This is a genomic window from Dolichospermum sp. FACHB-1091 (assembly GCF_014697585.1).
Lineage (GTDB): Bacteria > Cyanobacteriota > Cyanobacteriia > Cyanobacteriales > Nostocaceae > Dolichospermum.
This window is the reverse complement of record NZ_JACJSB010000012.1, coordinates 1-57,671: the sequence shown is the minus strand read 5'-3', so window position 1 is coordinate 57,671 and position 57,671 is coordinate 1. Positions and strand designations below refer to the sequence as shown.

The window sequence follows — 57,671 nt, the reverse complement described above, 5'->3', positions numbered from 1 at the left end:
CCCAAACACAACCCACCACCACTATCATTCAAGAAAACAATACTCCAAGAGCGAACAATACTATGTCCCCAGCCAATGCTGTTACTAACCCTTCTGGGCTAAAATATGTTGAACTAGAAGAGGGAACTGGTGCAACTCCCCAACCGGGACAAACCGTTGTAGTTCACTACACCGGCACTTTGGAAGATGGGACTAAATTTGATAGCTCACGCGATCGCAATCAACCCTTTAGCTTTAAAATCGGTGTAGGACAGGTAATTAAAGGTTGGGACGAAGGACTAAGCACTATGAAAGTAGGTGGCCGTCGTCAATTAATCATCCCTTCAGAGTTAGGTTATGGTGCGCGAGGTGCTGGTAACGTAATTCCCCCCTACTCTACTTTACTTTTTGATGTGGAATTGTTAGCTATTAAATAAGTAAGTAGGGCTTGCTGAATAAATAAGTTGTCTGTGAGGACAGGGAACAGGGAACAGGGAACAGAGAACAGAGAACAGAGAACAGTTTTAACTGTCTGGATATTCTCAATTTTCCAAATCCGACAAAGAAAAATGCAATTCATTTTGAGTGTGGTAAAAATCCGCAAAACCCTTTGTTAATAAATGGTTTTAGGTTTATATGGCTAACGCCACGCTACGCTATCAGCAAGCCCTAAGTAGAGATAGTTAAATATAACATTGGCGGGCAGAATCTACAATAGATTATCACCTTTGCAAAGTGGGATTCAGTCCCGTCAATGTCCTAAAAAAAAACTCAGATTACTCGATGATGAATACTTCTGATTTTGGCAAATCTTCTGACTTTAGCTTTGATTTTCTCCCACCTCACCCCAGTCAAGATACTGATTTACTCCAACAGTTATATTTTGTCCCTGGGTTGAAGGAAATCCTGCTTTTACGTCAAGTTCACGCTTTAGAACACGCTACTGTTTGGGTATTAGGAGAAACTAAAAACTCCTATTCCCGCTTAGGAAAAACTACTAATGATCAATTAGTAGATGATCAATTATTAGGTGGTTTGTCTACCGAACAAGGATTCTTTCTCTATGGTGATGTGAATATTAGTGATTTACGACGTGCAGTAACATTAGCTCAACATCGTCTTATCAGTGGAGAATGGGGTTTAGCTGTACATCCCCGCTGCGGTACAAATCTATCTGTAACTATGCTTTTAAATTTAGTGTTGGCGGCATCTGTACCTTTTATACTACCGTTTCGACCAATTGAACAGCTTATTGGTTTGGGTTTAGCAGCAACAGCAGCAACGGAACTTGCACCAGATATGGGAATGTTTACTCAGCGTTATATTACCACTTCTATTCCTTTTAATTTAGCTATTGAAAATATTACTGTTGCTCGTGATTTATGGGGGAAGGAAGGTCATTTTGTTAAGGTATATTGGCAAGATTAGGAGTGAGGAATGAAGAAGGAAGAATTAAGAATGAAGAAGGAAGAATGAAGAAGGAAGAATTAAGAATTAAGAATTAAGAATTAAGAATGAACCACGAAGGCACGAAGAACACGAAGAAAGAAGAATGAAGAAACTTTTGGACTTACACTTTTTATAAAATCTAAAATTAGATATTTAGTATGATGAGAAAGCTTTACTTTTTAGTTCCGGGTACAGATGGTAGGTTTGCTTGTGGTGGTCTTTGGGCAGAGTTGAAAACCGTTAATTTGGTTCGAGAATTTTGCTCTGCTGAGGTGGTTACTTATCGTCAAAAAGAATCTGGTAAGTTGTTTTTAGATGATTTATTACGAGAGAAAATTTTAGAAAATTTAGATGATTTCATTTTTGTAATTAGCTGGGGATTTGATGTTGCTAAATTGGCTGCTAAGTTGGGAAGATATAATCTGATTTATCATGCTCACAGTGCCGGTTATAAGATTGATTTACCATCTAATATTCCCATAATTACGGTTAGTAGAAATACTCTGGGTTATTGGGGACAAAAATCACCACATTCTCTGATTTATTATTTACCAAATCAAATTAGTGAGGAATTTACTAATTTACATCAAAGTCGAGATATTGATGTTTTAGTCCAAACTCGAAAATCTTCTCAATATTTAATTAAGTCTTTAATTCCCGCTTTGAAAAAAAAATGTCGTGTCTTGGTTGTTGATAGTTATGTGGAAAATTTACCAGTTTTATTTAATCGTGCTAAAATTTACCTTTATGATTCTGCGGAATATTGGCAATTACAAGGGGTTAGTGAAGGATTTGGTTTACAACCAATGGAAGCCCTAGCTTGTGGTTGTCACGTCTTTTCTAGTGTCAATGGGGGATTATCTGATTATTTAGATCCGGGCTTTAATTGTTATAAAATCGCTGGTTATGCTTTAGAATATGATTTAGCCAAGATTTTACAGGTTCTAGAAGCAACAACATTACCAACTTTATCGGAAACAGTTTTAGCAGAATATAGAAAGGACAATATTATTCAACGTCTAAAAGTAATTTTATCAGAAATTAATGATTTCTTTGATCATAAAAATAATTACTCAACTAAAATTCCAGATTTAACAAAAATCCAGTTAGCAAAGTTATTTGTAGAAAGAATTTCTGCTAAAATTAAAAAAAAATATTCACATGGTAATTAGGAATTTTATGAATAAACGATTGTTGGTTACTGGGGGTGCTGGGTTTATTGGTGCGAATTTCGTCCATCATTGGTGTCAAACTTATCCAAATGATAGATTAGTGGTATTAGATGCTCTTACCTACGCTGGAAATCGCTCTAATTTAACCTCGGTTGCATCAAAAGCAAATTTCCGTTTTGTCCAGGGAGATATATGCGATCGCTCTTTAGTTGAAAAACTACTTCTAGAGGAAAATATAGATACTATAGCCCATTTTGCGGCTGAATCTCACGTTGATCGTTCTATTACTGGACCGGCTGCATTTGTCCAAACTAATGTGGTGGGAACTTTTACCCTTTTAGAAGCTTTTCGTCAACATTGGGAAGCAAAAACACAACCTGATAATTATCTATTTCTTCATGTTTCTACCGATGAAGTTTATGGTAGTCTCACCCCAGATGAACCAGCATTTTCAGAAACTACAGCTTATAGTCCCAATAGTCCCTATTCAGCTTCAAAAGCTGGAAGTGATCATTTAGTTCGTGCTTATTATCATACCTATAAATTACCCACAATTATCACCAATTGCTCCAATAATTATGGTGCTTTTCAATTTCCAGAAAAGTTAATTCCTTTGATGTGTATTAATATTCTAACAGGTAAAAAATTACCTGTTTACGGTGATGGAAAAAATGTCCGCGATTGGTTATATGTTGGTGATCATTGTCAAGCTTTAGATGTGGTAATTCATCAAGGAAAACCAGGAGAAAACTACAATATTGGGGGTAATAATGAAGTTGAAAATATCAGCCTTGTCCAAAATTTATGTCAAATTATGAATGAATTAGCACCAGATTTACCAGTCTATCCAGCGGAAAAATTAATTACTTTTGTTAAGGATAGACCTGGACATGATCGAAGATATGCTATTAATGCCAATAAGCTGAAAACAGAATTGGGTTGGACTCCATCTGTCACCATTGCTGAAGGTTTACGTTTAACTGTAGAATGGTATCTTAGTAATCGTGATTGGTGGAAACCTTTGTTATAGTAGCTGATAGGTCTGGACGACTAGAAGTCGCGGCTATACAGACAAAACCCATCTTCATGGGTTTAAAATCCTAATGATGAATGGGAAATTTAGATTGAAGTAGATTTCTAACAGCTACTTCTAAATCACTTTCTTTCAATAAAGATTCTCCCATAATCACTGTTTGTACCCCAGCGTCAGCAACTAAAGATAAATCATCAGGTGTTTCTATTCCTGATTCACTAATCACTAAAATTCCTAACTTTTGGAGTTGGGATTTCCTCGCTGCTAATAATTCCTGAGTGGTGTTAATATTGATGGTTGAATCACTTAAATTCTGATTATTAATCGAAATTATCCGTATATCTTCCAATTCGAGAACTCTATCCAAATCAGTTAAATTATGAACTTGGATTACAGCATTCATTCCTAAGTAGTGAATTACTCGTAAAAAGTTTTTTAGGTCTTTATCTGCAAGAATAGCAGCGATTAATAATACCGCATCTGCACCAGCGGAACGCGCTAAATAAATTTGGCAAGGATCAATGATAAAATCTTTGCAGAGTAAAGGTAATGCTACCCGATATCTGATAGCACGTAAATGATCAAAACCACCTTGAAAAAACTTTTGATCAGTCACAACAGATATACAAGATGCTCCTCCACGTTTATAAGCTTGAGCAATAGTAATCGGCTCAAAATCTTGTTTAATTACACTTTGATAAAGAGATACTTTTCTCACTTCTGCAATTAAACTAGGTTTATAAATACTCTGCTGCAAAGCCGTGAAAAAGTCCCGCACAGTAGGAGCAGCAGTTAACTGACGTTGCAAGGAAGCCCAAGACATATCTTGCTGCATTTGTGCAACTTCTAGTTTTTTATGCCACACAATTTCTTTGAGAATTGCTTGCATTTGAGGATTATAAATTGTAATTGGATAGATGATAAAATCTGGACAATGGTGACGAATTATTTTTTCTAAAACTTCACCCTTCCTTTTTCTTTGTTCAAAACCGCAGCCACTTTGATTTGACATCAAACCTGTCAACTTTTTCCACAGGTGGCTTATTTTGTTGAGAATTACCGAGCAAGCGGTTAGTTTTAAGTAATCTGATATATGTACGATAGGGTATATAGTCTGTAGGGTTGTAACCAGAAAATTGTAAAACCAAAACACAAGCCCAAGAATATTTTCCGCCTATAATCGCTTTAATTATTTGTTCTATTTGGTCAGTCTTGATCTTTGTACTGATAGATGGATTATACCCAGTAATATTTTGGTTCATAATTGTTCTTCCGTTTGTCAATAAGAATGATGGGATGGTTTTTGGGGATTTTCCCCATATTTAGGACTTAATCAAGAAATCTAAAAGGAATAGCAGATAAAGCTTTTATCCTTTTTTCGTTCCAAAAAGTCTCAGGTTTTTGGGTGGTGAGGACTTAAAAGTAAGAATATTTCCTGTGACTGTGGAAAAATTTGTTTCCACAACAGATAACCCGTGCCTTTTACTTCTTCCCTGTCCTCACTGATAACTTTTATGGCTACGCCACGCAAGCTATCAGCAAATCCTATTTATCAGCCGGCGCTTCTTTGCTAAGACTATCTAAATTCAAGCTTCTAATACATGAACTATTTTTTGATTGATTTGATTATTTTTTCGCTCTTATTTTTTTTACTTTTTGTTGTAAAATTGGGTTTGTAGTTAAATTATACTGAATTTGCCCTAGCCATCTATAGCTGAAAAGCAAATTCGGTCAAAGTAGTTGTGGAGATGGTTGTGGAAAAACAAAACTTAAATACAAATGATATTATGAAAGTGGGCGATCGCGTGCGTGTCAAAGAATCAGTAGTAGTTTATCATCATCCTGAACATCGCTCTAGCGGTTTTGACATCAAAGGTGAAGAAGGAGAAGTAGTAGCTATTGTCACTCAGTGGAACAATAGACCTGTCAGTGCCAACTTCCCAATTTTAGTTCAATTTAGTAAAAAATTCAAAGCTCATTTACGCGATTTTGAACTGGAAACTATCTAGATCTCCAATTTAGACCAGGCTACGTGGTGGTGGTCATAACGTTGAAAATGCTTAGATTTTCTATGAAACCGCTAACTTGAACCTGGGCGGCTGTGTGTTTTAATGAAAGAAATTAGCCTTGGGTTTGAGTTACAAGATAAAATTTTAAGTAAAAGCGTTTATTTTGGAACGAAGGTAACTTATGGCTGTGAAAAAAGGGAATATGGTTCGCGCTATTCGGGAAAAGTTGGAAAATAGTCTGGAAGCTAAAGCTAGTGATTCCCGCTTTCCTAGTTATTTATTTGAAACTCAAGGGGAAGTTGTTGATATCAAGGGTGACTATGCTTTGGTTAAGTTTGGAAGAGTACCAACGCCAAATATTTGGTTAAAATTAGAACAGTTGGAAGAGTTCGTTTAATCACTCTCAAGTCCTCTCCAGATCCCCGACTTCTTCAAGAGGTCGGGGATTTAATTACGTATATTTACGGTTTATTTCTGTTTTTATAATTTTCAGCGATATGTCACGAATATTGAGAAAATTAACGATATTTTAGCTGTGGTTGCATAAAAAACACAATCCTTATTATAATAATTCAGTCATTTAACACACATCATCATGAGTTCAAAGAATCAGGATTTACAGGGGAGTTACGCTAAAACTCGCTTACTGCTTGCATTGTGGGAATTAGGAGCAAATGAACAGAAGGTAGCTAAGGGTAAATTAAGCAAGCGGGTGGTGTCTAAGGGTCAAAAAATAACCGACTATCAAGGCATTTTAGAGGATTTGCAAGGGCAGGGAGCTATTACTATCCTTAAAAAAGGATCGGCAATTAGTTATACTCTCAATTCACCAATAGGTTTAGATGTGTTAGGTGCTGGTTTGCGTAGTGATGAGTTTGAGTTTGAATCAGGTAAGACTATAGGGACGTGGGTAGCTAATGCGTTATTGCGGTGGTTTCGTCAGGTTGATGTGGTTGTAAACAAGACCGTCGTATTAGATAATGGGGTTAAGGTTGAGGTAATTGCTTCTTATGAAGAGTTTAAATTAGAGATTCTTGATTTATTTGACAAGTTAGACAGAAGCTATAGTCATGCTGGGTTAGTTCCTATTTGGCAAATACGCAAAGAGGTAGGAAATCGGTTACAACGTGATCAATTTAATACTTGGATCATGGATATGCAAGCAGAGCAATTATTATATCTCCAAAGTGGAGAAGCACGGGGAGCAACTGAAGAACAGAAACAAGACTCTATCAATAGTGAAATTAGAGGTCTTTTATTCTTCGCTAGTAAACCTTGATAAAAGTAAAGTAGAGAAAAATCATGTCAAACACAGATATATATGCCTTATTTGAACAAGCACGTCAAAAATCTGTAAATCCTTTTAGTTCGATTCCAGTAATTTCTGAGGATGCAGTTTGGGGCGATGTTGTTATTCATGATTTACCTGGACTTAATCAACATATTGATGAAAGAATTTTTGATGCAATTACTGAAGTACGTCAAAAATATTCTCCTAAAATTGGAATTGCAATTAAAGGTGATAGAGGTACTGGTAAAAGTCATATTATCCATAGGTTATGGAAAAAAATAACACAAGAAGGAGGTTCAGTTTTCGCCTATATTGGTCCTTATGCTAATCCTAAACGAATTAATTCTCATGTACGTTTTTACTTGGCTGATAGTTTTACCCATCAAGATAGTCAAGGAATTACCCAATGGCAGAAATTAGCAGCAGCAGCGATTAATACTTTAAAAGGATCAGAGTTTGAGGATAAATATCGCTCATATATTGAAAAATGTAATTCACCTGATGAGTTACGAAAATATATTGTAGCTAGTCAAAGTAAAGCTACTCTATCAGGCTTTTTTGATGAATTGGTGGAAGCAATCTTAGAAAATCAAACTGGAATTGATTTCAATTTTCTCAGAGCAATATTATTTTTGTTGTTGAAAAATGTCAAAGATGCTCAAATTGCTTTAGCCTGGATTAAAGGTGAGGATCATTCAGAAATTAAAAAATTAGGATTACCTGAATTTTCAGTTGATTTACAAGAAGACAAATCTATCTGGATGATGCAACAAATTTGTAAATTAGCTGAAATAGCATCATTGCCAGTTTTAATTTGTTTTGATCAACTAGATAGTGCTGGTACTGATAATGATTCTGGAGATAGTCCTGCTCAAAATGTTGCTAAATGTATCGATCAAATTTATCTTAAATGTACTAATGTAATTCTCATTTGCTGCGTTATTAGTGACACATGGATACAAATTGAACAAATGGGAAGTGGTATCCCAGATCGAGTTGGTCAAAGATCAGTTAGAGCTAAACCACCTACTACTGAACAGACTATAGAATTGGTTAAACTCAGACTAGATTTGTTTTATAAAAAAAATAATCTCAACTCTGAAGATTATCCTCATTTATATCCCTTTGAAGAAAGTAAAATCAAACATATTGCTAGTGAATCCGCTGGTGCGCGTTCTCTGATGACATGGTGTGCTGATGAATTTGAAAAAGTAATAGATAAGAAGAAAACTTTTTTGGAGAAGTACCAGGAGTTACTTAAACGCATTCGTATACCCATGAAAGATGATGATCAATTAGCAGCAATAATTTTCTGTGCTATGACTATGATTCCTAATGGTGGTACAGAAAATGTAGTAATTCAAGAAGTTAAAAAAGTTTCTGATGCAATACATGATTTACATTTTATTATCTATGGTTATGACTGCTTGAATATATGCGAGGTAAAAATTGGGGTAAGAATATGTGAAACAACAAATGGTAAAACATTTAATGCAGTAATGACGAGATTAGTAAACTACGATAAATACGGACTTACTCGTGGTTGTTTAATCCGTTCTAGTGATGTTCCGAGAAGTTGGAAAATTGGATATGCGCTAAAAGAAAAACTGGAAAAAGAACAGGGAGGTGAAGTAGTGGTTTTGAAAAAAAATGATATGAAACCTCTAGTAGCGATTCAGAAAATTTATGAACAATCTGAAGACTATGGATTTACTAAAGAAGAAGTAAAACAATTTGTGAAAGATTTAGGTCTTGCTGCTGATAATCTATTAATTTGTGAAATTTTGAGTGCGCCGGTGTGATATGAGTATTCAAATAATAAATGGAATTCAATTACCAGCTTTTGATGTGGAAATGCTGGCTTTGGGAAAATTGATTGTAGTACCTTTTAAACAGTTTCAACCTGAAGGTAAAGCATCTTGGTTATATCCATCTCAACAACTCCCAAATAACCTCAGTTTAGAGGAATATTATCAACCTGAGTATTTAGCAAAAGCTAGAAATTCCTGGGCTAAATATTCAACATACCCTATTCATCTTAAATTTTGGGCGCGTTGTGAATATCAATGGCGTATTAATCCTGATCAAAAGGATCTTTTACCGAAAGTTGCACAATCAACAATTTGGAATTTGAGTGCTTTAGAAAATATATTTGAACAGCAGAAAGTTCTCAAGTTGTTGATATTGCGAGTTTATCATCTTTCTAAACCTTGCATAGTTAATACACCAACAGATACAGGTTCATTTTATTGGACTAAATCAGAGGATATAATAAGCAATGCAAATGAAAATGATATTTCTGTAGTTTCTGATTCTAGTTTTAGCCAACGGAAAAGCCTAATTTTATCTGGAAATATTTCTCCATACCAAAATATAGAAGCTTTACAGTTTAAATGTGAAAATATTTCAGAAACTAATCGAGATATTGAAAATCTAAATCATGACATTAAGCAATTTTTAGGCTGGTATAGTGTTCCACCTATTCCAAAATTAGATAAAAGTTTAGATTGGATAAAAACAATTACAACATTAGGAGATAGAAGTATAGAAAAAGATGATACTATAAGCAACTATCAAGCAGGTACAAATTTTGAAATTGTTACACGCAAAAGCTTTAATTTTTTAGGATTTAAAGTAGAGGAAGATCACAAAGGTGGTGCTGGAGGTTTAGATTTATATTGTTCACAACCTTATTCTTTAGTTTGCGAATGTAAAGCAGGTAAAAGCATTCCTCATAACACAGTAGGAGAATTAGATAGAATTGGTAAAAGACATCTTCAAGAAAATTATCTTCAAGCTGTGCGGTTAATTATTGGACCTGGTGAACCTACTAAAAATTTGAAAGAATCTGCTCAAATCTCTAAAGTCAGTATTATCAAAGCTATGACATTACAAAAATTAGTTGAACTCAAAGCAAAATATCCCGGTGCGATAAACTTAATTGAATTAAAGCAATACTTAGAACCAGGACAAATTGATGATAAAATTAACGAATATATAGATAAAGTAGAAAAAGAGATTAAATTGCGATCGCATTTAGTGCAGTTAATTAAAAAGGCTGACAAAAAAGTGGGAATTGAGTATATTGAGGGTGTTTATGATGTTTCTAATCCACCACAAACTATATTGAACATTCAAGAAATGCACGACATTTTAATAGAACTATCATCACCATTAACAGGATATTTGGGAAGAATTAAAGAAGATGATTGGAAAAAAGATCGCTTTTATTATCTCCGGGATTTACCAATTAATTAAAAATAACGACGTTGCTGAATTGGGGTATGATATTTATTTATTAGCTATGACTTACGCAAGTGTCACACCAAAAATCATTTTCATACCTCAAATCAGCAACGCCATATTTACTTTAAAAATCAAAGGTCATTATCCATCTATTTACAGGGATAATGACCTTAATCTGTTAAAAGCTAATAGCCTAAAACCCTTATGATACCCTACCAGAAATTCTCATCTTAATCTTTCTTACTTAGTTAAACCATCATATCTGTTTGGGTCTTTTTTCTCCTTTTTGTCTTTGGGATCTTTTTTAGGCTTTTTAGCCTCTTTATTACCTTTTTTTTCCTTAGACATTAGTTTCACCCAGCTAGGTTTACTCGTCAAAGCCACCACATTCTGCTATTAGTAAATCAGGGTGTAGCTTACCTGACATCCTTTGAAAACAGTAAGGGAAGCATTGCACATTTACGCTACTAATTACCATAGTACATTGTTATTTGATTTTGTGATGAATTTGATTAACTATGATACAAAACTTTAGATACCTTGTCACCATATCTCATTGAGATTCTAATTTATAGATTCCGTTTTGTTCTTTTGATTCATTATACCAGTATAATCATATTTTATAACTGATGAGGTAATAATTAAATGACTCCAGTAGATATTCTGATTCTTTCCAATGGACCAGGGGAGGTAACAACCTGGGTACTTCCTGTTGTCAAAGCATTGAGAAAACAACTAGGACATGATATTTCTCAGGTCAGAATTTCTGTAATATTATCACCTTGTCCTCATGCTAGTGGTAAAGAAACTGCTATAGCTTTGGGTTATTCGGAGGTTGATAGAGTTCAAGCACCAGAACATTTTTGGCAATTTTTACTGTGGGGAAAAACCGCCGAAAATTGGCAATGGAGAAATCAAGGTGTGGTTATATTTTTAGGTGGTGATCAAATTTTTCCCGTTATTATTGGTAAAAAGTTAGGATATAAAACTGTAGTTTATGCGGAATGGGAAGCACGTTGGCACAATTTTATAGATAAATTTGCCATTATGAAAGCACAAGTTGCGAAAAATGTTGCTCCAAAATATGCAGATAAATTTACGGTAATTGGTGATTTAATGTTAGAAGCAGCAGAGAATGAAATCACATCTAAAATTGAAAATCCCCAAACTCAAATTAACATTATTGGACTTTTACCAGGTTCAAAAGCAGCGAAATTAACCCAAGGTGTACCTTTAACCTTAGCTATTGCTGAATATATTCACAGCAAATTACCCCAGACAAAGTTTTTTATTCCTGTTGCGCCAACTTTAGATCTACCAACTTTAGCCAGTTTTGCTAATCCTGAAAAGAACCCATTTACAAAAGCATTTAATTTTCAAGGTGCTGATTTAATAGATAATTATTTCCTAACTTCTACAGGTTTAACAGTAGAATTAAAACAAGAAAATCCCGCTTATCATTTATTGTCTCAATGTTCCATTTGTTTAACTACAGTTGGTGCAAATACCGCAGAATTAGGAGCGTTAGCAGTACCCATGATTGTATTATTACCCATGCAACAATTAGATGCAATGCGTTCTTGGGATGGTTTACCAGGAATATTAGCGAATTTACCGATATTAGGCTCTTTTTTTGCTAAAATAATTAATTGGTGGATGTCAAAAAATAAGGGTTTATTAGCTTGGCCAAATATTTGGGCGCAAGCAGAAATTGTACCAGAATTAGTAGGTAAATTGCAACCAGAGGAAGTGGGAGAAATGGTTCTAGATTTGTTAAAAAATCCAGAGAAATTAGAGGCTATTCGTCATAAATTACGCAGTGTGAGGGGTGAAGGTGGGGCTGCGGAAAAGTTGGCAATTTTGGTCAAAAAAGAGTTATTATAGATTTATATAAAAAACATTTTTTCAGATATGAAAGCACCTGATACCATTATTAAACTTGTTGAACATTTTCACTCTTCGATAGAATTGTATCGTGCGGGGGGAATTAATGAAACACAAACTAGAATTGAGTTTATTAATCCTTTTTTTGCTGCTTTAGGGTGGGATATTAATAATGAACGACAAACTTCTGATATTTATAAAGACGTTGTTCATGAAGATTCTTTAAAAATTAGCGACGCAAACAAAGCCAAAGCACCTGATTATAGTTTTTGGGTTGGGGGAACAAGAAAGTTTTTTGTGGAAGCGAAAAAACCCGCTGTTAATGTTGGTAATAATATGAGTGCGGCTTTTCAAGTCAGACGTTATGGCTGGTCTGCAAAATTACCTTTAAGCATTTTAACAGATTTTGAAGAATTTGCAGTTTATGATTGTCGAATTATGCCAAATAAAAATGATTCTCCATTGATAGCGAGAATCAAACATTTTCATTATACAAAATATGTAGAAAAATGGCAAGAGATTTATGATCTTTTTTCTAAGGAAGCTGTCTTAAATGGTTCTTTAGAAAGATTTGCAGAAACTAAAGTTAAATCTGGGATTACTGTTGATCAAAAATTTCTCCAAGAAATTGAAATTTGGCGAGAAAATTTAGCTGCTAATATTGTTTGGAAAAATCCCCAAATTCAACAAAGAGAGTTAAATTTTGCTGTGCAAATGACGATTAATAGAATTGTCTTTTTACGCATTTGTGAAGATAGAGGAATTGAACCTTATCAACAGTTATATAATTTATTAAAGTTGGAGAATTTTTATCAAGAGTTAGGGCGGTTATTTATCAATGCAGATTATCGCTATAATTCGGGTTTATTCCATTTCCAAGGTGAAAAAGGACGAGAAAATCCTGATGATTTTACTTTGAATTTAACTATAGATGATGCTATTTTAACATTAATTATTAGAAAACTCTATCCTCCAGAAAGTCCTTATGAATTTTCTGTGATTCCTGTGGAAATTTTAGGACAAGTTTATGAACAATTTTTAGGTAAAGTCATTCAAATATCTGCAAGTCGTCAAGCAGTTATTGAAGATAAACCGGAAGTAAGAAAAGCTGGAGGTGTTTATTATACTCCTAGTTATATTGTTGATTATATTATTAAACAAACTATTGGTAAGGTTTTAGAAAATAAGAAACCAGAAAAAATCCAAGATATAACAATTCTTGATCCTGCTTGTGGTTCAGGTTCTTTTTTAATTGTGGCCTATCAATTTCTCCTAGATTGGTATTTAGAACAATATCTGCAAAATCCCAAGAAATACAAAAATAAATTCTACCAAATTTCAGATCATCAATGGCGTTTAACCGCAAGTGAGAGAAAGCAAATTTTATTAACTCATATTTATGGTGTTGATATTGATCAACAAGCGGTAGAAACGACTAAGTTATCTTTGTTATTAAAGGTATTAGAAGGAGAATCAGGAGAAACAATTACCAGACAATTACAGTTATTTAAAGAACGGGCTTTACCTGATTTAGATGATAATATTCAGTGTGGTAATACCTTGATAGACGCAGAATTTTATCAACACACTCAATTAAATTTTTTAGACGAAAATACGGCTTATAGAGTTAATATTTTTGACTGGAAATCGGCTTTTTCTGTTATTATGAAACGAGGTGGTTTTGATGTAGTTATTGGTAATCCTCCCTATATTAGAATCCAAGCTTTAAAAGAATGGGCTGCTTTAGAAGTTGAATTTTATAAACAACAGTATGTTTCTGCTAGTAAGGGAAACTATGATATTTATGTTGTCTTTGTGGAAAAGGGATTAGAACTATTAAGAAAAGATGGCTATTTAGGTTTTATTTTACCCCATAAGTTTTTTAATGCTCAATATGGGGAATCTATCAGAAAATTAATTGCTGAAGGTAAATATCTTCATAAAATAGTGCATTTTGGAGATCAACAAGTGTTTCCCAAGGTTTCAACTTATACTTGTTTATTTTTCTTATCTAAAACAAAAAAATCAGAATTAACCTTTATTCAAGTTAAGGATTTATTTCAATGGATTGTTGATGGTAGTACGGAAGAAACATTGATAATTAATGAATCTATTACAGATGGAAAATGGGATTTTGGTAAAATTAAAAATTCTGTATTTTTTGATAAATTTAAAACCTCTAGATTTGTTAAGTTAAGTGAAATAAAAAATAATATTTCTCAAGGTATCAGAACCAGTGCTAATAAAATATATGTTTTAGATTTGATTTCTCAGGAGGATAATTTATTGCAAGTATATTCTAAAGCTTTAGATAGAATATTCACAATTGAATCTAATTTAACTTCTCTGTTTTTACAAGGTAAGGAAATAAAACCATATCAAATTTTATATTCTGGAAAGTTACTAATTGTTCCTTATGAGTTAATTAATGGAAACGTTCAGCTTATTAATGAGGATAAAATGCGTACTCAATTCCCTTTAACTTTTGATTATCTCATGCAAAATAAACCATTTTTGGAAAATAGAGAAAAAGGAAAAATGTTCGGTTCGAGTTGGTATGCTTATATTTATCCTAAAAATATTGAATTTATGAAAGGTCCTAAAATATTAGTTCCTGATATTGCAAATCGAGCTTGTTTTGCTTGGGACGATAAAGGAGATTATGCTTTTACTAGTGGCTATGGAATTACACTTAAGAGTAACGTGGAAGAATCAATTAAATATATTTTAGGATTACTTAATAGTAAATTATTGGATTTTTATCTCAAAAATATTAGTACAACAATGCGAGGAGGCTTTTTTCGTTATTTTACTCAGTTTATTGAACAATTACCAATTCGATTGATTGATTTTTCTAGTTCAAAAGAAAAAAAGATTCATAATCAAATAGTTAAACTGGTTGAACAAATGCTTTATCTTCATCAACAACTCAATCAAGCAAACACACCCCCAGCCAAAAGAATGATTCAGCAACAAATTCAAGCCACTGATAGACAAATCAATCAATTAGTTTATGAACTCTATGAATTAACTGATGCAGAAATAACTATGATTGAAAGTATTCAAAATACATAAACTTAAATTTATTCTTCCCCTTGTCTGCGTCCTAATTCATATACACCAGCGCCCATACAAACAAGTATTCCAGTGCTAACTCCCCAGCTATTACCTAAACTGATATCTAAAATCCAGTTAGATAAACCACCAAATATTAAAAAGGGGAAAATGCTAAATAGTGAAGCATAAAAGGAATTTTGCGCTTCTCTGGCTTGACGAGTCTTGTCAAATTCTGATTGACTAGTGTATAGGAAACGTTCAGCAAAATTAAACCAGCGGTTGAGTTGTGTCGTTACCCATTCTCTAACCTGTGAAAAACTCAAATATAACGCTAAAGCCCATAAACAAGTACCAGCGATCGCAACTTTATCTATTTCAAAGCGAAAAGGCAATATATCAAACATAGCATAGTTTAACTCTCCAATTGCTAATTTTAGCGTTTATCTGTCCCTAAATCCCACCATGGGGAGATTTTTATGGACTGGTTAGGGAATCTCTTGTGTAAAGTACGGTTATTATTTATGCTGATCCTGAGACAGTGCAATTACAGCAGTTTTCATGTATTTGTACCACAAGCTAATTTTTCTATTCCTTTCTTCCTTTGCGTCTTTGCGCCTTTGCGTGAGATATAAAATGTGGTTCATTTACCCGAAAATCGCTGTAAGTTAGGTAAAAGTGAGTTCTTCTTTTGTCTGTAAATTCTGATGAAATGTTTTTTGGAACATTAACTAATCAAGAGTATGATGTTGAATATGAGAAAGTTGATATAGTCAGAAAACATATCAGTAAGTTTAATGAGTTCTTACCCAACCAAAACATGATTGATAGACTACAAACAGCTTTAGATTTGGGACAGAAAATATGTAATTCTGATGCTAGTTTTTACTTTCATGAACTAAAAGAAGCAGAACTCATGGAAAAAGGTTATGATTGGTATGCGGCACATTCTATGGCAATAGCACATTATAGTGTATCACCATACAGTTTATATCATCCTGAAGTAATTAAAGCTTACCCAGAAGATTTTAACAGAAATTGGCGAACAGCTTGGGGGATTGACTCATGATCAAAGTATTAGATTTAGGTATAACCGGAAAAGCTCGGATTTGGAATAACGAATCATTTTATTTTCCTGGAGATTTTCGACCTGTTTTCTATCCTGTTGTAGATGAAAAAATAGAGGTCATCCTTGAAAGTGCAAAGATGGGTTTATTCTCTAAAAAAGAAGTAATGATAGAGATATTAGCACCTCTAGGGGCTAGGTTTTTATATGGCTGCTTGGGGGCTACATTTGAGCCAAATGATTCGGGTAAATTAGTCTTGAAAGTAGCAGTTTCCACGGAAGTGGAAAGAGAAGTTAATTCTTCCCTTGCATTATCATTAGATGTGGTGAGAGTTGGGATACCAGAAGAATATGCAGATAGTGTTTTTAATGGTGCAAAATTGAAACTGCAAGAACCGGGAATTAGTTCAATATTTGGTTCTGGTGAAATTTATTTTAAATGGGGTACATTTGGAGAAATTGGATCTTGTAGATCATTTTTTCACGATCTTGCATATACAGTTATTGAGGTAATAGTGGGAGATAAAATTCCTGCTAATTACAATGTTAAACTACCATTTAAAAAAGTTCTGGAACAATCTTTTTGATGTTTTTCTTAATCAGAAAAAAGTAGAGATGTTCCATGGAACGTCTCTACAAAAATTATCTAAATTAATAAGGTACGGCTACCGGCTCATGAGTTTTTAGTTGAATTGCAGTATTATCGGCGACAATTTTCCGAAAAACATCACCGTCAATAGTTTCTTGTTCTATCAACAAATCAACCACCCGCTCCAAAATTAAACGGTTTTCCTGGATGATTTCCTTAGCTTGAATATAGCACTTGCTGACAATTTCCCGAACTGTAGCATCAATTTTAGCAGCAATTTCCTCCGAATATTCAGATTTATTCATCCAGTCCCGGCCTAAAAATACCTCATAATTTTGATTTTCCAAAGAAACTAGACCTAAATCAGACATTCCAAACTTTGTTACCATTTGTCGAGCCATATTAGTCACCTGTTGTAAATCATTTCCCGCACCGGTAGTCACCTCCGCTTGACCAAAAACGATTTCCTCCGCTGCACGACCGCCCAAAGTTGCCGCAATTCGCGCTAAAATCTGGGAACGGGAAATTAAACCCTGTTCTTCATTGGGAGTAAACCAAGTTAAACCTAATGCTTGTCCTCTGGGAATTAAAGTAACTTTTTGTACAGGATCATGATCCTTAACCAACGTACCTACCAAAGCGTGTCCCACTTCATGATAAGCAATGAGGCGTTTACTTTTGCTATCTACTAAAGCAGTTCCTTCCATACCCGCAACTACTCGATCTATCGCATTATCAACTTCTAAATCGGTGACTGCTTCCTTGCGTCTTCTGGCTGTCAAAATAGCAGCTTCATTGAGTAAATTAGCTAAGTCAGCACCGGTAAACCCAGGAGTCCGCCGAGCGATCGCTTCTAATGATACACTAGGGTCAATCTTCTTATTTTGAGCATGGACTGTCAAAATTTCCTCTCTTCCCTTCAAATCTGGAACGTCTACAATTACCTGTCTATCAAAGCGTCCTGGACGTAACAAAGCCGAATCTAGAACATCAGGGCGGTTAGTAGCAGCAATAATAATAATCCCCGTATTTCCCTCAAAACCGTCCATTTCCGTTAATAACTGGTTAAGAGTTTGTTCTCGTTCATCATTTCCCCCACCAATACCCGCACCCCGTTGTCTACCTACCGCGTCAATTTCATCAATAAAAATGATACAGGGAGCATTATCCTTAGCTTTTTTGAACAAATCACGGACACGGGAAGCACCCACACCAACAAACATCTCCACAAATTCCGAGCCAGACATACTGAAAAAAGGTACACCTGCTTCACCCGCAATAGCCTTTGCTAGTAAAGTTTTCCCAGTTCCCGGCGGTCCAATTAGTAACACACCCTTGGGAATTTTCGCACCTACAGCGGTAAATTTTTCCGGCTGTTTTAAGAAAGTCACAACTTCCTCTAATTCTTCTTTGGCTTCATTCACTCCTGCGACATCAGCAAATTTGACCCCGGTTTTTGCTTCCATTTGAAAGCGGGCGCGAGATTTACCGAAACTCATGGCTTGGTTAGAAGCATTCGCAGAACGACGCAGGAATAATATCATTAAAGCCACCAGGGGTAAAATCCACATGAGATTAATTAACAACCCCACAGCAACCCTGTTTCCAGCGGAGGAAACCTCACCAAAATCAACATTTTTTTCCCTAAGTTTATTCACTAATTCTGGATTTTGCTCTAAAAGGCGCACCTGTAGAGGAGGTGTATTCGGCTTTTGTCCAGTTAAATAAACCCTAGCTATCTGCTCAGTTTGATCCAATTCAACCCTTTTTACTTCGCCTTTATCCGCTTTCTGAATTAACTCCCCATAAGTTAAAGAATTACGCTCTGTTTTTTGCTGCGCTAAAACTGGATTAATATTCACAATACCAGGTAACATAATCAACCCAGCAGTTATCATACCAGTTAAAGCGTGAGTTGGCGAAGAAGCTGATAAATGCTGTTTCTTCCAAAAATTTTTGTGCGAATTTTTCATATATAGTTATCCTTTATGCCTGTTTTTCTGAGAACTTGTCATATCTAGAAATTACAGTTTCCTAATCTAGTGTAACTGCCAGACTTGATTATTAACAGGTGATAGGACAGAAGGTGACAGGTAACAGCTTATATTGTACTAGGAAGAATAGAAGACCTATTGCTTAAACCCAAGAAAAGAGCCGCAATAGTTCCAGTTACAGAGATTTCACCTTCAGCAATGCACTTAAATACTGAATCTATAGAAATTAAAATTACTTCTATTTCCTCAGTAATATCCAGATTTTGTTGTTCTCCTACTTTCACCACATTTTCCGCTAAAAATAAATGTATTTGATTAGTGTCTTTACTCGGTTTATCATAAAGCGTTGCGATTTTTCGCACATTTTCTGCCCAATAGCCCGTTTCTTCGCGTAATTCCCTGACTGCTGCGCTTTCTGGATTTTCTGTATTTACGTCAAATCTACCCGCAGGAAGTTCCATGACAAATTCCCCTATAGCGTGTCTATATTGACGCACAAAAATAATCTCTTGATTTTTAGTAATGGGTAGAATTATAGCAACATCTGGTTTTATACTGATAAAATAATCGTCTATGATTTTACCATTTGGCAATTCTATCTGATCTTGTCGAATTTGACACATTGGCTCATCTATGACCATTTTTGAGCTTAGTATTTGCCATTTCTGTAAATTATTCATAATTTCATGACCGAAAATATGGGATACAAGCCCCGTCCTTCCAGGACGGCTTTTCTTGATTCTTAATATACTCCTTTTCCCCATTTTAAGATATTTTAATATACTTATGCAAATTAATTTTCAACCCTTTACCGTTAATAAACGATTTCCCTTAACAATTAGTCGCGGAACAACAGCACAAACAACAAATGTATGGTTAAAAATCGCACAAGAAGGGATTGAGGGTTGGGGAGAAGCATCTCCCTTTGGTGTGGGTAACTACAGACAAACTACTGAGCAAATTATAAATAATATAGAGCAAATTATACCTATATTTCAGAAATTTAGCCCTTGGCAAAGACAGGAAATTGAGTCACTATTAGAACAAATGCAAATTCCTTCTGCTGTGAAAGCAGCCTTAGATATGGCATTACAGGACTGGCTAGGTAAGCGCTTAGGTTTACCTTTGTGGCAACTTTGGGGACTAAATAAAAGTGCTATAGTATCAACATCGGTAACAATTGGAATTAATTCCCCAGCAGGTGCTAAAGCCAGAACCCAAGACTGGTTACAATTTATGGATGTGCAGTTATTCAAAGTCAAATTAGGTTCAACACAAGGAATAGAAGCAGATCAAAAAATGCTTTTAGCAGTACGGGAAGCAACAGGGGAAAAAGATGTATTTGTTGATGCTAACGGAGGTTGGAATTTAGCAGATGCTATTAATATGTGTAGTTGGTTAGCTGATTTAGGGATAAAATACATAGAACAGCCCTTAGCAAGAGGTGAAGAAGCAAATTTAGCCAAGTTGAAAAAACATTCCCCCTTACCTATTTTCGCTGATGAAAGTTGCTTTACTAGTGCGGATATTCCCCAATTAGCTGATAATGTAGATGGAATTAATATTAAGTTAATGAAATCTGGGGGAATTACCGAGGCCATGCGAATGGTACATACAGCCAAAGCTCATAATTTACAAGTGATGTTTGGCTGCTATTCTGATAGTTCTCTGGCTAATACCGCCGCTTTACAACTTGCACCATTAGCTGATTATTTAGATTTAGATAGTCATTTGAATTTAATTGATGATCCTTTTAGCGGTGCGCTGGTAGAAAATGGGAGAGTTTTGCCAAATAATTTACCTGGTTTAGGAGTAAAATACAGTGCGTCTGTCGCTTAATCAAAAAATAGCAATTCTTCTCCATGAGGGAATTACTGGAGTTCAAGGAAAAACAGGGTTATCAATTTTACGCTATAGTGAATCCCCTATTGTGGCTGTAATTGACAGAGAATCTGTAGGTAAATCTTTAGTAGAGTTAACAGGTATTCAACGAGATGTGCCAATTGTGGCATCTATACCAGCAGCATTACAGTATAAGCCAGAAGTTTTAGTAATTGGGATTGCTCCCAAAGGTGGTGCTGTTCCTGATGATTATTGGACTGATATCAAAGATGCTCTCAAAGCTGGAATGTCCTTGGTAAATGGATTACATACACCCCTAGCAAATATACCTGAATTAAATGCCCTCCTCAAACCAGGACAATTAATTTGGGATGTACGGAGAGAACCGGTCAATTTAGATGTAGCATCTGGACTGGCGCGAACTTTACCCTGTCGCCGAGTTTTGACAGTGGGAACGGATATGGCCATTGGAAAAATGTCCACTAGTCTAGAATTACATCGGACGGCTAAATTATGGGGTTTACGTTCCAAGTTTTTAGCCACTGGTCAAACTGGGTTAATGTTGGAAGGAGAAGGGGTGGCTTTAGATGCTGTGCGGGTAGACTTTGCGGCTGGTGCGGTGGAACAGTTAGTCATGCGTTTTGGTCAACATTACGACATTCTGCAAATTGAGGGGCAAGGTTCTCTTTTACACCCCGGTTCAACAGCAACTTTACCGTTAATTCGCGGTTCTCAACCTACACATTTAATATTAGTACATCAAGCGGGACAAACTCACAACCGTAATAATCCCGGTATACCGATTCCCCCATTACCGGAAGTGATCCAAATGTATGAAATCGTTGCCCGTGGTGCTGGTGCTTTTGGTAATGCTAAGGTTGTGGGTATAGCTTTAAATACCAGGAATTTAGAGGAATTAGAGGCAAAAAATGCGATCGCTCAAATCATAACAGAAACCGGACTACCTTGTACAGATCCCATTCGTTTCGGGGCTGAATTGTTGTTGAATGCAGTTATGCAAAATTAGAAGAAGGGGAGAAAAAATCTTGAATATTCTGCACAAATGCTAAGGTATTTTCCAGGTGAATATTATGTCCAACATCATGAATTATTTGTAATTTAGCAAACTTACATTTTTCAGTTATTGCTATATTAATATCAATAAATTTTTCATCTTTTTCTCCCACCAATAATAGGAGAGGAATAGTATTTTCTGTGAGTAATTCCCATAAACAAGGTTGAGAACCTGTTCCCATAAACTGCAATGATTTGACTAAATTTGGGGGATGATTTGTTAATCTACTTGCGATCATACATTGGTATTGGGGATGATCTTTAATTTTCCCAAAAATCCGTTGTTCATACCAATTATTGAGAAAGTGATAAAAATCATCTTTATTGATTATTCTCGTTAATTTCCTAGCTATTTGAGCATCACTTTTAATTCTAGCTAACCTGGCCATTTCTGTTGCTAAACCAGGGGAAGCAGATTCTAAAATAACCTTAATAAACCTACTGGGAAAATGAAGAGTGAGATATAAAGCTAATCTTCCTCCCAGAGAATAACCAATTAAATAGCATTGGTCAATTTTTAATTGATCTAATAATTGTATAATGGCCGTGGCTGTAGATGGCATGGTATAGTATTCATCATCTAAAACCTGAGTTTTTCCATGTCCAGGTAAATCAATAATCAGATAGGAAAAATCATCAAATAGTAATTTGATGACTTGATCAAATTCATAAATATTACCCATAAAACCATGTAAAAATAGAATTATTGGTTTATGTGCATTTTGATTTAAAAAATAGTGAAATTGATATTGATTCCCAGTCATAAATACCGCAGTCAAAAGTTAAGAATTAGGGTAAAAATCTATCTAAAGCGGCTTTTAATTGTTCAATTTCCGATTCCATATTACCTTCTTGGGCAGCTCTAGCGATACACTCAGTTAAATGTTCATCTAGCACAATGCGTGCTACCTTATCTAATGCACCACGGACAGCCGCAATTTGTAATAATACATCAGGACATGAAGTATTTTGTTGTACCATATTTTTAATACCACGTACATGGCCTTCTATGCGCGAAAGTCGGTTAATAATTCGCCGTAAAGACTCTTCACTGTGGACATGAGAATGTGTATGATTTGTATGATTGTGATGGTGTGAATGCTCTCCTGGCTCTAATGTAGCTAGGGATTCGTTAGTTAGTGGGGTTGATCCATTATTCATGCTATTATACTGATATTTGTTTTGTTTTGGCATTTTGGCATTAACTAGTATCTTAGCTTGAAAAAAATAGATTCCACAACATCAAAGAAACTTAAAATTGAGTCAAAATGTCAATAAACAGAAATTCTGAATCTGATCTGTAAAAATAAGTGTAGATAGATTTATCAAGAAACAGCAAAAACTAGGCTTGTAGATTAGGTTGTGATTATGCGATTTCCCAAAATATCCCCGTCTATCCGACAACTCAGTACCCATATTTTAGCGATTTTTATGGGAGTGCTGTTAACTGTTACCTCCCTGCGGGTGTTACCTTCCGTAGCAGAACCGGGTCCTAACCCTGTCACGGAGTCATTAACAAAAGTGGCTCAAAAGCCATCTTCCGCTGCTGCTGCGATTGGTGGTCATAGTTTTGTGACAACAGCAGTGAATCGTGTTGGACAGGCAGTAGTCAGAATTGATACAGAAAGAACGATTACGCGCCGCAATGATCCTTTTATGGAAGATCCCTTTTTTCGGCGGTTTTTTGGTGATAGTTTTCCCCAACAATCACCGACTGAACAGTTACGGGGTTTAGGTTCTGGTTTTATTATTGACAAAAGCGGCGTAATTCTTACCAATGCTCACGTAGTTGACAAAGCTGATAAAGTCACAGTCCGTCTGAAAGATGGTCGCACTTTTGAAGGTAAAGTCCGTGGTATTGATGAAGTTACAGACTTGGCAGTAGTTAAGATTAATGCTGGTAATGATTTACCCGTAGCACCTTTAGGTTCTTCTCGTAATGTTCAGGTGGGAGATTGGGCGATCGCCGTTGGTAATCCGTTAGGATTTGATAATACCGTTACTCTGGGAATTGTCAGCACCTTAAAACGTTCTAGCGCTCAGGTTGGTATCAGCGATAAACGGTTAGACTTCATTCAAACCGACGCAGCGATTAACCCTGGTAACTCTGGTGGACCATTATTAAATGGTTTAGGAGAAGTAATTGGAATTAATACAGCAATTCGCGCTGATGCCATGGGTATCGGTTTTGCAATTCCTATTGACAAAGCTAAAGCGATCGCTACTCAATTACAACGCAATGGTAAAGTAGCTCACCCTTACTTAGGTGTACAAATGGTGACATTAACACCAGAATTAGCAAAACAAAATAACAGTGATCCTAACTCCATGTTTACGATTCCTGAAGTCAAAGGAGTTTTAGTCTTGCGGGTTGTTCGTGATTCTCCCGCTGCAATTTCAGGTATCCGTCGTGGAGATGTGATTGTGCAAATTGACAATAAAGCTATCACCAGTGCGGAACAATTACAATCCATAGTAGAAGACACTACCCTGGGTCAAGCCTTGCAGGTAAAAATCCAAAGAGGTAATCAAACACAAATACTTTCAGTTCGTACCGCTGAGTTAAAAGATCTTTCCTAGTTACTGTATGGGTATGCTTCGGTGTACCCCGAAAGGCAGAATAGTGGTGTTGGTTGGGCAATACCTTTGCCAATTTACGAGGGTTCAAAGGTATTGCAACTGATGATTGGTCATACTTTATTTTAATTTTATGATTCCAATCACCAACTACCAAATAAATTAAGTAAGTGCTTCTGCACCACCGACAACTTCCAGTAGTTCCTGGGTAATTGCGGCTTGACGAGCTTTGTTGTAGGACAAAGACAGAGTTTTAATCAACTCACCCGCATTATCACTAGCGTTACTCATCGCTGTCATCCGTGCTGCTAGTTCACTAGCCGCTGATTCTTGTAAAGCCCGTAATAACTGATTGCTCAGATATAATGGCAACAAAGAATCCAGGATTTGGACTGGATCTTGTTCAAAAATCATATCGCGGGGTAAGGGTGCAACCGTACTAGTTACCTTTTCCCGTTCTACTTGGAATTGACCACCACGGGTAGTTAAACGGAAAATTTCATCATCCGCTGCTTCTAAACCTTGGGTATCCAAAGGGAGAAGGGTTTGGACTACGGGACGAGAACTAACCAAGGAGACAAATTTTGTATAAACTAGCTCAATCCGGTCTACTTTTTCGGAAAGGAATAGAGAAAGCAGTTCATCAGCGATATTTGTTGCTTCGGCTGCGGTAGGAATTTGTTCTAAACCGCTGTAAGTAGCATCTATAGGCTGATTCCGTCGCTGAAAGTATTGGGTAGCTTTGCGGCCAACCAAGACATAAGTATAGCCTACACCTTCAGCTTGAAGTTCTTTAGCACGATTTTCAGCGCGACGAATGACGTTACTATTGTAACCACCACATAAACCCCGATCGCCGGAAATTACTAACAAGCCGACTGATTTAACTTCGCGTTTTTTCAGTAGGGGTAAGTCCACATCTTCAAAACGCAGTCTGGTTTGTAAGCCAAACAATACTTGTGCTAAACGGTCAGCAAAGGGACGGGTAGCAATTACTTGTTCTTGAGCGCGACGGACTCTGGCCGCTGCTACCAGTCGCATGGCTTCCGTGATTTTCTTGGTGTTTTTGACCGACTGAATGCGATCGCGTATTGATTTGAGATTAGCCATAATCCGATTTTAGATTTTAGATTTTAGATTTTAGATTCGGAATTTCGGATTTTAGATTAGACTCATCTGCAAATAAACATCAAATCCCCCTATTTTAGAGGCCGATATCTAATTTCGGGATAAGTCTATGTAATCCAAAATCCAAAATCCAAAATCCAAAATTTTTACGCTGCTGCTTGGAAGGTCTTTTTGAACTCGGTTAGTGCTGCTTTCAAAGCAGTTTCCTCTGCATCACCGAGAACTTTTGTGCCTTGTACGCCTTGGTAATAAGCAGTACTAACATTCTTCAGGTAATCACGTAAACCTCTAACAAAGGTAGTTACTTGATTAACTGCAATGTCATCTAAATAACCATTAATACCAGCGTAAAGAACTGCTACTTGTTCAGCGACGGAGAGAGGGTCGTTTTGAGGCTGTTTTAACAATTCCCGTAAACGCGCACCACGAGCCAACTGATCTTGAGTGGCTTTGTCTAAATCAGAAGCGAACTGAGCGAAAGCTTGTAAATCGTCAAACTGAGCCAATTCCAGCTTGATTTTACCAGCAACTTTTTTCATGGCTTTGGTTTGAGCCGCAGAACCTACACGGGATACAGAGATACCGGGGTTAACAGCGGGACGGATACCAGAGTTAAACAAGTCAGAAGACAAGAAAATCTGACCGTCAGTAATAGAAATTACGTTGGTAGGAATATATGCGGATACGTCACCAGCTTGGGTTTCGATAATTGGTAAAGCAGTCATACTACCTTTACCCAATTCGTCGCTCAATTTAGCCGCGCGTTCCAACAAGCGGGAGTGGATGTAGAATACATCTCCAGGATAAGCTTCCCGACCGGGTGGACGACGTAACAGCAAGGACATTTGACGGTAAGCCTGTGCTTGCTTAGAAAGGTCATCATAAATAATTAAGGTCGCTTTGCCTTTGTACATGAAATACTCAGCAATACTAGCGCCTGTGTAGGGAGCTAAGTATTGTAAAGTAGCTGGGTCACTGGCGTTAGCTGCTACGACTACGGTGTAGTCCATAGCGCCTTTTTCTTGTAAAGTTTGGACTACGTTAGCAACGGTGGAAGCTTTTTGACCGACAGCTACGTAAACGCAAACAACATCTTCACCCTTTTGGTTAATGATGGTATCAATAGCGATCGCTGTTTTCCCTGTTTGTCGGTCACCAATGATTAATTCCCGTTGACCACGGCCGACGGGAATCATGGAATCAATAGCGGTGATCCCTGTTTGCATCGGTTCATGGACGGAGCGACGAGCGATAATACCAGGGGCGGGGGATTCAATTAACCGACTTTCGGTAGTTTTGAGATCACCTTTACCATCAATGGGACGACCCAAAGCATCTACAACCCGACCAATTAAAGCTTCACCCACAGCTACTTGGGCGATTTTACCGGTAGCGGTTACGGAGCTACCTTCTTGAATGTCCCGACCTTGACCCATCAATACCGCACCAACGTTATCTTCTTCTAAGTTTTGGGCGATACCAATGGTGCCATCTTCAAATTCTAGGAGTTCCCCAGCCATAGCTTTTTCTAAGCCATAAATCCGGGCAATCCCGTCACCAACTTGTAACACTGTACCAACGTTAGCAACTTTAACCTCTTGGTCGTATTGCTCGATTTGTTGTTGGATAATGCTGCTGATTTCGTCTGGTCTAATGGAAATGCTCATTTGTCGTGCTAATTAGTTTCACAAAGAAGTTAATGATAATTGGTGATTGGTGATTGGTGATGGAGGAAAATTTTACCCATTACCTATTACCTATTACCTATTACCCATTTAGTTACTGCTTAAACGCAAAGAGAGACGACGTAGTTGACCACGCAAACTAGCGTCAATCACTTGAGAACCAACTTTGATAATTACACCACCAATTAAATCACTGTCTATTTTGGTAGCTAATTCTACTTTTGCAGCTTTGGTAAGCGTAATTACCTTTTCTGTAATTGCTTGCTGTTGGCCTTCTGTGAGAGGAACAGCAGAAGTAATTTCTGCCAATACGGTTTGATTTAACTGCCGTAATAGCGCTAGATACTGCTGTAAAATTGGTTCACTGAAGGCGATGCGTCTTCTGTCAACTAATAGCAGTAAAAAATTACGTAGGTATGGGTTTGCACCTTCCCCAAGTAATTGTTTGAGCAGATTTTTTTTGTTCTCTGGTTTCACAAAGGGATTGGCCAAAAAGTTATTCAGTTCTTGGCTACCTGTTAATAAACCCAGAAAAGTTTTTGCATCTGTCCCAATTTCTTCTGTTGAATTTTGAGACTGAGCAATAGACAATAGTGCCTGTGCATAAGGCTGGGATATTTCAGCTGCTGCAGCATTACTTTTCATATCTCGCCTCCCAATTGTGCGATACTACGGGCAATTAAAGCCTGTTGAGCATCGTCGCTAATACCAGCTTTGAGTTGTCCTTCAACTTTTTGTAGTGCTTGTAAGACTACTTTTTGTCTTAGTTGAGTTATCACTCTTTCTAGTTCAGAATTCAAATCAGCCGCCCCTGCTTCCTGCATCCGTTGAATATCTACAGCGGATTGGGCTAAAATGGCATCTTTAGCCTTCTGGGCGTTTAATTCGGCTGTTTGTTTGATCCTTTGAGCTTCTTCTTGAGCAAGTTCCAGCTTTTGCTGTGCCTCTTTCAATTTGGCTGCGGTTTCTGCTACCTTCTGCTCTGCACTCTTAATTGCTGATTCAATATTTTCTCGGCGAGATTTTAAGGTACTACCTAAAACCTTGCTGCCAAATACAACCAACACAGTAATAATAATAGCCAGGTTAATCAGGTTAGTATCTAAAATATTCGTATTTAGACTAAACCCACTTTCTCCCTTGCTTAGTGCCAATTCACCTCCGACGGCGCTGGCTTCCGTCATCAACAGTAAAAAAGTCCCCATGATTCTTTATCCACTAACTGCGCTGCCAATTTTCCAAATTTTTTGTCAGTTGTCCGTTGTCAGTCGTCATTTGTTAGTTGTTTTCAATACCAATAACTAATGACTACTAATCACCCATGACCCATGACTGTTTTCACAAGTTAGCGTTGACTTACTAAATCAGCACCTAACAGCTTCTCCAGGATTTGACGACTGAGAGCATCTACTTGTGTTTCCAAGGCAGCTAGAGCCTGTTGTTTTTGCTGCTCAATTTCACTGGCTGCTTTTTCTCGCTGTACCTGGGCTTCTTGTTGCGCTGCGGCGATGTTTTGAGCAGCGATTTTTTGGGCTTCGGCTTGGGCTTGAGCAACAATTGCTTGAGCTTGTTTTCTGCTGTGAGCAAGCTCTTGTTCGTATTGCTGGGCTAATGCTTGGGCTTTTGATAAGCGTTCTTGGGCTTCTAAATTATTGGTACGGATATATTCATTCCGGCCATCAATTGCATTACCCAAGGGCTTGTAAAGAGTTGCGTTCAATATCAGGGCTAATACTAGAAACTGGATTGCCATTAAGGGCAGAGTAGCATCTAGATCAAACAGTCCCCCTTCTTTGGCAACTTCTTCCACGGCCAATAAGGTGATCCAGTGTGTCATGATTGCTTATTCCTATCTACATTAATGTTAATGCTGAGTTCTGATAGCTTGCGTGTCCCAGTCATTTCATCAGTTATGAGTATAAGTTCATAACTTTCTGTTTAGACGTGATTGCTCACGCCCGCAGTCAGAACTCAGTTGTGATTATGCGAAGGGGTTAGCAAACAGCAACACTAGAGCGACTACTAGACCGTAGATGGTTAGAGCTTCCATGAACGCCAAACTTAACAGTAATGTACCGCGAATTTTGCCTTCAGCTTCTGGTTGACGAGCAATACCTTCTACAGCTTGTCCTGCTGCATTACCTTGACCAATACCGGGGCCGATTGCAGCTAAACCTACAGCTAGAGCAGCGGCGATAACGGAAGCAGCAGCAACTAATGGATTCATGATATTCTTTCCTTGCTTTTAGAGATACGGTTGGGTGTTGTATTTGTCAGTTGTCAGTTGTCAGTTGTTAGTTGTCAGTTGTTAGTGGTCGGTTTTGAGATGATTAATTTCTGTCACCTGTCACCTATTCTCTGTCACCTGTCACCTGTGTCCTGTTTCCCCTAATGGCTGACTGTTTTCATCTGAGGGGGTTTAGTGTTCTCCCTCATGCTCTTCGCCATGATGATCTTCCATCGCTTCGCCAATATAGGCTGCTGCGAGGGTGGCAAAAATTAGTGCTTGAATGGCGCTGGTAAATAGTCCCAAAGCCATTACTGGCAGAGGCACGAACAAGGGTACTAATAGTACCAGCACTCCCACGACTAGTTCATCAGCTAAGATGTTACCGAATAAACGGAAGCTTAGGGACAGAGGTTTTGTGAAATCTTCAATAATCTTGAATGGCAACATGAAGGAAACTGGTTGCACATAGTTACCGAAATAACCCAAACCCTTTTTGCTGAATCCTGCATAAAAATACGCTAATGATGTCAACAACGCTAAGGCAACAGTTGTGTTAATGTCGCTTGTGGGTGCTGTCAGTTCGCCCTCTGGCAGATGAATTAACTTAAAAGGAACTAATGCCCCTGACCAATTTGACACAAAAATGAACAAAAACAAAGTGCCTACGAACGGCACCCAGGGGCGATATTCTTTCTCGCCAATCTGGTTTTTGGCCAAATCTCGAATAAATTCTAGGGCGTACTCCATCAAGTTTTGTAAGCCACTAGGAATCCTTTTGACGTTACTACTGGCCAAGACGGAAGCTAGGACGAGTACGCCAATAACAAACCAAGATGTGAGAAACACCTGACCATGTAGCTTCAAGTTGCCTATTTGCCAGTACAGGTGTTTACCCACTTCCAATTCAGCAAGCGGAAGGGAGTAGACATTCAGAAAATTCAGCATTTTCTTTCCAATTCAATCGTTTCTCCAATTTTACCTGGAGAAGAGGAGCGTTTTAAGGTTGCCGGAGCGTGGATGAGTCAGAGATTAACGCTAACCTAACTACATAGATGATGAGTGTGGCTTTGTAGGTCAGAAATCCCAAGAATATGGGTAGTATATGCAGTTGATTCAACTTTGCAGCCAGGAGAATCAGCACTACTAACAAGGCTAACCGAGTTTTGCTCAGTTCTTGTTTTTCCCTTCCTAACCTTTCAACATCTTTCGCCAACATTCTCAAGTAAAGCACACCTGCACACGCCCCTAATAAATAATTTAGAGCAATGTTTGGTGAATAAGCAATCCAGACGGAGATAAAGATTATCCCTGTTAAAACAAGTGTGATCAATATCAACTCTCGATAGAGTTGATAAAACTCCCCCATGGAGGAATTTATTGGTTTTGTGTCCTCAAAACCAGATTTATCATCTTGTTGTCCTGTCTGAGTGGGCGTAATTGGTTCGTCTGACAAGCTCACGGCATTTGAAACTAGTACAGTTTAAATATGATGACCGCACATCCAGTCAGCCAAATCATATCACGTCGCGGTAACAATACTTTAGAAAAAAACAATTAACTTATTTTTGGTTAGTGGTCAGTTGTCAGTTGTCAGTTGTCAGACCATTGTCTGGGTACTGATTTTTTTGATGAAGCGGGGGTTAGTAAGATTAGTTGTTGTTTGAGGAGATGTCTTACTCTGTTTAAGAGTAGCTCTAATTGGGCTACAATGTTAGTCAATGTGGCAGAACCATCACATTTGTTTATGAACTCAAGTTCAATATTTCAGAATTGCTATGGAAAAAATATCACATCCAGATATTATTGTCACTAGCCCAGATGGAGAATATTTGATGATTGTTGAAGTAAAACTCAATGATGTCAGCAAGCAACGTCAATATGCTATGAATCAGCTTCAACGCTCAATGATTGATTTTGGTTGCTCAGTTGGGTTACTGGTAGCAGGAGAGCGTGTTACTGTTTTGCGTGATTCTTTTGATGACTCTCATGGTTCATCAATTTATGTAGTTGGTGAAGCTACACTGCCACATTCTTTTTTACCACCAGCAGATGAGCAATGGAGGGGAAATCCTCATCTTGAGTTTGAATCACAAGTTCAGCGATGGTTAGAAAAACTGAAACTGCAAACCAATGTAGACAGTTTACCAGATGATTTGAAAAATTTGTTTGGCGGACGGATAATCAATTTGCTGCGAATTGGTGAAGTTAGGGCAGCAGGACCTAGGTGGAGTAAGGTGACAACATGAAGCCTCAAGCGGTTTTTGTGGAAACAAACTGGGTGGTAGATATTGTTGCACCTGCACATTTACAGAGTCCACAAGTATCTCAATTGCTTTCACTAGCGGAAGCTGGAGAGTTAATGTTTTTCCTCTTCTTAAATGATCTCTACAAAGCTTCTCGAATCTGGGTTTATCGAGATTTTTTGGTGGAAGATGTAGATGAACTTCCCCAAATTTGGTTTTCTTCTACTTAACCGGGTGTCAGTAAAATGAGATGTTGTTTCCAAAGATTTCTCACTCCATCTAACCCAAACTGGACTTTGGTTAAAATCTCTGCTACGGTAGATATACTATCACAGTTTTGCATAAATTCAAATTCTGCTGGTGATAAGTTAACAATTTGATAATCATAGTTAAATATACATTGACTGGGAAACCCATCTATGCAGGGGTTAAGTTCGGGAATAGCTGCTAATAATTTGTTATCTGCTGACCAATCGGTTTTGGGTAAGGGAGGACGACTGAGAAAAAATTCGTAATGTGCTACTTCTGGATTCAATAATTCTACTAATCTGTACCGTTGACGTTCTGTGAGTTCTGCTGCTCGCTCAATTAACTCCGGTGCTTTTTCTAACAAATTTTCCAATTGCCAAAAACCAGGATTTGAGAACCCCACAAAGTCTAAACCAGCAGCGTCTATTAATTCAAATAATGTATCAATATTGTAATCTGTCTCCTGGGGATGTACATACATATCAGCAAAACATTCATCCCGCTGATTTTCTAATGACCATCTTTCTTTTTCGCGCTTGACAATACGGTTATTTTCTGGTAAAGAAGCAAAGATTTTTCTACCAATGTGAACACCATCTTGATAGTCACCGCGTTTGTTACCTTGGAGAAGTGCGATCGCTTGTTGCATCAGTTGTATTTCCCATCTTCCTATTTCTCCATAGACAAAGATGTGCATTAATCCACCAGGAGCGAGTTTTTTCGCTAATGCTTGAATACCAGGAATAGGATCGGGTAAATGATGAAGCACACCAACGCAATTAATTAGATCAAATTGTCCTGGTATCTGTTCAACATCATAGATACTCAGATGATGAAATTCTACACGGTCAGCACCGGAGCTTTGACAGCGTTTTTTTGCTACTTCTAAAGTTCCCGCACTTAAATCTATTCCCACTACCTGTGCGTGGGGGTTAAGATGTACTAAATATTCTGTTCCTACCCCTGAACCACAACCAGCATCTAAAATACGGATATGTTGATTTTCGGGTTTTCTCCCGGTACAAAAGTTGTAAGCAGCTAACCAATTCCAGCGCCAATTATAACCTGGTGGTGGTTGATCTAGAATGGGTTCTGGGGGGAAAGGGTAGGTATCATAGAGTTTCGCAACAGCAGCACTGATTTGGGAGTCGAACATAATTAGGAATAACGCAGCATTTTCGATTTTAGCGGATAGGGGGATTTTGAGCAAAGGCGATTAATTTGGGTGACATCTACTTCGCAATTTGCATTGAAAATTAATGTACCTTGGCACAATTTCAGCAATTTCTGCCTCGATATCTATCAACTCGATATCATTTATTGAATTTACTAAAGTTTTGTAATGCGGACAACATGCCCGCTACCAGTTCAGATAAAATTCGCTTTATTCATTAGTGTTGCCAGAAATCTTAAACCAAATTCCTCCTCAAAAACTCCTTTTTTGTAATCTAAACTCCACATTTCCAAAGCACATTCATCATCAATTAATGATGGAAATATGAACATCTTAAATTCTTTAAAATTGGGCAAATATTCACATTTAACATGAGAAATAGCACCTATTCGTCTTCTATCTAAAGCAACAGCTAACCTTAAAATAGCACTAAGTTGATTAACCATTGTCCGATGTTCCTTGTGGAGTAAATTGCGATAGTTCTCATGTTTTTTCTTCGGTGCAGATTTGCGATGATAACGCGCTATGTTGGCAATAATCTCGATTTCTGTTTCATTATAACCGAGCAATTCCCCATTTCTAATCAAGTAGTATGAATGTTTATGGTGTGATGAATGGCTAATATAGTGACCACAATTATGTAAAATTGCCGCAGCCCATAATAACTTACGTTGATCTGTATTCCAATAGTGTAATTTTCCCTGGGTTTGGTCAAATATATTTAGCGCGAAAGCGGTAATACGCTCACTGTGTTCTAAGTTACTGTAGTATTTTTTTGCAATTTTTAATACACTACGTTCTCTAACGGAAGTTTGAAACCGCAATCTGTTATCAATGAATCCATGAGCCAGCATCCAGTCTACGATTATTCCTTCTCGAAGTGATCGCTCACAAACTGTTAAGGATTCCACGCCTAACAAGGTCATGGCTTCCTGTAAAATTACTGCTCCTGCAAGTATCACCTCTGACCTTTTCTCCGGCATTCCCGGAATAGTAGCCCGTTCCACATTGGTCATCTTCCGTAAGCGAGTTACCCAGATACGTAAATCCTGGAGACTGAATTGATACCCATTGAAAGTAGAAGGAACAAGACCTAATTTTTCCCGAGCGTGAATAGTAGCAATAGTTTCTATTGTGCCAGATGTGCCGATTAACTGGGGAAATTCGCCGATTTTGAGTTTTTCTTGCACTTCTTCTACAGAACGCTCTAACATTCCCTTAGCGTAAGCCTGTAGGTACTTAAATTCAGTTTCGGTTATAGGATCAGAGTTGACCAATTCTCCCGTTAAGCGGACTGCGCCAATTTTGGTACTGGTAAGACTCCGGGGTTCTGCACTGTCTCCTAAAATCAATTCTGTTGAACCACCACCAATGTCAATAATGATGTGCGGTTGGTGATTAAATTCCATCCCCGATAATACACCTAAATAGATGCGACGGGCTTCTTCGGGTCCAGAAATCAAGTCAACGCTTAAACCAAGTTCGGTTTCGATTTGGTGGAGAAATTCTTTACCGTTGGGAGATTCACGGACAGCACTAGTAGCAACAGCGACAATATTATTTACTTCTAAGCTATGGGCAAGAGTTTTAAATCTGCCTAAACAAGCGATCGCCTTATTCATCACTTCCGGTTTTAGTTCACCAGTGATTAAATTGCGATCGCCTAATCTTACGGTTTCTTTTTCCCGCGCAATTATGGTAAAAGATGGTAAAGCGGCTTCAATTTTGACTATTACCATGTGTAAAGAATTTGTACCAATATCAATGGCTGCAATCATCTGGTTTTCCCGCACTGGTTGATTGAGTTGGTTTCTGTTGTCAACAGGGATTAAATTCAGCATCTGGATTATCGCTCGAAAAATAGACAAAAATAAGGTCTTGAGGTCTCCCCATTTTCAAAATATATTAATTACATTGATGGAGACCATAAATTAGCTAACTGTTACAAATTTCACAAAAATTCTGTCCAATCCGTATTTTTAATTGTTAACTACAGAAAAAACTCAATACCAGTTAGTTATTCAGATATTTCGGGAATATTAACCTAACCATGATCATATTCTGATTTGTTTTCAATATACCCGATTGTTTCTAGCTGATGAAATTATGGTGTAATCAAGGTATTATTTACAATCATCGGATATGTTTAAAACGAAAAAAACCAACCAACAACCATTATGGCTGACAATTACCCTACTACTACGATGGAATAAACCTGAAGGCAGATTAATTCTCATGATTCCCGCATTGTGGGCGGTATTTTTGGCTGCTGCGGGTAAACCCCCCTTACCCCTGGTGGCAGTGATTATTGTCGGTAGTATCGCTACCAGTGCGGCTGGCTGCGTGGTTAATGATTTATGGGATAGAGATATTGACCCCCAAGTAGAGAGAACACGCAACCGCCCCCTTGCATCTCGCGCCCTTTCCGTTCAAATTGGTATAGTGGTGGGGATAGTCGCCCTGGTCTGTGCTGCTGTAATGGCCTTTTATCTTAACCGGTTAAGCTTCTGGTTGTCTGTGGCCGCAGTTCCCGTTATCGTCCTGTATCCTGGTGCAAAACGGGTATTTCCTGTGCCTCAATTGGTGCTTTCCATAGCTTGGGGTTTTGCGGTGTTAATCAGTTGGAGTGCAGTTACCGCTAATATTACCACACCGACTTGGTTACTTTGGGGGGCGACGGTACTATGGACATTAGGATTTGATACTATTTATGCTATGAGCGATCGCCAAGATGATCAACGCATTGGTATTAATTCTAGTGCGTTGTTTTTTGGTAAATATGCTCCTACAGCGATCGGTATTTTCTTCATTGGTACTATTATACTTCTAGCTGGAGTAGGGTTATTAGTTAATTTAAATACCGCTTTTTGGATAACTTTAATAATGGCTAGTATGGGCTGGATTTGGCAAATTATCCGCTTACAAAAGCCAGAAATACCTAATTCTGCTTACGGGGAAATGTTTCGTGAAAACGTCTGGATTGGTTTTGTAATTTTAGCAGGAATGATTATTGGTTCTTTGTGAATTTGTAGTTAATCTCACAAAATCACAATTTTCTTGTCAATCTAACCAATGCTAGATTCAAAACTATCAGGACTACTGTTTTAAAGGTTGGGATATTAATCTACAAGCTAGATGCAACCAGCCTCATGAAGCGATCTATTTTTGTTAAACTCGCTACAATAATTTTACTGTCTTTTGGTAGTTTTGGTCTAGTTATTGGTGGTTTCTGGATTAGTAAAACTGCTAGTAATAACAAACAATTACAGTTAATTACTGATACATCACAATATCAAGAAATTCGTAATCACAAATGGGCTGATATTCAACAAATCCAACATTTTCCGCCACAAATTCCTACTGATACTCAAGTTTTACAAATGGCTTATGCTTCAGGATTAACTCCGGGAAGTAGTTCTTTACAACTTCGGATCAAAGAACCACCGGCAAAGATTAAAAACCTCCTCAAACAATACAAAAAAATTTCCCAACATCAATACCAGGGAGGAAATACAAATAATCATATTAATCAACCCAACGGCGTACCAACAACGTTTTTTTATACTAGCAATTCAGAAATAGAAACCTTTCCTAGGAGTTATGAAATATTAGTATTAAAAGCCGAAGATAAAAGCCAACCTGGTTCTAAATGGAATCATGGTAATAGTTATGGTGTAGCCATTGATATTGCATCTTCAGAAATTGTTTATTGGGCGGAAAAATGGTAAGGGAAGAATGTGATTAAATTAGGACTTACGCACAAGTCACGGAATAATGAACCATGAAGGAGCGAAGATAAGGAAGAAAAGAGGGTTTGAGAGGTATTTTGCGTAAGTCCTGTAAATAAGCCACGAAGTTTTTGCAGGTTCTTGAGATTGAATGCAGATGAAAATGGGTTGTATTTTTTATCATCCGTTATTGGGAGTGTTTGTTATTACAGGCATTCCTTTCTTTTTTTGTACAGATACTACCTAATGATGTCTATAATGGCGAAAAGTATCGCTTTCCTGTGCTAAAAAGTCCTGTAGCAACAAAATTTAGGAAAAATAAACAGGTAACACCTTTACAACTACGCTTGGATGCAATTATTATGTTAGATGACATATTATTTATTATATCAAGCAGTTAAATGGATGCTAAATTTGATGGATAACCACACTCCCAAACCAATCATCAAGCCTCAGAAAGATTCTGTATTAGCTCGTCCTCGTCTACAGAAAAAAGAAAATCAAACCAATTTTCTCTCTTTAAAGGAAGCATTTGATCTAGAAACTTTAGAAAAAAATCCCTGGGGACAATTTTTATTATTTATAGAAGACTCCTATAAATATTTTACCCCGCGTCCCCAGCAAGAACTGGAAAACCGAGCAAAAATCATCCAAAATGCTATTCGCATCCTTAACGAACATCATCAAGAATCTTGGGTGGAAATATTAAGCATAATTCCCCAATCAGAAAAAGCGGAAGCAGATGAATTTTATCAGGAGATTTCCAGATATAAAAGACTCACACCGCAGGAAGTTTATCAAGCATCCCAGACAGCTATTAAAGTCATAATTAATCACGATAAATATGGATTTGTAGATGGCAAGATAGATGCTGAGAGAATTAATAGAAAAACTCAACTGAATGAAACCATAGATTACTTTCATAACAATCAATATAAAACTTATTTCATTATTGCCCAACTACCAGAATTAGTTCCTGAAGATGCTAAACCAATGTTTGCAGCATCAAAAGCTTTTCAGGAAATAATTGCCGCAGGTTTAAACTTTAAACTTGGAGAGTTTAGCATGGCTTTGATGAGGCGTTTTCGATTAACCCGTGCTGACATCATTGCTGACTATGCTCAATCTAAGGATCAAGAGAAGGATCAAATTGAGAGAGACTTGAGAACTCAAATTAATATTTTAGAACGAGAAAAATTAGCACTAGAACAGCAGTTAGAAAAAGCTCGTAACCAAGCACGTCAAGAATCTGTAATTGAAATTGCTCATTCTCTGCAAAATGGTAGACAACCTGCTTTAAATCAAATACAGCAGATGATTAGTTTATTAGAATCTCAAGCAGAAGAAACTGGAGAACCAGAACTTTCTTCTGAACAAGCTTTGAGCCTATTTATTATCCTGCGTAACCTGATGAAAACATTTCATGAGTTGGGGATAGAACCTTACCCCAAATCATTAAAAGGTAAATTAGAACTATCTCAAGATCAACTTTCAGAATATGCCTATATGGAAGGAAAAGCGTTTGTAAATGAACAGGAAATTAAACAAGTAGAGTGTATTCAACAAGGATGGAAGGTAGGAGAAATAGTGATTACACCTGCGAAAGTGAAAGAGTTAAATAGCGATAAATAAATTAAATGTAAGAGTTCATAAATCAGGAGGGGTAAAAAAAACCAACTGGGAATTAATTCCCAGTCTCATAGCAAAAGTCATCTGAAGATGACTAATAATCAAAAATCTCTAGTTTACTTTAGTAAACTTTGGCTATTAGCCATGAAATTAATTTCATGGCGGGTATAGAAACTAACAGATAAGCCATTTGTAGCTGAATGTGTCACCAATTAGCATTGCTAAACCCGTACAGATTTTAAATCACCAAATTACACACAAAACCAGGGGAGAATGAAAGATGACTGACAATGTAGCAATTTTACTTGATCTTGATAATATCAGACCCGAACTTCAAGAAATAGAAGATATTTGTAGACAGTATGGTAATGTCAAGGAACGTCGGGCATTTTCCAACACTCCAGCCATTCGTGCAATCTATGGTAGTAAATTACGTGCTTTAGAATACCGATTTGAATTAACTCCTGGAGTTGATATTGTTCGCCAGGAAGTTGATAATTTAATTTTTCGCACTGCAAAAGAATTAATTGATAATTCTCAGCTAGGTATTAAAATCATTGCTGTAGTTAGTAATGATAATGACTATGCAAATTTATTTGCACAGCTTAAAAAGAAAGGAATTAAAACTGTAGCTATTGGTAATACCCACATAGGAAATAGACTAAGAGAAACAGCAGATCATATTGAATTTCTCACAAATGTTCTGCGTCCTACCTATTTGGGTATTGATTTAGGAACTACCAATACTGTGATAGCACAAGCAAGACAAACACCACAACAAAGATTGGCTGCAAATGCTATTAGTATTCCTGTAAAAAGTGAGATGGGAGGGTTACAAAAGACAGAATTAATTCCTTCTTCTGTGCGCTTCTCTCAATTAGATAAGTCAGAAATTGGGAAGCACGTCCGTAGTCAATACTATGCTTTTAGAGATCAAACGATTCTAGCTTGGAAACATGATATTGGTACTCTCAAAGATGGTGAAACTTTTGAATATGAATTGAATATTGGTAAAATTAAACCGGAAAAAGCAGCCGGTGAAGTTTTAAAATTCTGTCGTCAGCAGTTAATTAACCAACAAGTTGATGTGGGAGGAGGTATAGTGATTACTCATCCTGCATCTTACGAACCTGATGCCATAAAAGCAACAAGAGAAGCAGCTAAATTAGCTGGTTGGAAAGAAGATGATATTGTCCTATTAGCAGAACCAAAAGCAGCTTTATATGATTTTCTGCACAGATTTACTAATGGGGAAATTTTTCCTAATTTAGATACCAGTCGCTCTTTAAATATCCTAGTTTATGACTTAGGTGGTGGAACATTAGATACTTCACTACATCAAGTTGAATGGAATAGCGATATTTCCCAATTTATTATTGATGATATTTCCATTGGTTCTCGTACCAGAGTAGGTGGTGATCAAGTTGATGAAAAAATTGTTGATTACCTATTTGATAAATATAGCAGAATCCAAAGATTATCTGCACCTGATCAGAAAAAACTCCGCCATGAATTGAGAATTTATGCCGAAAAATTTAAGCAAGTGTGGGGAGCAGAATATATTTTTAGTCAAGATAAAGAAGAGTTCAAATTGCCATTTGAATATGTTGCTTTAGATGGTAATTTTTCTATATTCTATAGTATCAACTATCGTCAGATGCAGGAAGCACTAAAAGACCTGTTATGTCTAGACATTCAACCTGAATTAATTGATAAATTAGACCCAAAAACGGCTTTTGATGAATCTCCATTTACAGATCGTCGTGATACCTTTGTTGTCCCGGTTTTGGATGTGCTATTAAAAGCCAAAGATACATTAGGCAAACTACCGAAAATAGATGCAATTCTTCTCAACGGTGGAATGACCTATTTTCCAATGGTTACGGAGCGTTTAGAAAGACTTTTACCAGGAACATTAATTCTCTCACAAGGAAATCCAGATTTAGCTGTTGCTCGTGGTGCTGCACTTTATGCTTCTGGTACATTAGAACCTCGTGTAAGTGGGATTAACCCCACAAGTATTTCGCTAGAAGTTAAAGATTCCAATACTGAAGAATCTCAACTAGAATTATTAATTTCTCAGGGGCAAAAATATCCTTATCGAATAACTTTGAATGGATTTCGTTTTCCAATAATGGAAAAAGGTCGGATTGGATTTAATACTTGGGTGGGTCAGGGTTCAAAACCAAACCAAAATACAACTTTACAACTTACTCGTTATGTTAATGTAAAGAAAATTAGGGCTGCTAATATTCAACCAGGGGACTATTTAAACTTGGAAGTTGAATATACATTTGATGAGCGATTATGGTTGACACTTGTACATCGAGATCGTCCAGATTGTCGTTTCCCGTTATTAGTTTCTGAGGAAATAGAAACCATAGACACAGAAGAAGGTACTACAGATGAGCCAACACCGATAACTGTTAATCCCATTCCCATTCCTATTCCTATTCCCAATATTCCCCGCGCACGGATAGGCAGCGAACCAGATCCTAGTGTTCTGGTACAATTTACTCAGTGGGGTAGGGTGACATTAAGCCTTTCTCAATCAGGATTCCCAAATGGAAGGGTTCAGCAGGAAAGAAGACAACTAGAAAGTCAAACTCGTGAAGCCGGAAATCGTCTATCAATTGTGCAAAGTTTGCTGCAATGGTTGGAACAAGGAAGTAATACCAACGCTGACTTGCAAAAAACAAGACAAATAGTAGCAGTGATGGCTTTATCTAATATAATCCAAGTTCTACCTTCCGATGCTGCTGACTTTCAAACTAGAGAATTAGAACAAAGATATCATAGTTGGATTCTGCGACAATTTGAGTCTGGTTTATCTCGATTTCAATCTAATAATGAACTATATTCAGCGATCGCCCATACTCCTGGTAAACTTTTGTGGTCAGATTTTGGCGAGTTAATTTACCAACAATTCACAGAAATATCAAACCAACCCCGTGCTGTTTCTTTACTTAACTCCTTTGGAATTTGTGCAGAACCTTCTACTAAAAATATCACTAGATTGCAATCTATTATTCAAGCTAATCCACATTTAGCTTTACGTCAAAAAGCTTTTTGGGCTTTAGCGAGAATTATCAGTCTTGGTCAACCTGGGGAATGGCGAGCTAAACTTATAGATGTGGAAAAGGTAGCATCTTTTGTTTTAGATCAGCTAAAAAATCGCATCACTGAACCGCAAATTGCGCTTGATGCTTTAGTTTGTCTTTATCAATGTATTCTGTGGCATATTAATGGACATTTATTACATGGTAGAATTGTTAATGAGATTTTATCGCTAGGACAGATTTATCTACCTTGTCAGAGTAGGATGGGAAATTTTCCAGAAATTGCGAAGAACTTTAAGCGCAACTTGGAACTTATAGAAGTTGCTTTCAATCTCGATATAGCGACACCTGGAGTTATTCGTGAGATAATAAGTATACTAGAAAAGGTTAATCAAACACAAGATCATTGACATCCTCAAGATATCAGATCACCCTCTTTCAGGAAACACTAGCCGAAGCCCTGATTATAGCGATATACACTTAAACAAGGTAAATCATAGCCCCCTCCTCGCTTGCGGGAAGGGGGTTGGGGGTGGGTTTCTTATATCATTTCTAAACCCCTAAATTTAATGTTAAAATAAACCTAAATGTAACCATAATGAAAACTATGAAAAATGCCTAAAAAAATCAGAGAATTAAAAAGTTTACTCAAAAAAGCTGGCTTTATTTACCGTTCAGCAAAAGGAAGTCATACCCGGTGGTATCATCCTTTATTACCTAGTGATCCGATTACCATATCTGGTAAAGATGGAGATGATGCTAAACTATATATAGAAAAAGAAGTTACCGAAAAATTAGTAAAATTAAAATCAATTCAAGAAGAGGAGTCAGAAGAATGAATTTACATTACACAATTATTATTCAATGGAGTAGTGAAGATAAATGTTATTTAGTTCATTTACCAGAATTTCCTACTCAAAAATATCATACTCATGGTAATACTTATGAAGAGGCTATTAAAAATGCTCAGGAAGTTATAGAAATGCTAATTGCCGAATATCAAGAAGATGGTAAACCTTTACCTGTAGTTAAATCTTTGGAACAATTAATGAAGGTGGCTTAATATTCAATAACATTAAAATATATTAGCAGGGTTTAGCAATGATAAACCCTTACCATCTGTTATAAATTTTCCATAATCGCTGTAACTTGTCTTTTTAAATCAGATAAATTCTGTTCAATCTTCCTTACCACCTTTTGTATATTCCTCTATCCGTTCAATACATTCTTGAATATTACTTAAATATAAACGCTCATCTTTCACAACGGTACAGCTTCACCTAATACTTTATCTCTAATTAATTCATGTAAATTATCAGGTTCAGCAATATCCACTTTTCGTCCTAGCAATGCTGCTAAATCCTGCATTAAACCAATATAATCAAATAAACTACTTTGTGGTTTAAGTTCTACTAAAAAATCTACATCACTATCTGCTGTTGCTTCACCTCTAGCGACAGAACCAAAAACCCGCAAATTATCAGCACCATATTTAGTGGCAATCTTTAATATTTCTTCTCGAAATGGTAGTAATAATTCTTCAATTCCCATAATTTATTTTTGATAAACTTTAACCCTCTCTATTTTATAATATTACATCAGTAGTTGTCAATATAAAGATGAAATTTAGCAATGGATAAATTTAGAACAATACCGGAATATGATCAAGAAAATATTGAATCTGTTTGATATTATGTCAGGGTAAAGCAAAAGCTAAACCCCTAGCCAATGCTTCTATTTACATCCTTTCTAATACCTTAATTCCCAACAAAGATAATCCCAACTTCAGCGTTTTTGCAGTTAAATCACATAACATTAACCGCGAAGTTCTAGCAGGTTCTTCTGATTTGAGAACAGGACAATTTTCATAGAATTTGTTAAACTTATCGCTGAGTTGATACAAATAATCACACAACCGATTTGGTAATAAATCCTGTTCTACTTCCTTAATCACTTCATCAAGTTGTAAGAGATGTTTAGCTAAAGTTAATTCTGCATCTTCTTTTAGTAAGATTTGACGATTTATTCCCAAGTTGGTAAAGTCAATATTCCCTTGACGACTAATACCTTGAATCCTCACATAAGCATAAAGAAGATAAGGGGCTGTATTGCCTTTGAGAGATAACATTTTGTCATAACTAAAGACATAACTGCTGGTGCGATTTTGGCTTAAATCAGCATATTTAACCGCACTAATTCCCACTACTTCGGCGACATTTTGGATAAATTCCTCTGTTTCTGTGCGTCCGTCTTCTTGTAATCTCTTTTCTATGTCTGCACGAGCGCGGTTAATAGCTTCATCTAATAAATCTCGTAACCGCACAGTATCCCCAGAACGAGTTTTAAATTTTTTCCCATCTTCTCCTAATACTAACCCAAAAGGAACATGAACTAATTCCACATCATCAGGTATCCAATTGGCTTTTTTTGCTACTTGGAAAAATTGGGCAAAGTGGTTAGATTGTCCTTCGTCTGTCACATAAACAATTCGCTTGGCTTTATCTTCTTGAATCCGATAACCTAAAGCTGCTAAATCTGTGGTTGCGTAGTTATAACCACCGTCTGATTTTTGGACAATTAAGGGTAAAGGATTACCTTCTCTATTTGTAAAACCATCCAAGAAAACACATTTTGCCCCTTGACTTGATTCTAACAATCCTGTTGCTGCTAAATTTTCTACAACTTTTGATAATAAAGGATTATAAAAAGATTCACCTCTTTCTATTAATTGGATATTCAGTAAATCATAAATGATTTTAAATTCCTGTCGAGATTGTTCACATAACAATTTCCAGGCATGAAGCGTATCTTCTGCACCAGCTTGTAATCTCACAACTTCTTGACGGGAACTTTCTTGAAAAACCGGATCTTCATCAAATCGTTGTTTAGCTTGGCGGTAAAAATTAACTAAATCGCCAATATTTAAAGCATTTGCGGTAGTGAGTGCTTCTGGATAAACTTCCCGCAAATAGGTAATTAACATCCCAAATTGTGTACCCCAATCACCAACATGATTTAATCTTAAAACATCATGACCACAAAATTCTAAAATCCGGGCAATGGAATCACCAATAATAGTAGAACGTAAATGTCCAACGTGCATTTCTTTAGCAATATTCGGACTGGAAAAATCCACAATTTGCTTTTGGGGAATTGTCGCTTTAGGTATTCCCAATCTAGAATCTAATTGAATGGCGTTAAGTTGTGCTTCTAAATAAGATGTTTGTAATTTGAGGTTAATAAAACCGGGTCCAGCAATTTCTGGAGGTTCACAAATATCAGATACATCTAGTTTATTGACAATTTCCCCAGCGATAATTCTGGGTGGCTTTCCTAACTTTTTACTCAAGGATAAAGCCACATTAGCTTGATAGTCACCAAATTTAGGATTACTTGCAGAAACCAAAATTGGATCTGTATTGGTGTAATCTGTACCAAAAGCAGCCACTAAAGCCTGTGTTAATTTGAGTTTTAGTTGTTCTTGTGTAGAGTTCATTATGTGAATTGTATCTGCTTCTGCTGTTGAATATTGTGATATTTAATCATTTGAGATGTCATTTGGAAACCAGTTGTCATCTAGGACTTGCAATAGGCTAATCTGAGCATCTGGGGGAAGTGAACATAACTTGGAAACGGATTTAATAGCGACGGGATGAGCTTTTTCGTAGAACGTTTGTAATTGAGAATTAAGACTAGGACTATCTTCCAAATGCCCTTGAATTTGGGCGCGAAAGTTGACAATTTCCGCAGCCCAGTGATTACCGGATCTTGGTTTTTCAGATTCCCAGTAAGACAATTTGAGGAGATGTTCTAGAACACGGGTTAACAGACTAATTAGGGCGCGTTTGTCGTTTTTCCCCATAATTTCTAGTTCTTCGATTAAGTTATCCCAATCTATGTTTTCAAAATCACGGTTTTGGATTTGTTGGATAGTATCTTGTGTCCATTGGTTGTAATCTGTTTCATAAAGAGATGATGTCATGGTTTTCTTCTCTAGTATTTTTTGGGAGATTTACTTATTAATCATCTAACTTAGTTGATTATAACATTGAAGAGATAATTTATATAGAAATAATATTTGATTTTTGTAATATTATGTACGGTGGGCATTGTCTACCAAAAAACTTTCAACTTTGTTAACTATTCTTTACTCGTTGCTATATAACTTTTAAATCTTTATATAGCAATCCCCATACAAGTAAGGTGCAATAAGTCAGAACTAAACGCAGATAAAGGCAGATAAACACAGATGATTTTGTACCTCATTAGACTAGGAAACGCTATATTCGTTCTCGTTTTTCTTGTAGTTTTAGCATTATTTCTGCGTGCATTTCGCGGGTAATGGGATAAAAGTACATTAACACTAAACCTGCTATTAAACAAACAGTTGGTATTGGTCCAACAGCGATACGAATAGCTAAAAGTGCTGATTCTGGTTGTACAGGTAAGGAACTTTGTCCAATAACAGCCTCTTTAAAACCATAAGCTTGTAAAGTATTACCGACTAAAAATAGCCCCAAAGCTAAACCAAATTTTTGCAGTAAAACCATGAAACCATAGAAAATTCCTTCTCGTCTTTGTCCGGTTTGTAATTCATCTAATTCAATAATATCAGGTATCATTGACCAGGGAATTAGATAAGCTGTAGAAACTCCCACACCTGCCATTATAGCCATAACATACATTAAACCAATTTGATCAGGTTGTAAGAAAAATAATCCACCGGCAGCAATAATCCAAGAACTCATTCCTAGAAAATAAACCAGTTTTTTACCAATTTTTTGACTTAAATAACTCCAAATAAATAACATAAATAAAGCCGTTCCTTGAACTGCAATCATCACCGTGGGGACATCTCCCTCTTTAAGTTTCATACAGTTAACGACAAAATAGGGAATAATACTGGCTGTGATTTGCACACCTAACCAAGAAAAAAGATAGATAGCAATTACAAAGAGAAAGGGTTTATTAGTAAAGACGATTTTTAGCTGTTCAAAAAAGGGAATTTCTGCCTCTTTTGGTAATTGTATACGTTTAGCTTCAAAAGCCAAAATGCGATCGCGCACACCATAAACGCACCAATACAAAGATAAAATAGAAATTACAGTACAAATTGCGGCTAAAACTAAATACTGTTGTTGGCGATCGCTAATTTGTGAGAAAATAATTTTTGATAAAATTAATGATAAAATACTGCCACCAATCGAAAACGTAAACCGAAAACTATTTAAACTAGTCCGTTCATCATAATCTTGAGTTAATTCAGGAGTCATGGCTGTATAAGGCAAATTTACAACGGTAAAAAAAGCCTGAGATACAATCCCAATAGCTACATAATACCAAAATAAACACCAAACATTAATGTTTTTATCCGCAGTAAATTGGGGGACAATCCATTGTAAGAAAAAGAAAACACCAAAAGGAATCGCACCATATAAAAGCCAAGGTAGACGACGACCCCAACGACGGGATTGGGTTTTATCAGTTAGCATTCCCACCATAGGATCATTAATACCATCCCAAATTTTACCAATCATCAAAATACTACCTGCCAAACCTGCTGAAATTCCGGCTACATTAGTAAAGAAAACCATCATGTAAAAGACAGCAATATTTGCAGTAATAGCAGGACCCAAATCTCCAGCACCATAAGCTAGTTTGGTTTTTAAATCTAATTTTTTACTGGTTAGCGATTGGTGAAAATGCTTATTATCGGAATTATCCTTAACCATAAATTACACCCATCTTAGTTGACAATTGATAATTATTAGCACACTTTTTTAATCCTATGTCAGACCTTTACATTTCTTGGCCAGATTATCACCACAAAATTGAACAATTAGCCGTTAAAATTTATCAATCAGGCTGGGAATTTAACCAAATTGTCTGTTTAGCTAGGGGGGGACTGCGTGTAGGAGATATTCTTTCCCGTATCTACAATCAACCTTTGGCAATTTTATCTACTTCATCTTACAGCGACATGGGTAAACAAGAGAGAAATAATTTACTTATTTCCCGTCAATTAACCATGACTAGTGAAAATTTAGGTTCGCGGATTTTGCTTGTAGATGATTTAGTAGATTCTGGTGTCACTATTCAGAAAATAGTTCCGTGGTTATACTCCTATGGACAATCCTCCATTGCAGAAATTCGCACCGCTGTAATTTGGTATAAAGCTTGTTCTGTTGTTGTTCCAGATTACTATACTGATTATCTGCCCGATAATCCTTGGATTCATCAACCTTTTGAACATTACGAATATATTAGTCCTTCCGAACTGGCAAAAAAGCATAATTTAGGGGTTGCAGAATAGCAGTGAAAGATACTCGTTTAGGACTTACGCAAGATTCATGGAATAACGAACCACAGAGGCACAGAGGTCACGGAGAAATGAGGATTTGAGAGATATTTTGCGTAAGTCCTGTCGTTTTGTTGTGACTTCATTGCCTACAAAAAAAGTGCTTTGTGAAAAACTTCATGCTCAAATATAGCAATTCCCATACAAGTGATAACAAGTCGCCTCTTACTAAGCAAGGACGGCGAAGTCGGGGGGTAAATTATATGCAACTTTACAAATAAATGGTATGAGGTGCAATAAGTCAGAATTAAACGCAGATAAACGCAGATGAACACAGATAATTTTGTACCTCATTAGACCAGGAAATGATATATTAGCTTTGAGTCTTAATTATTAGTTCTATAGGAGAGAAATTGGTGAGCATGGATAAACTTTTGGAGCAGGTAGTTAGTCAGGTATTAGCATTAGTAACCTTTTTCGCTTTCCCCGTAATCCAATATTTTCTACTCAAGTGGACAGTACGACAAGAAGGACTACCGAGGCTTGGATACCTGCCAGAATATGGTTTTAGAATGGTCATTCGGAACATACCTCGAAAAAGACTTTTAAAGAATATTAAATATAAAGTTTTTCTCAGAAGCCTTATTCCACCATCTAAAGGTTCTACAGCTTATACTTTCTATGATACTGATATTCTCTATAGAGAAGAATTATTTGTTTTTCCCAATTCAGACCAAACTATGTTAAGCTTTCAATTACAGGGAGATAAAGAAGATAATATTGACTTTGTTATTACAGATAAACTGGGCAACAAGATTCAAAATGGAATCTCAATAAAGAATTTTGAAAAGCTGATTTGTGATTATTCAGCAACAGTTGAGAATTTCTTTAACTTTGACGTTCAAATTGAAAAACGAGTTGTTATTCAATCTTCTTCTTTGATCAAAATGTGGCAGGAAACTCATTTGGGATGTGACAAATTCAAAGAATTTAATGTTGACTACATACTAACTCCTGGTTATTAGTGCAATACATAGAGGTATATACCAATGAATTTTTGCAGTAGCCCAATTCGGTAATTCTGTTGATGCAGATAAGCACTGTATGATTGTAGTTGAAGCAGATTTCCAGTTAAAACAGCCATAACCAAAGAGGGAGAGTAAATAACAAGACTATAATCCCCATTGCTAAAGCGGTGACAGCCAAATCACGATCTAAATCAAAGGTTTCTGCTATTACCAGTGTAGCTAAGGCTGGAGGCATGGCCATTTGCAAAACTATCACCTGCGCTGCCTTACCAGTGACACCAAAAAGGGAGAGGGTACTACCTAAAATCAGGGGAACTAGTACCATTTTAATGAAGATACTACTCCCCGCTTGTGGTAATTTAGTCCAAGAATTTAGTTGTGAAAGTCTCATACCAATTAACATTAAGGATAAAGCTACTGTACTCCAAGCCAATTTTTCTAACAAAAATACTACTGACTCAGGAAGCGCGACTTGACGCAACAGTAAACCAAATCCAAAACTCCACAGCGCGGGGTTAATAAAAATTACCTTTGCTACTTGGATGCGATTTTGGATATTATTGCCGAATTTAGCGGCTAAAACCACACCTAAACCATAAGCACCAAAGAGTGAACCTAACATATCATAAAATAAAGCCCAGGCAAAATATTCTTTACCTACCATTGCTAAAGTTATGGGAAAACCCAGATAACCTGTATTACCTACCATTGCTGCTAAAATCAGACTACCTTGAGTTGCTCTTTGGGGGACTGAGTTGGTGAAATGACCTTTTACTTTGATTCTTAACCAAGCTAATAATGCCCCCAAAAAGATTGCCAAATGAGCTATTATCGGTGCAATCCAAATTTGTCCTGATAAGTCTGTTTGCAGTAAAAAACCAATAATACCAATAGGTACTCCCACCCAATAGAGAAACTGACCTATGTAAATGGAAGCACTACCGGGTAATTTACGTCCCAGTATAAATCCTATCAGGATTAATCCCACTAATCGAAGATATAGTTCTAAAATATCTATCAAAATTACACCTAAAATAATTAAGAATTAAAAATGCAAAAAACTTTTGTCTTTTACCTTTTTTAACTATTAAACACAAATAGGAGCAAAAACTTGAATAAAGCTGGGTTTCCCAAAAAACCACACAATTCCTATCCTCATTCTGATGATGATATTCCCATAGCTATTCGTGATAATTCTGATGCTGTAAGTAGTATAAAATTAAAGCCACAAGTTGTAATCATCAGTGGATTTGCTGGATTTTTGCTGCTGGCTGTCTCTAGTGGTTTTTTATTTTCTCTGACAACACCTCAGCAAACTCCCAATTCAGAGCCGGAAGCGATTAGCTCTACATCGGTAGCTAATAATACTTCTGGTAAAGATGATACAGTTCTGGGACATTTCCCATATTCAGAAGCACCAGAGTCAGAATTAGCCCCAATTACGGCTGACAATAGGATTAGAATGCGAAAATCTGCTGCTGTCAAATTTCAAGCCATGGTACAAGCGGCTAGGAGTGCGGGTGTAATTTTAGTGCCAATTTCTGGCTTTCGTTCCGTACAAGAGCAAAAGCAGTTATTTTTTGATATTGGCGCACAACGTAACCAAACTCCAGCAGAAAGAGCGTCTCTGAGCGCACCTCCTAATCATAGTGAACATCATACAGGCTATGCTGTAGATATTGGCGATGGTGCAGTACCAGCCACTAATTTACAAGCCAATTTTGAAAATACTAAAGCTTATCAGTGGTTACAAGCCAATGCAGCCAGATTTAGTTTTGAAATTTCCTTTCCTAAAGATAACATTCAAGGTGTCAGTTATGAACCTTGGCATTGGCGTTTTGTGGGTGATAGTGATAGTTTAGAAACATTTTATAAAGCCAAAAATATTAAACCTATAAAAACACCATAATGATAGTCAGAGAATATCAGATATCTGACACTGAAGCCATTATGAAACTGTTTTATGACACAGTTCATCAAATCAATATTTTTGATTACACTCAAGAACAAGTAAATGCTTGGACTGGCGAAACTATGGATTATGAATTTTGGCATGAAAGGTTAAAATCCAAGCTGCCTTTTATTGCAGAAAAGCATGGTGAAATAGTTGGTTTTGCAGAATTAGAAGCAAATGGGCATATTGATTGTTTTTATTGTCATAGCCAATACCAAAGGCAAGGTATAGGTTCAAAACTCTTGACTCATATAGAAAATATGGCAAAATCTAGAAAAATTAATCGGCTATATGCAGAAGTAAGTATTACCGCAAAACCATTTTTTCAATACTGGGGATTTACTGTAGTCAAAGAACAAGAAGTAGAACGTCGAGGAATAAAATTTAAAAATTATGTAATGGAAAAATATTTATAATTTCTAGTTTTACATTAGTTCAGATTTCATGTATTTATTTCTTCCTTTGCCTCTTTGCGCGAAATAAAATTAAATGTAGTTTATCGGTGCAGTTTTCCCACACCGATTTGCATAGCTTAACTCTAATTTTCCGTGGTTTATCTGTTACGCTAAGGCAGAAGCTTGGGGTTTGGCAAAAATCATCCTCCCGGCGGAAGTTTGTAAGGCACTGGTGACTACTACCCGTAATTCACCACCCACATAAGGACTACCTTCTTCCACTACTACCATTGTGCCATCATCTAAATAGCCAATTCCTTGACTTGGTTCTTTACCTTCTTTGAGAATTTTCAAATCAAGATTATCACCAGGTAAATAAGTTGGTCTGACGGCATTTACTAAATCATTAACATTCAAAACCGGGACTTTTTGCACACTAGCAACTTTTGATAAGTTATAATCATTAGTCAGTAATGTCCCATTAATTTCCTGGGCAAAACGGACTAATTTAGCATCAACGTTGGGTGTGTCCTCATAATCCACAGGGTTAATTAAAATACGTTCTGGGTAAGTTTCTCGAATGCGGTTGAGGATTTCTAGTCCTCTTCTGCCCCTGACCCGTTTTTGGTCTTTGGTAGCATCAGCTACTTGCTGTAATTCCTGTAAAACAAATTGGGGAACAAGAATTAGCCCTTCTAAAAATCCGGTTTCTAGTAGTGTTTCAATGCGGCCATCTATAATGCAGCTAGTATCTAAAACTTTGGTATTAGCAGGTTTAAGAGTTCCTTCTACTACCATACTTTCCACAGTATTGGGGTTAATTAACCTTAATAATCCCCGTCCATGGGTATCGGCCAAGTTCATGCCTGTAACAGAGAGGATAATACTGCCAACAACAGCTACAAGGGGTTTAATAAAGCTAAAATCTGGAGGAATGGGTAGTAAAAATAGAGGTGCTAACATCAAGTTAGCTAATAGTAGCCCAATTATTAAGCCAATAGACCGGGTTAAAATCGCTTCCAGAGGCATTTCCCGGACTTGTGATTCTAAACGACGGTATGTAGTTTGAAAACTTAGCCCTACAGCACCGCCAATAATGGCAGCAAAGACGGCTATAACTAAGCGTAAGGCCTCTACATTCGTGACTCCATTAAGAGTACCTGGGGAGAGTAGATCAGTGCTGAAATAACCTATCCCCGACGCTGCTAAGATAAATGAGAGAATAATAAAGACATCCAGCATGGTGGTGTTGTGTTCCTACAACGGTATTTATTTGATAAAGTAAAGTATGCTTGCTTCTATCCTGTTGGGTAAATTCAGAAATATGAGATCATATTATCTGATCAGACCGAGGAAATATGCCAACATTATAACTAAAGAGTTTTAACTGCATATTATTTTTATTTTTAGGCAAAAAGGCGAAAATTTTAGCAACAAACTCCTCATTTTCATGATTTTTAATATTCAAATCACATTCACCTCACAATTTTTAAAAGAATGACTCAACAAAATACTGGTTGGGAGATTCCTCGTTCTGCTTATGTACATATTCCCTTTTGTCGACGACGATGTTATTATTGTGATTTTCCCGTATTCGTGGTAGGCGATCACTCGCGGGGTGAAAATTCTGGGACAATTAACGAATATGTGGAATTTTTATGTCAAGAAATCAGAATTGCGCCGGTTTATGGTCAACCTTTAGAAACAATTTTTTTTGGCGGTGGTACTCCTTCGCTGTTATCAACAGAACAATTACAACGTATATTAACAACCTTAGAAAAGCGGTTTGGGATCACATCTAGGGTAGAGATATCTATGGAAATCGATCCAGGAACGTTTGATTTAGCACATATCGCTGGTTATTGCAGCTTAGGAGTAAATCGCGTAAGTTTGGGTGTACAAGCTTTCCAAGCAGAATTGTTAAAAACCGCAGGGCGATCGCATACACTGATAGATATTATTACAGCTATAGAGTTAATCCATAAAGTCGAGATTCCCGAATTTAGCTTAGACTTAATTTCCGGCTTACCGCACCAGAGTTTAGAAACATGGCAAGATTCCTTAACTCAAGCTATAGCAGCCGCACCAACCCACATTTCCGTCTATGATCTTACCATTGAACCGGGAACAGTCTTCAACCGTTATTATCGGCCGGGAGATCATCCCCTACCCACAGATGAAACCACAGTTAAAATGTATCATCTAGGGCATAAAATGTTAACACAGGCCGGTTACGAACATTACGAAATTTCCAATTATGCCCAACTAGGACACCAATGTAGACATAATCGAGTCTACTGGGAAAATCTTCCCTATTATGGTTTTGGCATGGGTGCAGCCAGCTATACTCAAGGTAAACGCTTTACTCGTCCCCGCAAAACCCAGGAATATTACCAATGGTTAAAAGCCGGTGCTGTCATGGATTGTCCAGTCACTTCTGCAAATGATATTTTATTAGAAACTTTAATGCTAGGACTACGGTTAGCGGAAGGAGTTAGTTTAAATTCCCTAGTCGCAAAATTTGGTAATCATCAAGTTGAGAAAATTCAAAGCTGTTTGCAACCATACTTTGATCGAGGTTGGGTGAGAATTGTTGAAGATCGGTTACGCTTTAGCGATACCGATGGTTTTATATTTTCTAATGTGATGTTAGCGAAGTTGTTTGAAAAGTTGGGGGAATAAGGTGAATATATCTATCTCACGCAAAGGCGCAAAGACGCAAAGTTTGAGATTGTGATAGTCTGGTTTGATAGTTGAAAAAATGTAGGGTGTGTTAGCGATAGCGTAACGCACCAAAATAACTAGAAATTGAACATAAGTTTAATGGTCTTTCTGGCTATATTAGTATTATTTTAATTCTAGCTAAATCCGGTTTTTTATTGTCATATAAACAAAGGCCAGACTAACTCACTCAGCTTCTCCATAAGTTTCGTTGTATATCTTCCTCAACAGGATACCGTTATAAGTCCAGTAAGGACCAGGGGACATAGACAATTTTTAGGTCTTCCATCTTAATTTCATTTTAAACAAAAAAGCATTATCAAATTTTACTTATTCTGTGAAGTGTAACTATATCTTACAGAAGGCAATCGCACAAAACAAAAATCTAAAAAGTTACTACACTCCGAATAGATTCCCCTCTGTGCATTAAATCAAAAGCATCATTAATTTTTTCCATCGGCATAACATGAGTAATTAAATCATCAATATTAATCTTACCATCCATATACCAATCTACAATTTTTGGCACATCAGTTCTTCCTCTAGCACCACCAAAAGCCGAACCTTTCCAAACTCTTCCAGTTACTAATTGAAATGGACGAGTGCTGATTTCTTGTCCCGCACCAGCAACACCAATGATCACACTCACACCCCAACCTTTATGACAACATTCTAAGGCTTGACGCATGGTATTAACATTACCAATACATTCAAAAGAATAGTCAGCACCACCATTTGTTAAATCTACTAAATAAGGAACTAAATCACCTGCAACTTCATGAGGATTCACAAAATGCGTCATCCCAAATTTTTCGGCTAAAGCCCGTTTTTTGGGATTAATATCTACACCAATAATCTTATTCGCGCCCACCATTCGCGCTCCTTGGATGACGTTTAAACCAATCCCCCCTAAACCAAAAACTACTACATTTGCACCTGGTTCTACTTTAGCTGTATAAATTACCGCGCCAATACCTGTTGTTACGCCACAACCAATATAACAAACTTTATCAAAAGGGGCATCCTCTCGAATTTTGGCGACAGCAATTTCTGGCAATACCGTATAATTAGCGAAGGTGGATGTACCCATATAATGGTGAATAATATCGCCATCAATACTAAAACGACTAGTACCATCTGGCATTAAACCCCGTCCTTGTGTGCCGCGAATTGCTTGACAAAGATTAGTTTTGAAGCTGAGGCAATAATCACATTGACGACATTCAGGGGTGTATAAAGGAATCACATGATCTCCAGGTTTAAGACTTTTGACATCAGCCCCCACTTCGACAACTATACCAGCACCTTCATGGCCTAAAATTGCCGGAAATAAACCTTCAGGATCATCACCAGAAAGGGTAAAAGCATCCGTATGACATACTCCACTAGCTTTAATCTCAATTAATACTTCCCCTGCTTGTGGTCCTTGTAATTGGACGGTTTCAATTGTTAAGGGTTTTCCCGGACTGTATGCTACTGCTGCTTTGACTTCCATTTGATTCTCTTGATTGGCGAGGATTTACGTAATTTTATCTCACCCAGAGGCACTCCAGGCGCGAAGAGGAATATTTTTCATGATTACTTGTCAAATTGTTCTATGTATGCTAGAGTGATGGGCATTGTCAGAAAAATATCCTATCTAATTAACTACGGTTTAGACTGGTTGAAGTCAGCAGATATTTTAGCAATTATGACCATAAAATTAATCTTGGCTGCAACTACCCACTTTGACGATTAATAAACTCTGTAATAAACATGATCAAACCTGCCCTTACTAAAATTGGCGCTCAAATGTCTAACTTAACTGGCGTAAGAGCGATTATGAAAGATATTAACGAAACCCTCAGAGCCAGTAAGGGAAAGGAATTATATAATTTGAGTGCCGGGAATCCCCTGATTTTACCAGAGGTGGAACAGTTATGGCGGGATTGTACGGCAGATTTATTAGCTAGTTCTGAATATGGTGAGGTCGTTTGTCGTTACGGTTCAAGTCAAGGTTATTCACCATTAATTGAGGCAATTGTCAAGGACTTTAACCAGCGTTATGGGTTAAGTTTAACTGACCGGAATATTTTAATTACTGCGGGTAGTCAAACTATATATTTTTATGCCGCTAATGCTTTCGGTGGTTATACTGAAGATGGTAATTTAAAGGAAATTGTTCTGCCTTTAAGTCCAGATTATACTGGTTATGGTGGTGTTTGTTTGTTCCCAGAAGCTTTAGTCGCTTATAAGCCTACTTTGGATATTGATAGGGACGCACACCGTTTTAAATATCGTCCTGATTTTAACCAACTTTCCATTACGGAAAATACTGGTTGTGTGATATTTTCTCGTCCTTGTAATCCTACTGGTAATGTTTTAACTAATGATGAAGTGAATAAAATCACTGATTTAGCAGCGCCCCATCATGTTCCTGTATTAATTGATTCTGCTTACGCGCCTCCGTTCCCAGCTTTGAATTTTACAGACATGACTCCCGTATTTGGGGAGAATATCCTCCACTGTATGAGTTTATCAAAGGCGGGATTACCTGGAGAACGGATTGGGGTGGCTATTGGTGATGAAAAGCTAATTCAGGTCTTAGAATGTTTTCAAACTAATGTGGGAATTCATTCTTCTCGATATGGTCAAGCGATCGCCGCCCGCGCCATAGAATCAGGTATATTAGCAAATATCGCTGAAAATGTGATTCGTCCTTTCTACCAGCAAAAGTTTGATGTGTTAGAAAGTACATTAGCATCGGCAATGCCAAAAAATTTACCCTGGTTCTTACATCGTGGTGAAGGAGCGATTTTTGGCTGGTTGTGGTTGCAGGATTTACCCATGACTGATTGGGAATTTTACCAGGAATTAAAGAAAGTTGGTGTGATTGTTGTTCCTGGTAGTAGTTTCTTCCCCGGTTTACAAGAGGAATGGGAACACAAACACCAATGTCTCAGAATTAGTTTGACTGGTAGTGATGAGGAGATTATTATCGGTATGCAGCGTTTAGCTAAGGTTGCTGAACAGGTTTATCAAGTTGCGGCTGTAAGTGTGTAAGAGAAATGAACCACGAAGACGCAAAGAACACGAAGAAAATATTGCAAGGAAGCAGGAAGCAGCCAGCAGGGGTAAAAGATCAAAAATCTCCTCTTCCTGGTGCTGTGAGGGCTGAGAAACCCCTTTCTCAACTAATTCCTGATCTTGATGATTGGTTAGAAATTGGTAAAATTGTCGCACCTCAAGGTTTAAATGGGGAGTTGCGGGTTTATCCTGATACTGATTTTCCCGAACGCTTTGAAGAACCGGGAAAACGCTGGTTATTACGTCCAGGGGAAACGGAACTTCAACCTGTAGAATTATTAAGTGGACGCTATGTTGAGAGTAAAAATCTCTATGTGATTAGATTAAAAGGAGTAAGCGATCGCTCTCAAGCTGAAAATATGCGTGATTGTCGGTTCTTTGTGCCTATAAGCGATCGCCCTAAGTTGGCGGCTGGTGAGTTTCATGTGATAGACTTGTTAGGATTGCAGGTTTTTATGCAATCTTCTGGGGAGTTGGTGGGAACACTGGTGGATATATTACCTTCAGGTCATGATTTATTAGAAGTAAAATTAGATTCTACTTTTGCTGAGGATAAAGCCGTAAAAACAGTTTTAATTCCCTTTGTGATGGAAATTGTCCCTGTTGTGGATTTGGAAAATCGTCGCGTCGAAATTACTCCCCCCCCTGGTTTGTTCTCTATTAATAATTAGAGTGCCGACCCAAAAAAGCTAACTAATGCTAACAAAAGTCTGCTTTTTCTTCCTGCTTCATCCTAGAAGTGTCGGCACTATCTAGTCCACAGGCTAACACGGTTAATCTAACCGCTTCTTGTTTTAAATTAATTGCAGCGTTTACATCTCTATC

The 57,671-nt window shown here is 37.1% G+C and carries 56 protein-coding genes (1 of these 56 running past the window's edge); 32 read left to right on the top strand and 24 right to left on the bottom strand.

The genetic code is table 11. The annotated features are described in order from the left end of the window. The 4 genes from H6G25_RS09745 to rfbB form a co-directional block, all read left to right on the top strand. Positions 1–416 carry the 3' portion of an FKBP-type peptidyl-prolyl cis-trans isomerase gene (locus H6G25_RS09745; RefSeq protein WP_242034924.1) on the top strand. It extends 106 nt beyond the left edge of the window, so only the last 416 of its 522 coding nucleotides appear in the window; its start codon lies off the left edge, out of view; it ends in the stop codon at positions 414–416. Between the two features lie 349 nt (positions 417–765). Beyond that, positions 766–1,407 carry a DUF6391 domain-containing protein gene (locus tag H6G25_RS09740; RefSeq protein ID WP_190392354.1) on the top strand — a complete coding sequence of 214 codons (642 nt, stop codon included), beginning with the start codon at positions 766–768 and terminating at the stop codon, positions 1,405–1,407. Between the two features lie 182 nt (positions 1,408–1,589). Next, entirely contained in the window at positions 1,590–2,600 is a 1,011-nt protein-coding gene (locus tag H6G25_RS09735; RefSeq protein WP_190392353.1) for a glycosyltransferase, read from the top strand. Positions 2,601–2,607: 7 nt separating this feature from the next. Then, complete coding sequence (gene rfbB / locus H6G25_RS09730; protein WP_190392295.1) at positions 2,608–3,630, top strand: dTDP-glucose 4,6-dehydratase; 1,023 nt, start codon at positions 2,608–2,610, stop codon at positions 3,628–3,630. A 70-nt stretch (positions 3,631–3,700) separates the two neighbouring features. On the opposite strand, the gene H6G25_RS09725 is transcribed toward rfbB, so the two are convergent. Together H6G25_RS09725 and H6G25_RS09720 are read right to left on the bottom strand one after the other, a co-directional pair. Continuing rightward, complete coding sequence (locus H6G25_RS09725) at positions 3,701–4,555, bottom strand: indole-3-glycerol phosphate synthase TrpC (RefSeq protein WP_190392352.1); 855 nt, start codon at positions 4,553–4,555, stop codon at positions 3,701–3,703. Positions 4,556–4,616: 61 nt separating this feature from the next. Continuing rightward, positions 4,617–4,895 (bottom strand): HetP family heterocyst commitment protein, encoded by a 279-nt coding sequence (locus tag H6G25_RS09720; RefSeq protein WP_190392294.1) that lies wholly within the window; start codon positions 4,893–4,895, stop codon positions 4,617–4,619. A gap of 486 nt (positions 4,896–5,381) precedes the next feature. Between H6G25_RS09720 and H6G25_RS09715 the strand changes: the two genes are divergently transcribed. The 7 genes from H6G25_RS09715 (at position 5,382) to H6G25_RS09685 (ending at position 15,138) form a co-directional block, all read left to right on the top strand. Beyond that, the gene (locus H6G25_RS09715; RefSeq protein ID WP_242034923.1) at positions 5,382–5,642 is read left to right on the top strand and encodes a ferredoxin-thioredoxin reductase variable chain; all 261 of its coding nucleotides are present in this window, start codon (positions 5,382–5,384) and stop codon (positions 5,640–5,642) included. Positions 5,643–5,823: 181 nt separating this feature from the next. Further along, positions 5,824–6,039, top strand: a complete 216-nt coding sequence (locus tag H6G25_RS09710; RefSeq protein WP_028082649.1) for an NAD(P)H-quinone oxidoreductase subunit O — start codon at positions 5,824–5,826, stop codon at positions 6,037–6,039. Positions 6,040–6,237: 198 nt separating this feature from the next. Beyond that, positions 6,238–6,921 carry a hypothetical protein gene (locus H6G25_RS09705; protein ID WP_190392293.1) on the top strand — a complete coding sequence of 228 codons (684 nt, stop codon included), beginning with the start codon at positions 6,238–6,240 and terminating at the stop codon, positions 6,919–6,921. Between the two features lie 23 nt (positions 6,922–6,944). Then, positions 6,945–8,735, top strand: a complete 1,791-nt coding sequence (locus H6G25_RS09700) for a hypothetical protein (protein WP_190392292.1) — start codon at positions 6,945–6,947, stop codon at positions 8,733–8,735. 1 nt (position 8,736) lies between these two features. Continuing rightward, a complete protein-coding gene (locus H6G25_RS09695; RefSeq protein ID WP_190392291.1) occupies positions 8,737–10,191 on the top strand; it encodes a DUF1802 family protein in 1,455 nt (484 codons plus the stop codon). Positions 10,192–10,824: 633 nt separating this feature from the next. After that, on the top strand, positions 10,825–12,063 hold the full coding sequence (locus H6G25_RS09690) for a lipid-A-disaccharide synthase (protein WP_190392290.1): 1,239 nt from the start codon (positions 10,825–10,827) through the stop codon (positions 12,061–12,063). A gap of 27 nt (positions 12,064–12,090) precedes the next feature. After that, positions 12,091–15,138: an N-6 DNA methylase gene (locus H6G25_RS09685; protein WP_190392289.1), complete on the top strand. Its 3,048-nt coding sequence runs from the start codon at positions 12,091–12,093 to the stop codon at positions 15,136–15,138. An 8-nt stretch (positions 15,139–15,146) separates the two neighbouring features. On the opposite strand, the gene H6G25_RS09680 is transcribed toward H6G25_RS09685, so the two are convergent. Then, on the bottom strand, positions 15,147–15,524 hold the full coding sequence (locus tag H6G25_RS09680) for a hypothetical protein (RefSeq protein ID WP_028088620.1): 378 nt from the start codon (positions 15,522–15,524) through the stop codon (positions 15,147–15,149). Between the two features lie 284 nt (positions 15,525–15,808). Here H6G25_RS09680 and H6G25_RS09675 point away from each other — a divergent pair, with 284 nt between their 5' ends. Both H6G25_RS09675 and H6G25_RS09670 read left to right on the top strand, forming a co-directional pair. Next, the gene (locus H6G25_RS09675; RefSeq protein ID WP_242034922.1) at positions 15,809–16,186 is read left to right on the top strand and encodes a hypothetical protein; all 378 of its coding nucleotides are present in this window, start codon (positions 15,809–15,811) and stop codon (positions 16,184–16,186) included. After that, positions 16,183–16,770, top strand: coding sequence for a hypothetical protein (locus H6G25_RS09670; RefSeq protein WP_190392288.1), 588 nt, complete (start codon positions 16,183–16,185; stop codon positions 16,768–16,770). The genes H6G25_RS09675 and H6G25_RS09670 overlap by 4 nt, the downstream gene beginning before the upstream one ends. Positions 16,771–16,834: 64 nt before the next feature. Here the strand turns inward: H6G25_RS09670 and ftsH are convergent, their stop codons facing one another. Together ftsH and H6G25_RS09660 are read right to left on the bottom strand one after the other, a co-directional pair. Beyond that, positions 16,835–18,670 carry an ATP-dependent zinc metalloprotease FtsH gene (gene ftsH / locus H6G25_RS09665; protein ID WP_190392349.1) on the bottom strand — a complete coding sequence of 612 codons (1,836 nt, stop codon included), beginning with the start codon at positions 18,668–18,670 and terminating at the stop codon, positions 16,835–16,837. Between the two features lie 203 nt (positions 18,671–18,873). Further along, positions 18,874–19,446 (bottom strand): NUDIX hydrolase, encoded by a 573-nt coding sequence (locus tag H6G25_RS09660; RefSeq protein ID WP_190392287.1) that lies wholly within the window; start codon positions 19,444–19,446, stop codon positions 18,874–18,876. Positions 19,447–19,552: 106 nt separating this feature from the next. Between H6G25_RS09660 and H6G25_RS09655 the strand changes: the two genes are divergently transcribed. Beyond that, positions 19,553–20,605 (top strand): dipeptide epimerase, encoded by a 1,053-nt coding sequence (locus H6G25_RS09655; protein ID WP_190392286.1) that lies wholly within the window; start codon positions 19,553–19,555, stop codon positions 20,603–20,605. Beyond that, complete coding sequence (locus tag H6G25_RS09650; RefSeq protein ID WP_190392285.1) at positions 20,589–21,635, top strand: DUF1611 domain-containing protein; 1,047 nt, start codon at positions 20,589–20,591, stop codon at positions 21,633–21,635. Before H6G25_RS09655 ends, H6G25_RS09650 begins: the two co-directional genes overlap by 17 nt. Here H6G25_RS09650 and menH read toward each other — a convergent pair. Beyond that, positions 21,622–22,446: a 2-succinyl-6-hydroxy-2,4-cyclohexadiene-1-carboxylate synthase gene (gene menH, locus H6G25_RS09645; protein WP_190392284.1), complete on the bottom strand. Its 825-nt coding sequence runs from the start codon at positions 22,444–22,446 to the stop codon at positions 21,622–21,624. The two genes, H6G25_RS09650 and menH, sit on opposite strands and share 14 nt — an antisense overlap. Before the next feature lie 25 nt (positions 22,447–22,471). Next, positions 22,472–22,843 carry a metal-sensing transcriptional repressor gene (locus tag H6G25_RS09640; RefSeq protein ID WP_190392348.1) on the bottom strand — a complete coding sequence of 124 codons (372 nt, stop codon included), beginning with the start codon at positions 22,841–22,843 and terminating at the stop codon, positions 22,472–22,474. 207 nt (positions 22,844–23,050) lie between these two features. Between H6G25_RS09640 and H6G25_RS09635 the strand changes: the two genes are divergently transcribed. Continuing rightward, positions 23,051–24,262, top strand: coding sequence for an HhoA/HhoB/HtrA family serine endopeptidase (locus tag H6G25_RS09635; RefSeq protein ID WP_190392283.1), 1,212 nt, complete (start codon positions 23,051–23,053; stop codon positions 24,260–24,262). Between the two features lie 159 nt (positions 24,263–24,421). Here H6G25_RS09635 and H6G25_RS09630 read toward each other — a convergent pair whose 3' ends face one another. From H6G25_RS09630 to H6G25_RS09595, 8 genes are all read right to left on the bottom strand, one after another. Continuing rightward, positions 24,422–25,369, bottom strand: coding sequence for a F0F1 ATP synthase subunit gamma (locus H6G25_RS09630; RefSeq protein WP_190392282.1), 948 nt, complete (start codon positions 25,367–25,369; stop codon positions 24,422–24,424). A gap of 164 nt (positions 25,370–25,533) precedes the next feature. Then, on the bottom strand, positions 25,534–27,054 hold the full coding sequence (gene atpA / locus H6G25_RS09625) for a F0F1 ATP synthase subunit alpha (protein WP_028091269.1): 1,521 nt from the start codon (positions 27,052–27,054) through the stop codon (positions 25,534–25,536). 108 nt (positions 27,055–27,162) lie between these two features. Then, positions 27,163–27,717 (bottom strand): ATP synthase F1 subunit delta, encoded by a 555-nt coding sequence (atpH, locus tag H6G25_RS09620; protein WP_190392281.1) that lies wholly within the window; start codon positions 27,715–27,717, stop codon positions 27,163–27,165. After that, entirely contained in the window at positions 27,714–28,277 is a 564-nt protein-coding gene (locus tag H6G25_RS09615; protein ID WP_028084040.1) for a F0F1 ATP synthase subunit B, read from the bottom strand. The genes atpH and H6G25_RS09615 overlap by 4 nt, the downstream gene beginning before the upstream one ends. Positions 28,278–28,417: 140 nt before the next feature. After that, positions 28,418–28,909 (bottom strand): F0F1 ATP synthase subunit B', encoded by a 492-nt coding sequence (locus H6G25_RS09610; RefSeq protein ID WP_028084041.1) that lies wholly within the window; start codon positions 28,907–28,909, stop codon positions 28,418–28,420. 144 nt (positions 28,910–29,053) lie between these two features. Further along, positions 29,054–29,299, bottom strand: a complete 246-nt coding sequence (gene atpE, locus H6G25_RS09605) for an ATP synthase F0 subunit C (protein WP_028084042.1) — start codon at positions 29,297–29,299, stop codon at positions 29,054–29,056. 192 nt (positions 29,300–29,491) lie between these two features. Further along, positions 29,492–30,247, bottom strand: a complete 756-nt coding sequence (atpB, locus tag H6G25_RS09600; protein WP_028091266.1) for a F0F1 ATP synthase subunit A — start codon at positions 30,245–30,247, stop codon at positions 29,492–29,494. A 52-nt stretch (positions 30,248–30,299) separates the two neighbouring features. Then, on the bottom strand, positions 30,300–30,761 hold the full coding sequence (locus tag H6G25_RS09595; protein ID WP_190392280.1) for an ATP synthase subunit I: 462 nt from the start codon (positions 30,759–30,761) through the stop codon (positions 30,300–30,302). 316 nt (positions 30,762–31,077) lie between these two features. Here H6G25_RS09595 and H6G25_RS09590 point away from each other — a divergent pair, with 316 nt between their 5' ends. Continuing rightward, positions 31,078–31,548 (top strand): hypothetical protein, encoded by a 471-nt coding sequence (locus H6G25_RS09590; protein ID WP_190392279.1) that lies wholly within the window; start codon positions 31,078–31,080, stop codon positions 31,546–31,548. Further along, a complete protein-coding gene (locus H6G25_RS09585) occupies positions 31,545–31,775 on the top strand; it encodes a hypothetical protein (RefSeq protein ID WP_190392360.1) in 231 nt (76 codons plus the stop codon). The genes H6G25_RS09590 and H6G25_RS09585 overlap by 4 nt, the downstream gene beginning before the upstream one ends. Here H6G25_RS09585 and H6G25_RS09580 read toward each other — a convergent pair. After that, complete coding sequence (locus H6G25_RS09580; protein WP_190392278.1) at positions 31,772–32,950, bottom strand: class I SAM-dependent methyltransferase; 1,179 nt, start codon at positions 32,948–32,950, stop codon at positions 31,772–31,774. The genes H6G25_RS09585 and H6G25_RS09580 overlap by 4 nt on opposite strands. 212 nt (positions 32,951–33,162) lie before the next feature. Beyond that, positions 33,163–34,809 carry a Ppx/GppA phosphatase family protein gene (locus tag H6G25_RS09575; protein ID WP_190392277.1) on the bottom strand — a complete coding sequence of 549 codons (1,647 nt, stop codon included), beginning with the start codon at positions 34,807–34,809 and terminating at the stop codon, positions 33,163–33,165. A gap of 301 nt (positions 34,810–35,110) precedes the next feature. Here H6G25_RS09575 and H6G25_RS09570 point away from each other — a divergent pair, with 301 nt between their 5' ends. From H6G25_RS09570 to H6G25_RS09545, 6 genes are all read left to right on the top strand, one after another. Next, entirely contained in the window at positions 35,111–35,992 is an 882-nt protein-coding gene (locus H6G25_RS09570; RefSeq protein WP_190392276.1) for a 4-hydroxybenzoate solanesyltransferase, read from the top strand. Between the two features lie 125 nt (positions 35,993–36,117). After that, a complete protein-coding gene (locus H6G25_RS09565) occupies positions 36,118–36,696 on the top strand; it encodes a hypothetical protein (protein ID WP_190392275.1) in 579 nt (192 codons plus the stop codon). 369 nt (positions 36,697–37,065) lie between these two features. Next, the gene (locus H6G25_RS09560; RefSeq protein WP_190392274.1) at positions 37,066–38,328 is read left to right on the top strand and encodes a hypothetical protein; all 1,263 of its coding nucleotides are present in this window, start codon (positions 37,066–37,068) and stop codon (positions 38,326–38,328) included. Between the two features lie 277 nt (positions 38,329–38,605). Next, positions 38,606–41,794 (top strand): Hsp70 family protein, encoded by a 3,189-nt coding sequence (locus H6G25_RS09555; RefSeq protein ID WP_190392273.1) that lies wholly within the window; start codon positions 38,606–38,608, stop codon positions 41,792–41,794. Positions 41,795–41,998: 204 nt separating this feature from the next. Next, complete coding sequence (locus tag H6G25_RS09550; RefSeq protein WP_027403709.1) at positions 41,999–42,223, top strand: type II toxin-antitoxin system HicA family toxin; 225 nt, start codon at positions 41,999–42,001, stop codon at positions 42,221–42,223. After that, complete coding sequence (locus H6G25_RS09545) at positions 42,220–42,447, top strand: type II toxin-antitoxin system HicB family antitoxin (protein ID WP_027403710.1); 228 nt, start codon at positions 42,220–42,222, stop codon at positions 42,445–42,447. The genes H6G25_RS09550 and H6G25_RS09545 overlap by 4 nt, the downstream gene beginning before the upstream one ends. Positions 42,448–42,644: 197 nt before the next feature. On the opposite strand, the gene H6G25_RS09540 is transcribed toward H6G25_RS09545, so the two are convergent. The 4 genes from H6G25_RS09540 to H6G25_RS09525 all read right to left on the bottom strand — a co-directional run bounded on the left by H6G25_RS09540 (position 42,645) and on the right by H6G25_RS09525 (position 47,116). Next, positions 42,645–42,935: a nucleotidyltransferase family protein gene (locus H6G25_RS09540; RefSeq protein WP_028091149.1), complete on the bottom strand. Its 291-nt coding sequence runs from the start codon at positions 42,933–42,935 to the stop codon at positions 42,645–42,647. Between the two features lie 187 nt (positions 42,936–43,122). Then, positions 43,123–44,880, bottom strand: a complete 1,758-nt coding sequence (gene argS / locus H6G25_RS09535) for an arginine--tRNA ligase (protein ID WP_190392272.1) — start codon at positions 44,878–44,880, stop codon at positions 43,123–43,125. Positions 44,881–44,922: 42 nt separating this feature from the next. Further along, positions 44,923–45,366, bottom strand: a complete 444-nt coding sequence (locus tag H6G25_RS09530; protein ID WP_190392271.1) for a DUF29 domain-containing protein — start codon at positions 45,364–45,366, stop codon at positions 44,923–44,925. Positions 45,367–45,664: 298 nt separating this feature from the next. Further along, positions 45,665–47,116: an MFS transporter gene (locus H6G25_RS09525; protein WP_190392270.1), complete on the bottom strand. Its 1,452-nt coding sequence runs from the start codon at positions 47,114–47,116 to the stop codon at positions 45,665–45,667. Positions 47,117–47,172: 56 nt separating this feature from the next. On the opposite strand from H6G25_RS09525, the gene H6G25_RS09520 reads away from it, so the two are divergent. Further along, positions 47,173–47,697, top strand: a complete 525-nt coding sequence (locus H6G25_RS09520; protein ID WP_190392269.1) for a phosphoribosyltransferase — start codon at positions 47,173–47,175, stop codon at positions 47,695–47,697. Between the two features lie 401 nt (positions 47,698–48,098). After that, positions 48,099–48,707 (top strand): hypothetical protein, encoded by a 609-nt coding sequence (locus H6G25_RS09515; protein ID WP_190392268.1) that lies wholly within the window; start codon positions 48,099–48,101, stop codon positions 48,705–48,707. A gap of 106 nt (positions 48,708–48,813) precedes the next feature. Here H6G25_RS09515 and H6G25_RS09510 read toward each other — a convergent pair whose 3' ends face one another. Continuing rightward, positions 48,814–49,731 (bottom strand): AEC family transporter, encoded by a 918-nt coding sequence (locus H6G25_RS09510; protein WP_190392267.1) that lies wholly within the window; start codon positions 49,729–49,731, stop codon positions 48,814–48,816. A gap of 90 nt (positions 49,732–49,821) precedes the next feature. Between H6G25_RS09510 and H6G25_RS09505 the strand changes: the two genes are divergently transcribed. Together H6G25_RS09505 and H6G25_RS09500 are read left to right on the top strand one after the other, a co-directional pair. Beyond that, a complete protein-coding gene (locus tag H6G25_RS09505; protein WP_190392266.1) occupies positions 49,822–50,619 on the top strand; it encodes a M15 family metallopeptidase in 798 nt (265 codons plus the stop codon). Beyond that, positions 50,619–51,080, top strand: coding sequence for a GNAT family N-acetyltransferase (locus tag H6G25_RS09500; protein ID WP_190392265.1), 462 nt, complete (start codon positions 50,619–50,621; stop codon positions 51,078–51,080). The genes H6G25_RS09505 and H6G25_RS09500 overlap by 1 nt, the downstream gene beginning before the upstream one ends. A gap of 144 nt (positions 51,081–51,224) precedes the next feature. Here the strand turns inward: H6G25_RS09500 and H6G25_RS09495 are convergent, their stop codons facing one another. After that, positions 51,225–52,301, bottom strand: a complete 1,077-nt coding sequence (locus H6G25_RS09495) for a PIN/TRAM domain-containing protein (RefSeq protein ID WP_137906217.1) — start codon at positions 52,299–52,301, stop codon at positions 51,225–51,227. A gap of 255 nt (positions 52,302–52,556) precedes the next feature. Between H6G25_RS09495 and hemW the strand changes: the two genes are divergently transcribed. Beyond that, positions 52,557–53,741: a radical SAM family heme chaperone HemW gene (gene hemW / locus H6G25_RS09490; protein ID WP_190392264.1), complete on the top strand. Its 1,185-nt coding sequence runs from the start codon at positions 52,557–52,559 to the stop codon at positions 53,739–53,741. 424 nt (positions 53,742–54,165) lie between these two features. On the opposite strand, the gene H6G25_RS09485 is transcribed toward hemW, so the two are convergent. Next, positions 54,166–55,275, bottom strand: coding sequence for an S-(hydroxymethyl)glutathione dehydrogenase/class III alcohol dehydrogenase (locus H6G25_RS09485; protein ID WP_190392263.1), 1,110 nt, complete (start codon positions 55,273–55,275; stop codon positions 54,166–54,168). Between the two features lie 102 nt (positions 55,276–55,377). Between H6G25_RS09485 and H6G25_RS09480 the strand changes: the two genes are divergently transcribed. The 3 genes from H6G25_RS09480 to rimM are packed head-to-tail and all read left to right on the top strand — an operon-like array spanning position 55,378 to position 57,517. Continuing rightward, positions 55,378–55,518 carry a hypothetical protein gene (locus H6G25_RS09480; protein ID WP_155963106.1) on the top strand — a complete coding sequence of 47 codons (141 nt, stop codon included), beginning with the start codon at positions 55,378–55,380 and terminating at the stop codon, positions 55,516–55,518. A gap of 20 nt (positions 55,519–55,538) precedes the next feature. Beyond that, positions 55,539–56,822 (top strand): valine--pyruvate transaminase, encoded by a 1,284-nt coding sequence (locus H6G25_RS09475; RefSeq protein ID WP_190392347.1) that lies wholly within the window; start codon positions 55,539–55,541, stop codon positions 56,820–56,822. A 5-nt stretch (positions 56,823–56,827) separates the two neighbouring features. Continuing rightward, the gene (gene rimM, locus H6G25_RS09470; protein ID WP_190392262.1) at positions 56,828–57,517 is read left to right on the top strand and encodes a ribosome maturation factor RimM; all 690 of its coding nucleotides are present in this window, start codon (positions 56,828–56,830) and stop codon (positions 57,515–57,517) included. Positions 57,518–57,671 lie beyond the last annotated feature (154 nt).

What these genes read in the sequence shown, in the direction of transcription:
- H6G25_RS09740 (WP_190392354.1), top strand. Translation starts at nt 766, where the DNA reads ATGAATACTTCTGATTTTGGCAAATCTTCTGACTTTAGCTTTGATTTT.
- H6G25_RS09735 (WP_190392353.1), top strand. Translation starts at nt 1,590, where the DNA reads ATGAGAAAGCTTTACTTTTTAGTTCCGGGTACAGATGGTAGGTTTGCT.
- rfbB (WP_190392295.1), top strand. Translation starts at nt 2,608, where the DNA reads ATGAATAAACGATTGTTGGTTACTGGGGGTGCTGGGTTTATTGGTGCG.
- H6G25_RS09720 (WP_190392294.1), bottom strand. Translation starts at nt 4,895, where the DNA reads ATGAACCAAAATATTACTGGGTATAATCCATCTATCAGTACAAAGATC.
- H6G25_RS09715 (WP_242034923.1), top strand. Translation starts at nt 5,382, where the DNA reads ATGGTTGTGGAAAAACAAAACTTAAATACAAATGATATTATGAAAGTG.
- H6G25_RS09710 (WP_028082649.1), top strand. Translation starts at nt 5,824, where the DNA reads ATGGCTGTGAAAAAAGGGAATATGGTTCGCGCTATTCGGGAAAAGTTG.
- H6G25_RS09705 (WP_190392293.1), top strand. Translation starts at nt 6,238, where the DNA reads ATGAGTTCAAAGAATCAGGATTTACAGGGGAGTTACGCTAAAACTCGC.
- H6G25_RS09700 (WP_190392292.1), top strand. Translation starts at nt 6,945, where the DNA reads ATGTCAAACACAGATATATATGCCTTATTTGAACAAGCACGTCAAAAA.
- H6G25_RS09695 (WP_190392291.1), top strand. Translation starts at nt 8,737, where the DNA reads ATGAGTATTCAAATAATAAATGGAATTCAATTACCAGCTTTTGATGTG.
- H6G25_RS09690 (WP_190392290.1), top strand. Translation starts at nt 10,825, where the DNA reads ATGACTCCAGTAGATATTCTGATTCTTTCCAATGGACCAGGGGAGGTA.
- H6G25_RS09685 (WP_190392289.1), top strand. Translation starts at nt 12,091, where the DNA reads ATGAAAGCACCTGATACCATTATTAAACTTGTTGAACATTTTCACTCT.
- H6G25_RS09680 (WP_028088620.1), bottom strand. Translation starts at nt 15,524, where the DNA reads ATGTTTGATATATTGCCTTTTCGCTTTGAAATAGATAAAGTTGCGATC.
- H6G25_RS09670 (WP_190392288.1), top strand. Translation starts at nt 16,183, where the DNA reads ATGATCAAAGTATTAGATTTAGGTATAACCGGAAAAGCTCGGATTTGG.
- ftsH (WP_190392349.1), bottom strand. Translation starts at nt 18,670, where the DNA reads ATGATAACTGCTGGGTTGATTATGTTACCTGGTATTGTGAATATTAAT.
- H6G25_RS09660 (WP_190392287.1), bottom strand. Translation starts at nt 19,446, where the DNA reads ATGAATAATTTACAGAAATGGCAAATACTAAGCTCAAAAATGGTCATA.
- H6G25_RS09655 (WP_190392286.1), top strand. Translation starts at nt 19,553, where the DNA reads ATGCAAATTAATTTTCAACCCTTTACCGTTAATAAACGATTTCCCTTA.
- menH (WP_190392284.1), bottom strand. Translation starts at nt 22,446, where the DNA reads ATGACTGGGAATCAATATCAATTTCACTATTTTTTAAATCAAAATGCA.
- H6G25_RS09640 (WP_190392348.1), bottom strand. Translation starts at nt 22,843, where the DNA reads ATGAATAATGGATCAACCCCACTAACTAACGAATCCCTAGCTACATTA.
- H6G25_RS09635 (WP_190392283.1), top strand. Translation starts at nt 23,051, where the DNA reads ATGCGATTTCCCAAAATATCCCCGTCTATCCGACAACTCAGTACCCAT.
- H6G25_RS09630 (WP_190392282.1), bottom strand. Translation starts at nt 25,369, where the DNA reads ATGGCTAATCTCAAATCAATACGCGATCGCATTCAGTCGGTCAAAAAC.
- atpA (WP_028091269.1), bottom strand. Translation starts at nt 27,054, where the DNA reads ATGAGCATTTCCATTAGACCAGACGAAATCAGCAGCATTATCCAACAA.
- atpH (WP_190392281.1), bottom strand. Translation starts at nt 27,717, where the DNA reads ATGAAAAGTAATGCTGCAGCAGCTGAAATATCCCAGCCTTATGCACAG.
- H6G25_RS09615 (WP_028084040.1), bottom strand. Translation starts at nt 28,277, where the DNA reads ATGGGGACTTTTTTACTGTTGATGACGGAAGCCAGCGCCGTCGGAGGT.
- H6G25_RS09610 (WP_028084041.1), bottom strand. Translation starts at nt 28,909, where the DNA reads ATGACACACTGGATCACCTTATTGGCCGTGGAAGAAGTTGCCAAAGAA.
- atpE (WP_028084042.1), bottom strand. Translation starts at nt 29,299, where the DNA reads ATGAATCCATTAGTTGCTGCTGCTTCCGTTATCGCCGCTGCTCTAGCT.
- atpB (WP_028091266.1), bottom strand. Translation starts at nt 30,247, where the DNA reads ATGCTGAATTTTCTGAATGTCTACTCCCTTCCGCTTGCTGAATTGGAA.
- H6G25_RS09590 (WP_190392279.1), top strand. Translation starts at nt 31,078, where the DNA reads ATGGAAAAAATATCACATCCAGATATTATTGTCACTAGCCCAGATGGA.
- H6G25_RS09585 (WP_190392360.1), top strand. Translation starts at nt 31,545, where the DNA reads ATGAAGCCTCAAGCGGTTTTTGTGGAAACAAACTGGGTGGTAGATATT.
- H6G25_RS09580 (WP_190392278.1), bottom strand. Translation starts at nt 32,950, where the DNA reads ATGTTCGACTCCCAAATCAGTGCTGCTGTTGCGAAACTCTATGATACC.
- H6G25_RS09575 (WP_190392277.1), bottom strand. Translation starts at nt 34,809, where the DNA reads ATGCTGAATTTAATCCCTGTTGACAACAGAAACCAACTCAATCAACCA.
- H6G25_RS09570 (WP_190392276.1), top strand. Translation starts at nt 35,111, where the DNA reads ATGTTTAAAACGAAAAAAACCAACCAACAACCATTATGGCTGACAATT.
- H6G25_RS09565 (WP_190392275.1), top strand. Translation starts at nt 36,118, where the DNA reads ATGAAGCGATCTATTTTTGTTAAACTCGCTACAATAATTTTACTGTCT.
- H6G25_RS09560 (WP_190392274.1), top strand. Translation starts at nt 37,066, where the DNA reads ATGACATATTATTTATTATATCAAGCAGTTAAATGGATGCTAAATTTG.
- H6G25_RS09555 (WP_190392273.1), top strand. Translation starts at nt 38,606, where the DNA reads ATGACTGACAATGTAGCAATTTTACTTGATCTTGATAATATCAGACCC.
- H6G25_RS09550 (WP_027403709.1), top strand. Translation starts at nt 41,999, where the DNA reads ATGCCTAAAAAAATCAGAGAATTAAAAAGTTTACTCAAAAAAGCTGGC.
- H6G25_RS09545 (WP_027403710.1), top strand. Translation starts at nt 42,220, where the DNA reads ATGAATTTACATTACACAATTATTATTCAATGGAGTAGTGAAGATAAA.
- H6G25_RS09540 (WP_028091149.1), bottom strand. Translation starts at nt 42,935, where the DNA reads ATGGGAATTGAAGAATTATTACTACCATTTCGAGAAGAAATATTAAAG.
- argS (WP_190392272.1), bottom strand. Translation starts at nt 44,880, where the DNA reads ATGAACTCTACACAAGAACAACTAAAACTCAAATTAACACAGGCTTTA.
- H6G25_RS09530 (WP_190392271.1), bottom strand. Translation starts at nt 45,366, where the DNA reads ATGACATCATCTCTTTATGAAACAGATTACAACCAATGGACACAAGAT.
- H6G25_RS09525 (WP_190392270.1), bottom strand. Translation starts at nt 47,116, where the DNA reads ATGGTTAAGGATAATTCCGATAATAAGCATTTTCACCAATCGCTAACC.
- H6G25_RS09520 (WP_190392269.1), top strand. Translation starts at nt 47,173, where the DNA reads ATGTCAGACCTTTACATTTCTTGGCCAGATTATCACCACAAAATTGAA.
- H6G25_RS09500 (WP_190392265.1), top strand. Translation starts at nt 50,619, where the DNA reads ATGATAGTCAGAGAATATCAGATATCTGACACTGAAGCCATTATGAAA.
- H6G25_RS09495 (WP_137906217.1), bottom strand. Translation starts at nt 52,301, where the DNA reads ATGCTGGATGTCTTTATTATTCTCTCATTTATCTTAGCAGCGTCGGGG.
- hemW (WP_190392264.1), top strand. Translation starts at nt 52,557, where the DNA reads ATGACTCAACAAAATACTGGTTGGGAGATTCCTCGTTCTGCTTATGTA.
- H6G25_RS09485 (WP_190392263.1), bottom strand. Translation starts at nt 55,275, where the DNA reads ATGGAAGTCAAAGCAGCAGTAGCATACAGTCCGGGAAAACCCTTAACA.
- H6G25_RS09480 (WP_155963106.1), top strand. Translation starts at nt 55,378, where the DNA reads ATGTATGCTAGAGTGATGGGCATTGTCAGAAAAATATCCTATCTAATT.
- rimM (WP_190392262.1), top strand. Translation starts at nt 56,828, where the DNA reads ATGAACCACGAAGACGCAAAGAACACGAAGAAAATATTGCAAGGAAGC.